Raw genomic sequence first — 48,379 nt, 5'->3', positions numbered from 1 at the left:
AGATAATCATTTGCTTCGTATCTTCTGATATCTGGCAATGCGGTTTAACTAATGATGTTTGTGCGCTAAAAGTATGCTTACAGGATTTACACCGATAACGTTGCTTACGCAATTTTAAAATAATTGGCCGTTCTTTGACTGGGGGCATTCTGACATTAATTAGATTAGTCCCAAAACGTACTACTTCTGGCTGGCCACAAAGTGGGCAGTTCTCTAAAGGATAGGTCAGTTTGGCGTGAACAACCTGTTTGCTTGGATCACTACTATCAATATCAGTACAAATAATATTTGGGTCTTTAATTTGAAGAGTATCTTCGATAAAATGGTTTTGGGACATCTTTTCTCACTTGCCTTTACTTTTACTTTGGTCGGTGCTAGTGGTGCATTGAGGAGATTTGTCCTTTTTATTTTACACAAAAACTGGGTGTTGATGGAAATCCATCAACACCCAATATTCTAGAGCCATTATTTTTGGGCCTAATTATGTAACGAAAGGTGAATTTCTAATCATTTTCCCCTACCAACGCAGGGATATAAAGAATATTATTTTAAAGTAATAAAATTATTCATTATAAAAGGAGACAACGGGGATGAAAAAGTTTTATAAGATATTTTTAGGGATGACATTGGTACTTGGAGGAGCGATTTACACTGAATTACAACCGATAACGGCTAATGCAAGTGTTCACTATAAGCGTACTAAGACAACGTCGGTTAAGAAGAAAACGTATGTACCTAAGAAAAAATCGGTTTATATCTATAAAGACAATAAGAGTCTGAAAAAATGGACGTTTGTAAAAAGATATAATTTGGGTGATTATCCTAAAGTAGAGTGGACTGCTTCAAAGAAAATGTCTGTTAAAATGCGAGGTGCCAAAAGGACTTATTATTGGGTAACCAATAAGAAGAAGCATGTTGCTGGCTGGGCATATGGTGCTAACTTGCAGGCTAGTTATCGTCGGACTAAAGACACCAAAATTAAGGCAAAAGAATATTTTACAACGAATTCTAAAGCTAAAACATATAAAAACAATAAAAACTATAAGCAATGGACTTTTATTGCGAACAATACGCATACGAGCAAGCTTCCGTATACTTGGACTGCCTCGAAAAAGACTTATATTACTGTAAAAGGGAAAAAGGCGCTTTATTATTGGGTGAAACCAAGTAAACCAGCAGTGAGTGGCTGGATGAAGGCGTCTGATTTAAAACCAGGTAAGCATAATCAGATGCTAGATATCAAAAAAATCCCTAGTCAGAATATGATTATGGCTAAAGCTGGGCAAGCATACGGGCTTCCAGAAATGAAAAATGTGATTTTTCCACTCAATGGTATCAAATTATCTGATCATGATAATTATACGACCATGAAACAGGCTACTATCTACACTAAAGGAAAGCCATATACGTATTATTTGGTCAATGGTGTGAAAAAAGCCGGCGCAAGTGGTGCATGGGTTCGAAGTGATTATTTGAAACCAGGATATAGTTATAAGAACATTGAAGATGCCATCAAGGATAGTAGTCGGGTCGATGATTATTCAGTTCAACAATTTTTGGCTGTTTTAATTAATCAGTATCGAGTAAGTCAGGGCGTTCCAGAACTACAGATTGTAGAAAACTATAATGCTGATTCTGATAAAATAGCTAATTCAATGCTTAATGATCCTAATAGTTCAGTTAAATGTGTTAGCGGCAATAGTAGTTTAGCGGATGCCCAGAATATTTTACGGCTAGATCAAGCCAGATTTAATAATAAATTATTATCTGTGGCAGGGAAAACATTATATGTGAAAAACAGTTCTGAGATAGGCGACAAAGGTCCAGTTGTTACATCAGCTTTTATTATTCAATAGTCTTGAAGGTGCTGGATTTTCATTAATCCGAATCGTTGGTATGACTATGCAAACACGCAAAATTTAAAGAACGTATTTCGCTGATGATTTGTGTCAGTGAAATACGTTCTTTTGATAGTCACAAGATTAAGTATTAATATTGTAACTCACGGTGAAAAGGTATTGGCGCGTAATTCTGACTTAGCGGTCACATCAAATAGCAAAACGGGGTCTGGTATTATTTTTGTGTCAAACTAAAAAAAGTTAAAAACCACAATCAGTAGTAGCTCCTTCGCTAAAAGTAGTTAAAAAAATACCTTCACTAGTGGCAACCGCATTAGACAGGTGCTCTAGAATCAAGTACAATTATCACATATATGTAAATTAGAGAATTTAGATGGGATTGGGAATGTTGACAGGTAAATTAGTGACTTTCGAAGGGCCAGATGGTGCCGGTAAAACGTCAGCTTTGAACGCAATCGTGGCCGAATTACAACCGCGACTGGGCGACCAGTTAGTCGTAACCCGCGAACCTGGTGGTAATCAAATTTCAGAAGCAATTCGGCAAATTATTTTAGACCGCCACAATACGATGATGGACGACCGAACTGAAGCGTTACTATACGCGGCAGCGCGGCGGCAACATATCATTCAAAAGATTTTACCCGCATTGCGCAATGACCAGTTAGTCTTGTGTGACCGGTTTATTGATAGTTCAATCGCGTATCAGGGTGCTGGTCGTGGCATTGGCGAACAAGCTGTTTATGACATGAATCAGTTTGCGACTGAGGGCTTGACCCCCGATTTAACACTCTATTTTGACGTTGATGCGGCCGTGGGATTGGAACGAATCCAGACCCACCGTCAAAACGAAATTAACCGTTTAGACGTTGAAGCTTTGAGCTTTCATCACCGGGTACAAGCAGCTTATTTGCAACTATTGGCTGACCATCCCAATCGGATTAAACGTGTCGATGCTAGTCAACCACTGGATACGGTGGTTCAACAAGCCTTAGACATTATGATCAAACAATTACCAACCTACTTAGGAGCGGAAGGGAAGTCGAAGCGATGAAATTAATTATTGCCATTGTCCAGGATAAGGACAGTAACCGGCTGAGTAGCCAATTTATCGAAGCAAACGTACGGGCCACTAAACTTTCAACAACCGGGGGCTTCTTGCGCTCTGGTAACACAACTTTCATGATTGGGATTGAAGACGACCGGGTTGACGAAGTGCTGGCAATGATCAAGGAAACTAGCCACGCACGGGAACAATTCATGACACCACCAGTGAACTTGGACGTTACGATGGACGGCGCTGCCGCTTATCCGGTCGAAGTTCAGGTCGGTGGCGCGACGGTCTTCGTCTTACCAATCGAACAGTTTCATCAATTTTAGAGATTAAGGGTGGTTCAAATGGCAACGACCGATCCGTTAGCAGTAACGATGGCTGCCAAACAACCACGGTTACTAGCGGCATTTCAACATATTATTAAACAAAATCATTTGGCACACGCCTACCTGTTCGCAGGGATGGAAGGTGCTGGTCAGCCCGAACTTGCGCACTGGATCGCACAGCGCTTATTTTGTCTTCACGTCGTTGACGACCAACCGGACGGGACTTGTGAAGAGTGTGTCCGGATCGCCAATGGTTCGCACCCGGATATCATTACGGTGGTTCCGGACGGGCAGAGCATCAAGGTCGATCAAGTTCGATACTTAAAAGCCGAATTCTCGAAGAGTGCGGTGGAAGGCAATCGCAAGATCTTTATTATTGAGGATGCCGAAAAAATGACGGCATCGGCTGCCAATAGCTTATTGAAGTTTATTGAGGAACCGATTGGCAACGTGACGGCGTTCTTATTAACGACCAATAAGCAGTTGATCTTACCCACAATTATTTCGCGGACGCAGGTGATTGAATTTCCACCGCTAAAAGCGCAGGCGTTACAGCAAACGTTTGAAGCGGCGGGGATTGCCCCCCAAGTTGCCCAAATGTTGCGGGGCCTGACGAACAGTGTGACTCAGGCAAAAGGATTGCTTGAAGAAGACTGGTTACCGCAAGCTGCCAAGGCGTTATGGCGTTGGTTTGACCAAGTTGTTAAGGGTGAACCACGGAGCTTTGTTGCGGTTCAAGTGAACTTAGCCGGCTTAGCCAAAGATGCCGCACACCAATCGGTGATGTTGGATTTGATTGCGGCGCTTTTTCAGGATCTATTACAGTTACATTTTGATGCTGACGAGCACGATACGTTAACGTTTGGTCAGTATGCACAGGACCTAACGGCGCTAACGGACCGTTTAAGCGCAAATCAGTTAGTTGAGGCTACTGAGTTGGCCTTGACGGCAAAACGGCAACTCGCTAGCAATATTAGCTTTCAAAACGTCTTAGAAGGTCTGACTCTGAAGTTATGGCCCATTTTTAAAACAAACGCTTAAATAAAGGAAAACGAGGGTGAAGCGCGTGGATAAGCGTGATTTATACGATAGTTTCGGCGATATGGAACAACAGATGCAACTAATGCTCGATAAGATGGCTAAGTTGCGCGCTGATATGACGACCGTGTTGGAGAAAAACGCGGAATTAGTCATTGAAAATGAACACTTAAGGGAACACATGGTAGAAATTGAAAACGAATTGCCAAAGAAGCCCGCAGGAACGGCCACGCTCTCCAAGTCGCGTCAGAACCTAGAAAAGTTATACGACGAAGGCTTCCACGTCTGCAACCAGTTTTATGGTAAACGGCGGGATGATGATGAATCATGCGTCTTTTGCCTAGAAGTGATTTATGGCGAACGGGAACGGACTTAACGAGTAGAGGAGGAAGCAACGGTTGGAAACGCAACAGAGTTTTGCTGATCACGCGGGAACGGGGACTTTATACCTAGTTCCGACGCCAATTGGCAACTTACAAGATATGACTTACCGTGCGGTGGAAACTTTGAAGACGGTCGATTTGATTGCCGCGGAAGATACCCGCAACACGCAAAAGTTGTTGAATCATTTTGAAATCACGACTAAGCAGATCAGTTTCCACGAACATAATACTCAGGAGCGAATCCCACAGTTACTCGCTAAATTGCAAGATGGCGTCAACTTGGCGCAGGTCAGCGATGCGGGGATGCCTTCCATCAGTGATCCAGGGAAAGAACTGGTAGCGGCGTGTGTCGCTCAGCAAATTCCCGTTGTGCCGTTACCGGGTGCAAACGCTGGCTTGACGGCGTTGATTGCCTCGGGATTAGTGCCACAACCATTTTACTTTTACGGCTTTTTGCCCCGGAAGAAGCACGACCAAAAAGAGGCGCTAGCGGCGTTAGCACAGCGTCACGAGACGGTCGTCCTGTATGAATCACCGTTTCGGGTCGCTAAGACACTTAGCGTACTAGCAACGGTCTGCGAAGGGAGCCGCCAAATTGTCGCTTGTCGGGAATTGACCAAACGGTACGAAGAATTTGCCCGGGGGACCTTAACGGAACTCGTTGAATGGTCACAGAATCACCAGTTGAAGGGTGAATTCGTCCTGCTGATCAGTGGTAACCCGGATACGAGTGAACCCGTTCAAACGGATGAGTTAGCTCAGCTGCCAATCAAGGCGCAGGTTGAGGCACTCATTGCGGCGGGGGATAAACCCAACGCAGCCATTAAAGCAATTGCCAAACGACGTGAATTACCACGTCAGGCAGTGTACAATGAATTTCACGACTTAAAGAATGGTGAGGAACGTTAGAATGGCAAGTTTAGGCACATCAGCCAGCATATATAGTGAAGACCACCGGATAACTTATTATGAATGTGATCGGACGGGGCGGGCCACGTTGGCGACGCTGATCGACATTGCCGTTTTGGCATCCGAAGATCAAAGTGACGCTTTAGGATTGACGACTGATTTTGTTCAGAGCCACGGGGTTGGCTGGGTCGTGACGCAGTACGCGATTGACATAACGCGGATGCCGCGTCTAGATGAGATCGTTACGATTGCGGTGCGTGGAACGGCGTATAACCCGTACTTTGCTTACCGGGAGTTTTGGATTAAAGACGCCCATGGCAACCAGTTAGCTTACATTACGAGTATCTGGGTGACGATGAGCCAGACGACGCGGCGGATCGTCAAGATCTTACCAGAATTAGTCGAACCGTATCAATCAGAGGTCGTCAAACGAATTCCCCGGTTGCCGCGGCCAAGTACCTTTGAGGACACGGAGACGACCATTAGTAAGCCGTATCACGTGCGCTTTTTCGATATTGACCCGAACCGCCACGTGAATAACGCGCATTACTTTGACTGGCTATTAGATACGCTACCCGCTGAGTTCTTATTGCAGCACGACCTATTACATGTCGATGTTCGCTACGAGAATGAAGTCCAGTACGGCCACACTGTTGATTCTAAGGTCAACATTTTACCTGGTGACCAAGCGGATCAAGTTAAGACGAGTCACTTGATTCAGGTCGGTGATGAGAAGTGCTGTGAAGTGACGATTTTATGGCAAACATTGGCTGAACCGATTAAATAGCGGATTGAAAAAAGTAGTTGCCATGCGTGACTACTTTTTTATTGGCCCAATTAATTGCTTTACAAACCCGCAATTTTTAAAGCGCATTAGCCGTTGAATATGCTATGATTAAGGCATCTATGTAGGGGAGGTACACTATGTCAATTCTTGTTTTAGGGGGAGCCGGTTATATCGGTTCTCACATGGTCGATCGCTTAGTCGCCAATGGTTCTTCGGTAGTTGTCGTTGATAATTTGGTTACTGGGCACCGGGCAGCCGTTAACGCCGCCGCTAAGTTTTACGAGGGCGATGTCCGTGATGCGACCTTTTTAAACCACGTTTTTGATGAAGAACCGATTGAAGCCGTGGTGCACTTTGCAGCATTCTCAGTCGTACCAGAGTCAATGGCAAAGCCACTGAAGTATTTTGATAACAATACTGGTGGCATGATTACGTTGCTTGAAACGATGAAGGCCCACGATGTTAAGCAAATCGTCTTTTCATCAACCGCTGCCACGTACGGGACACCGGAACGGATTCCAATTAAGGAAACTGATCCGCAAGAACCAATCAACCCTTACGGGGCAAGTAAGTTAATGATGGAACAGATCATGCACTGGTCTGACGTGGCTTACGGAATTAAGTTTGTTGCCCTACGTTACTTTAACGTCGCTGGTGCTAAGCCAGATGGCAGCATTGGTGAAGACCACGGTCCTGAAACCCATTTAGTTCCCATTATTTTACAAGTGGCACAGGGTAAGCGTGACGAATTGAAGCTCTTTGGTGATGATTACAACACGCCAGATGGGACCAACGTCCGTGATTACGTGCACGTCTTGGATTTAGCCGATGCGCACATCCTAGCATTGAAGTACTTAGCTGCCGGTAATGACAGTAACGCCTTCAACTTAGGTTCTTCCACCGGTTTCTCGAACAAGCAGATGCTTGCAGCCGCTCGTAAAGTGACTGGCAAGCCAATTCCAGCTAAAATCGCACCACGGCGCCCTGGTGATCCAGATTCACTAGTTGCCGCAAGTGATAAGGCTCGTAAGGTTTTAGGTTGGCAACCACATTACGATGACGTTAACGAAATCATTAAAACAGCCTGGGCATGGACCCAGAAACATCCGAACGGTTACGATGACCGTAACTAGTTTGGCTAACTAAAGTAAGTCAAAAAGGCACCCGGTAAGACGAATTTTCGTCTTACCGGGTGCCTTTTAATGCTGACTACCGGTTCAATTGTTGATAATCACTGACAATTGCGAGTAGTCGTTTGATATCAGCGGTATGAATGTCACCAATCGTACCAATTCTGAAACTTGGAATTGCGGAAACCTTGCCTGGGTAAATAACGAATCCCCGTTCCTTAATGAATTGATAGAAATCAGCAAAATCAAAATGCTGTGTTGGGTATTTGAAAGAAGTAATGATAGGGCCTTGAACGGCTGGATCAATCACTAAGTCAAATCCTAACGCTTGCATCCCGTTGCTAAGCAGTGCTTGGTTAGCAGCGTAGCGTTCATACCGTGGTGTAACACCGCCTTCAGCTTTAAGTTCAATCAAGGCCTGAGCGAAGGCGTGAACAACGTGGGTTGGTGACGTAAAGCGCCACTTCCCAGGTTGTTTAGTCATTGCTTGCCACTGTGCGTAAAGATCTAAGCACAGTGAGCGGGCGTTGTTCGCTGTCTTTTCCAAGGTGGCTTGCTTAGCAATGATGAAGGCAAAACCAGGAACACCTTGCACGCACTTGTTGGCGCTGCTGACTAAGTAGTCACAGTCCAACTCATCAACGCTGATTGGAACGCCACCTAAGCTTGACATAGCATCGATGATTGTGACGATTCCACGCGCTTGCATGAGTGGCATGAGCTGTTCGATGGGATTTAAGATCCCGGTCGTGGTCTCACTGTGCACCGTGGCAAAGTGGGTGACTTCCGGATGCGCATCGAGGGCAGCTTCAATCTGTGCCGGGTCAACGGCTTCATCTTCGTTAAAGACAACGTCGACGTGTTCGATCCCGTAATAATCTGCGATTTCACTGATCCGGTGACCATAAGCACCGTTGACGGCAACCATCAAGACGGCGCCTTCGCGTGGCAGGGCGGTACCGATCGTTGCTTCGACACCGTAACTACCGCTACCTTGCAGAAGGACCGTCGTGTAGGCGTCTGGATTTGCTTGCGCAAGTTCAAGAATTTGTTGGCGAATCGTTTCCGTCACGTGCCGGTAATCACTATCCCAGGTACAATAGTCAATTTGCATGGCTTCTTTAACCGTGGGAGTGGTACTAAGTGGACCGGGTGTTAACAACAAGTAAGGCTGTTTCATATTCTTTCCTCCGTAACTAATGACCAGAAACGGCTTAATTAATGCTGTCAATCAAGGCTGGAAGTTCAGCCATTGATTGCAGAATATAATCCGCACCGACTTTTTTGTATTCGTCAGCAACCTTGGTCCGCAAAGCGGCTTGTTCGGCAGCTGATAACGCGTCGAATTCAGCTTGTGATAAGCCCATCAAGTTGCTACCGTCAATAACCCCAACGCTAATGGCATCAGCGTTTTGACCTTCTAAGATATCGTTGATTGAATCGCCGACCTTCATGACATTCGCTGCGTTGGTAATTTCCAGTTTGTCACTGGCCAGTTCCAACATTGCGGGTGCCGGGCGGCCGATACCATTAGTTTGTTCTGAAGTGATGTTAACGGTTGGTTGGTACCCTTGTTTTGCTGCAATTGGTAAAACTAGGGCCAACATTTCAGAATCATAACCAGTCGTTGTGCCGTAAGCGATGTGATGTTCGTTTAAGTAGCTGATAACTTGATCCATCCCAGGCTTTAATTGCGCAAAGTCGGTCAGTGAAGCTAAGAGAATTGACTTAAAGTCGTGAAAAATACGATCACAGTCATCAGATGAAGGTAACACTTGGAAACGAGCTTGCCAGTCGTTTTGAACGGCAGGTAAGTTAATGATCTTGCAGATGTGGGTATACTTATCAAGCCCCATATCTTGCCGAATTTCAGCCTCGGTAATCGTGATACCGACGTTGTCGAATGCTTTTTGGAAAGCGACGATGGGGGCACGGCTACCGTAATCAATAGTTGTACCGGCCCAGTCGAAGATAACTGCTTGAATAGTCATGTGAAAACTCCTTTAGATGCGATAAATTAGTTGTGCTTTAAATAGTGGCCCCGTAGTTTCATTGAAATCAATTCGAGTACGATGGCAACGGCTAAGAGTAAGTAAACGATTAAACCGACTTCGTGGAAGTTAAAGTAGAAGCTACCCGCCATGAAGAGGTAGTAACCAATGTCATCCGCACCAGCAGCGGCCCCAACGGCAACTGCGTTAGCGAAGTTGATTTCGAAACGAATGAAGGTCCAACTCAGTAGTGCTGGGACGATTGATGGCAAGATTGCTTGGAAAACAATTGGCCAAAAACCGACACCACTAGCTTTTAAAGCCTCAATCGTATCTTGTGAAGTTTCTTCAATACTTTCCGAATAGGCTTTAACAAGGTAAGCCACACTATGGAACGTTAAACCGACAACGGCGGCACTGGCCCCCAGTCCCATGACAACTGAATAGATCAGAACCCAAAGGATGGTTGGAATGGCACGAACAAAGGCCATTACCGCTTTAATCGACGTTGCGAGCCAGTTAGGGGATAAGTTACGTGCCGCGCCGACCGCGATAAAGAATGCGATCAGGGCGCCTAAGAGGGTGGTTAACATGGCGAGTGAAACACTCGTTGCTAACGCCCGCAGTAGCAAGGCCCATGAATCTTGGCCGACGCTTGGGTGTAGAAACATGGCATTCAGGTTAACGCCTAAGCTTTTAAAGGCTTCTGAAAGCTGTAAATTACTGTTGTTAAGCGTTGCAAGTGAATAAATGGTAATGATTGTGAGTCCCGCAAGCACGCTACGTAAGATTTTCCGAGGTTTAGTCACCAAGGAAATTTTCTTAGCGTGGGGTGCCGATGGCTGAATTGTCTCCGGTTTTGGTTGACTGTTTTCAATCATGCGATGGCCCTCCGAATCATAGTGGATGTTAATTCTAAGACGATAACTAAGATGGCAATTAATAAGACGATTAGGCCGGCAGCGTCATAACGGAAACTCTTGAAGTAGAAGTCGAAGAGGAATCCAACGCCAGTCCCGGTCAACAGACCAACTAAAGTAGCGTCCCGTAAGTTATTTTCAATCATGTAAAGCACCCAACTGGTCAGGGTACTAGCAGCCTCTGGTAAGACGCCGCAGAATACACATTGAAAGTAGTTCGCACCCACTGCTTGCAAGGCTTGGAGCTTTTCAGCGTCCAAGTCTTCAATCGTTTCCGTGAAAGCCCGGGTGAGGTAGCCCAGCGTCATAAAGAAGAGGGCTAGGAAACCCGTGAAATCACTTTGTTTAAATGAAAACAGTAGGATCATGGCCCACGCAACTACCGGAATGTTCCGAAGTAGCGAAGCCCCAAAACGAATCACAATCCGCAAAACGGGATGCGGGGTCGTCGTCTGAGCGCCTAAGATCGCAAAGACGAGGGAAAAGAGACTCGCAATAATGGTGGAAGAAATTGAAACGAGCAAGGTCCGCCATAACTGATAAAGGATTGGTCCTAAGTAAGAAATCGAACGTTCCGTTGGAATAAAGTTGTGGAACAACCAGATGATACCAGCTGGAATTTTAACGATGGAAGTCCAGGTTTGGAAGTTCACAATCGTCATTGAAAGAACGTAAATCCCAATCAAAATGATTAAAACGACTGACAAACGTAACCGCCGTTGACGGAAAAAGCTTTGGGGTGATTGAAAACTAGTCTTCATTAGCACTCACCACCGCTTTAGCGTCATCAGCTTGTCGATAAATCTTTTGTAACACGTCGTCATCAACTGCCTTGGTTGCCCCTTCAAACACGATGGCACCGCTATTGATCCCGATAATGTGATCAGCGTATTCCATCGCGATATCAACTTGGTGAAGGTTGATGAGAATAATCAGTTGCTTTTCTTTTGCTAACTTACGTAAAATGTCCATGACAATTTTAGTTGACTTTGGATCAAGCGATGCAATTGGTTCGTCACATAAAATCATCTTAGGATGTTGCATGAGGGCACGCGCGATCCCGACCCGTTGTTGTTGGCCACCACTAAGTTGGTCACAACGTTGGTAGGCATATTCTTTCAGACCAACTTCGTCTAAAAGTGCGAGTGCTTCCGTTTTTTCTTCATTACTATAAAGTCCGAGCATCCCGGCTACCGTGGACTTAGCACCTAAACGTCCGTGTAAGACGTTTTCCAAGGCAGTGAGGGGGCTAATCAAGTTATAGTTTTGGAAGATCATCCCGATGTGATGACGAATTTTACGCAATTCAGCTTTATTTGCTTGGCGAATATCTTGGTCATCTAATAAAATCTGACCGCTATCGTCGCGAATTAACTGATTAACACTCCGTAGAATCGTTGTTTTCCCAGCGCCTGAAGGCCCAATAATTGCCGTCACTTCACCTGGTTGAGCGGTGAAGTTAACGTCTTTGAGCGAGCGCTTATTTGAACCGTAAGTTTTATCTAGTTGAATGACCTTGAGCATAGCAGTTCCTTTCCTGAATACCTAAATGGAAATCGGTTTAGTAACCAACTAACTTATGAGTTGGGGCGTACCATTTGTCTGTAACTTTAACTAATTGTGACTTTTCAGTCGTTTTAGGGAATAACATTGGTTTCTTAGCATTTGGTTTTGAGAAGATCTTCTCGTTGTCTGCGAATGATTTTGAAGTGAATTCTTTAGCAATCTTATCTTGATCATCCTTGCTTAAGGCCTTAGTGTTGTATACCCATGGACCTTGTTGAACAGGCATCATCGCAATGTTGACAACGGATTTACCCTGTAAGCCAGTGAATGGTGCTTCAGCGTCATCTTTAACAGTGAAAGTTGAGCCCAGTTTGTTCCATGAACCCTTAGTGACTTTCAAGTAAGGCATTAAGTCAGTGTCATCGAAGGCAGCAACGTCGGCGTCACCCTTAAGTAAGTTAACGGCTGAACCTTGGTGTGAACCACCGTAAAGCACTTTGCTGAAGAATTTACCGCTTTGAGTTAATTGGTCTTTGTCAGCGTCTTTGATCTTGAATTCACGCGTGATTTCAGCGTTTGGAACTAAGAAACCAGACGTTGAGCTGTTAGAAACGAAGGACATCTTTTGACCCTTGATCTTATCAATGCTGTACTTACCGTTTTCTTCATACTTTTTGGCGTCTTTTTGTTGTACCATTAAGTATGAGTTGTAAGTGGCTTTCTTCAAGGTCCCTTCACCGTCAGATTGTGCGGCGAATGGCAGAACGTCTTTGCTTAACTTGTGGGCTTGGATATAACCATTGGCACCCATGTAAGCTAATTGCGCTTTACCAGAAGCAATTGCTTGAATGGCAACGTTGTAGTCGGTCGTTGTTTGTAACTTAACCGTCTTACCAGTTACCTTTTCAATTGATTTCTTTAAAGCGTCACGTGAACCGGAGAAACTCTTAGCTGATTCGTTAGGATAGAAAACAACCGTGATTGTTTTATCCTTACTAGTGTTGTTACTCTTGGAACTAGTGCTCGTGCCGCTTGCACAACCGGCTAAACCTAAACCTAGTACCGATACAAATGAGAGACCTAAAAGAGACTTACTGAGCTTTGACATAATTTTCAATTACCTCCAAGTAATTTAGTTACTTGTGTAGCATAACAAGGTAATGTAAATGTGCTAAAAAGGAACCGTGAAGTATATGTATAAGTTGTGTAAATAGTATTTACGAATTGATTACATCGCATTAATTGGTAAGGGTGTCACGGAGCAATATAAAGTTGCTCTGGCTTACAACCAACTCGAATTGGTTGGTTCTGGCCGGAAAGCTTTCAAAGTAATCAAATTATGATAAGATATGTGAAGTAATTCAAAACGAGGAGTCTGTAAATTATGAAGTTGTTGGCTATTGATACTTCCAACCGTCCGTTGAGTGTGGCAGTTTTAGAGGACGCTAAGATTTTGGCCACGACGACCACCAACGTTGGTCGTAACCATAGTAGTACGCTATTACCCATTATTGAACAGTCGCTAGCTCAAGCCGGACTAAAACCTGATGATCTGGATCGCATTGTCGTTGCTGCTGGACCGGGATCGTACACCGGTTTACGGATTGGCGTTACGACCGCTAAAACTTTGGCCTTCACTTTACATAAGGAATTAGTTGGTTTATCAAGCTTAGAAGCTTTGGCTGGCAATGTTCTGACGGAAGGTCGACTAGTATCGCCATTATTTGATGCGCGGCGTGATAACGTCTTTACCGGATTATACCGGATTGAAAATCAGCGGCCCGTACCAGTGATTGCTGATCAACACATTAGCATTGCGGAATGGACCGATCAGTTGGCAGCATACGCCGAACCAGTCACGTTTATTGGGGCTGATGTTGCAACGTATGAAGCCCCATTAAAGGAACAGTTAGGTGATCGATTTGTTCGTGCCCAGCCCCAGTTAGATTTGCCGCAAGCAAGCGTGCTAGGCTTGCTCGGACAAACTGTTCAGCCCGTAGAACACTTGCATGCGTTCGTGCCCGACTACTTACGTTTGACACAGGCCGAACGGGATTGGCAAGCTAAGCACCCGAAAGAGGATCATGCGCCCTATGTTGAAAAGATTTAAGAAATACTTTCAGAAAATTACAACGAACCGTAATCAGCACCGCGAAAAAGTTTTGACGATTGATAATCACATCGTGGAAGTTGCGGGGACGAGGTATTACCTTTCCCAGGCGCTGATTACCGATGTTCCGGAAATGCTGGCCATTGAACGGGCCGTTTATGCCGGAAAAACGCCGTGGGACGAGAACGCCTTTAAGACCGAATTACGACGCCAAAGCGGGCGTTTCTACATTGTAATGCGTCATGAAGACCGGTTGTTGGCCTTTTGTGGATGCGCATTTGATGATCGGCGTCACGATGCCCACATCACAAACATTGCCGTGCATCCTGATGTGCAGGGTCGCGGACTTGGTCACTTCATGATGAAAACGATGATCGATCGGGCAGTGGAATTAGACTATCAGACCGTTACCTTAGAAGTTCGGTATAGTAACACCACTGCGCAACACATGTATACGAATTTAGGCTTTGAAAAAACGGGGATTAAAAAACGCTACTACTTCGGTGATCATGAAGACGCTATCGACATGACGTACCGATTGGCCCCAAAAGCAAATGAGTGAGTGGCAATTAGTAAGTGGTGATGCCTACGCGGCAAGCGACTTAGCAGCACTTTGTTATCAGTTATCGGCCGTCGCTTATCCAAACGGGGCGCCGTGGCGCCAAGCTACTTTTGTGGCGGACATCGAAGCGCCACAAAGTCGTTATCACGTGATTCTTGCTGACGAGCGTCCGGTTGGATTTGTGAGTTGTACGATTGTATTGGATGAAGTTGAAATTACGAACATTGCCGTGCACCCGGACTTTCAGCGTCGCGGGTTGGCACGGCAATTATTGCAAACGTGTTTGGCAGCTCTTACGACTGACGGCCAGATTTTCTTAGAAGTCCGCCCTAGTAACGTTGCGGCACAGAAGTTATACCGTCAATTTGGTTTTGAGCAGATTGCCACACGTCGTCGTTATTATCATGATCCAGTGGAAGATGCCTGGATCATGCGCAAAATTATTGATTAAAGGATGGTCACTGGTGGAGAAACAGAATTTGATTTTAGCGTTTGAATCTAGTTGTGATGAGACAAGTGTTGCCGTCATTCGTGACGGTCATGAGATCTTGTCAAACGTCATTGCAACCCAGATCAATAGCCATAAACGTTTTGGTGGGGTCGTTCCAGAAGTTGCTAGTCGCCACCACATTGAACAGATTACGATTTGCATTGAAGACGCAATGACCGAGGCCGCCGTGACCTATGATGATTTAGATGCGGTCGCTGTGACTTACGGTCCCGGATTAGTTGGTGCGCTCTTAGTTGGCGTGAATGCGGCTAAGACCGTGGCATACGCGCATAACTTACCCTTGATTCCGGTCAACCACATGGCGGGACATATTTATGCGGCGCGGTTTGTGAAACCGTTCGAATTTCCTTTGATGGCGTTACTCGTTTCGGGTGGACATACCGAACTCGTTTATATGCAAGCTGACGGTCAGTTTGAAATCATTGGGGAAACCCGTGACGATGCTGCCGGCGAGGCTTACGATAAAATCGGGCGGGTATTGGGTGTTCCATATCCAGCCGGTAAAGTGATCGATGAGATGGCTCATGAAGGAAACGACACGTTTAAATTTCCACGAGCAATGATCGATGAAGACAACTACGACTTTAGTTTTAGCGGTCTCAAGAGTGCGTTTATTAATACCGTGCACCACGCCGACCAAATTGGGGAGACCTTGGACAAGAACGATTTGGCAGCCAGCTTTCAGGCGAGTGTCGTCGACGTCTTGACGAGTAAGACGTTGCGGGTATTAAAGCAGTACCCGGTTAAACAGCTCGTTTTGGCGGGTGGCGTAGCCGCAAACCACGGCCTGCGCGAACGGCTTCAAGAAGTGTTACCAAAAGAATTTCCAAATACTGATTTAGTTTTGGCCCCACTCAAGTTGTGTGGCGATAACGGCGCCATGATTGGGGCTGCTGGTTACGTTCAGTACCAGCACCAACAATTTGGTGACGCAACGCTAAATGCAGATCCTAGTTTGGAATTTGATTGGATGCCTAACATGCCCCACTAAGGCTGACTTAGTACGGGTGGCAAACTTATAATGAAGATAAAAAAGCGGCTCAGATAAAATCTGAGCCGCTTTTTTTAGTTGGAATTAGTCCATATTTTCAAGGGCTTCGGCTTGTTCAGTCCAGTCCGTTTCGGCTTGTGCTTGCTCTGCGTTAACGGCGTCAAGCTGCTTTTGTAAGTCGCCTAATTTGCCAGAATCGGAAAAGTTTTCCGGTTGTGCCATTTCTTCTTGGATGACCGTTGCCTGTTGTTCCAAATCGTTCATTTTAGCTTCAAGTGATTCGACGCTACGCTCTAACTTACGCTTTTCACGTTGTTGTTGCTTGCTAGCTTGATAATTCTGCTGGCCCTTTGAACGCGGTACGGCAGCTGAAGCGGTCGTGGCATCTGGGTTAGCTAGTGCGGCCTGTTCGGCGGCTTCACTCGCGGCCGCCGCAGCGAGTTCTTCTTGTTCTTGTTTCTTATCGATATAGTAATCGTAGTCGCCTAAGAACAGTTCCGTTCCTTCGGGTGAGACTTCGACGACACTAGTGGCCACTTGATTAATGAAGTAACGGTCATGAGAAACGAAGAGGAGGGTCCCGTCAAAATCATTGAGGGCCACTTCCAACACTTCCCGACTATCGATATCCAAATGGTTGGTCGGTTCGTCAAGAATCAAAAAGTTATTATTTTGCATCGCAAGTTTAGTTAGCAATAAGCGAGCCCGCTCACCACCGGATAGAGCGTGAATTGGTTTGTCGACGTCTTCGCCGGTAAAGAGAAAGCTCCCGAGAATCGTCCGGATATCCTTTTCAGGCGTGGTTGGGTGTTCGTCCCATAATTCGCTTAAAACTGTTTTGCTATCATGAAGGTTCCGTTGTTCCTGGTCGTAGTAGCCAGTTACGACGTTAGTGCCGAAGACGGCTTGACCTTTGATGAACGGAATCTTTCCTAAAATACTTTTTAAGAGGGTCGATTTACCAATCCCGTTGGGGCCAACAATGGCGACGGCTTCGTGTTTTTTAACGTTAAGGTTATCCGGTTCTGATAACGTTTGACCAGCGTACCCAACGGCGGCATCCTTAACGGTCAAAACAATGTTCCCACTTTGCTTGGCAGCGTGGAAGCCAAAGTGCGCCGTTTTGTCATCGCCGTCTGGTCGGTCTAAACGGTCCATCTTAGCTAACTGTTTACGCCGAGCTTGCGCCCGCTTCGTCGTTGACGCCCGTACAATATTCTTGTTGACGAAATCTTCTAACTTACTGATCTCAGCTTGTTGTTTTTCGTAGTGTTTCCACTGGGCCTGAATGCGGGCGGCTTTTTCCTGAACAAATTGATCGTAGTTTCCGGTGTAGTGGATCATTTCATGATGGGATAGGTCGTAGACTTCGTTAACAACGCGGTCTAAGAAGTACCGGTCATGGGAAACGATTAGTAAGGCGCCGGTATACGATTGCAAATAACTTTCCAGCCAAGTTAACGTTTCAACGTCCAAATGGTTGGTCGGTTCGTCCAAAATCAAGAGATCCCGTTTTTCAAGCAATAGTTTGGCTAACGCCAACTGAGTCTTTTGACCACCAGAGAGTTCGGTGACCGATTTGTCGTAAACGTCGGCGTCGAATTGAAATCCGTGCAAAACGCCGCGGATTTCGGCCTGATAGCCGTAACCATTTTTTTGTTGAAAGGCGGTTTGAACCTGATCATAAGTTTTTAAAGTTTGTTGGTAAGTTTGGTCGTCCGCAATGACGGCGGGGTCGCTTAATTGAGCTTCTAAGCGGTGCATTTGGTCTTCTAAGGCGTGCACTTCGGCAAAGACACTGCTCATTTCTTCCCAAATCGTATTGTTGCTGTCGAGGCCTTGATCTTGGGCTAAGTAACCAATGGTCAGGTCTTTACGCATCGAAATCTGGCCCTCATCCGGGACCGTTTCACCGGCAATCATTTTTAGTAAGGTTGATTTACCCGCACCGTTGCGACCAACTAAGGCCACCCGGGCATGTTCTTGAATGTCCATTTGTACGTTATCGAACAAGACATCGGCGCCAAAACGCCGCATGACTTGCTGTACTTGTAGTAAAATCACGCTTTTTTAAGCTCCTTTCACATTTAATTCGTCACACAATTGTAGCATATTGCAACGGTCTGCCCTAGTAATACGGAATAATAAGTAATTATTATTTCACAAAGTGACGCACTATGCTAGAATAGTGTCAGCAAATTCACAAACTTTTGGTAAGGAGGGATCGTCCGAATGGCAGAAACAAAAATTCCTCGGGCAACGGCGAAACGGTTGCCGATTTATTATCGTTATCTCAATATTTTATTAGATGCCGATAAAAAACGGGTTTCATCAACGGAATTGTCCGAGGCGGTTAAGGTAGATTCAGCAACGATTCGACGCGATTTTTCATATTTTGGGGCCCTAGGTAAACGGGGGTACGGATATGATGTTGAAAAGTTACTTTCGTTCTTTAAGAAAATCTTGAATCAGGATACTTTAACGAACGTTGCCTTGATTGGGGTCGGAAACTTGGGACACGCGTTACTTAACTTTAATTTCCACAAGAACAGTAACGTGCGGATCTCCGCAGCTTTTGATGTTAACGAGGCCATTGCGAATACGGTACAAAGCGGTGTACCAGTATATCCAATGACGGAACTTAAAAAGCAATTGATCGAACAACAAATTGAAATTGCAATCTTGACAGTACCAACGACGGCTGTGCAAAACATCACTGATGAATTGGTAGATGCCAACGTCAAGGGAATCATGAACTTTACACCGTTACGCATTTCAGTACCGGATACGGTTCGGGTTCAAAATGTCGATTTAACCAATGAATTACAGACGCTGATTTACTTTATTGAACACTACGGTGAACAATTGGGTGATCACGGCAATTCTGACGATGAATAATAAAAACGCTTGGGATTTTTTCCCAAGCGTTTTTATTTGGCTAGCGGTTATTTACCAAGTAGTGTAGGTAAAATAACAACGCTATTCATTAAAATATGCGCTAACATCGAAGTCTGGATACGGCCAGTTTGGCGGTATAACCAACAAAAGAGTAAGCCAATGAAGGCGTACAGGATAAAGTGACCGTCGGCGTGCGCAAAACTGAAGAAGACACTGGAGATGAGCGCGGCCCCGATTTGCCCAGTCAGTGGGGCAAGGTTGCCAAAAATCACTTTACGAAAGACGAGTTCTTCCATAATAGGGGCGCCGACCATAATTGCTAGGAAAAAGAACGGGTACTGGCGGCCAACGGTTAAAAGCGTCGTCGTATTGGCCGACGCCGTAGAGTGCCCGAGTAGTTGGGTGAGCTGTAAAATCACCATTTGCCCGACAATGACCAGCACGGTACCTAACAACCCCCATAGCAGTGCTTTAACCCAACTAACGGGGTGCTTTTCTAGAGGATTAGGTTCGTGCATCCGACTGGCAACGATGACCAACAGCACAGCGCCGACTAGGTAGTCAACGGTCTGGATGACGAAGACCTGCGATCCCAAATTATGAAAACTAGCGACCAAAAGGCTAGGTAATGCGTAAATTATAAAGTAGAGGATTAAAATGATTAGCGATTGGCGGCGATTAGCCATCAGCTCACGTCCTTTGATTTAGTTAATTTTCGAGTCAATTTGACTTAAGTAATCCCATTATAGTCGATTTGACATTCTTTGACTAATAATTGACAAATCACTTGCATTCTTAAATCAAAATGATATAGTTATCTTTGTAATTAGCACTTGGGTATTAAGAGTGCTAAAAAGAATAAATGGAGGGATTCACGTGTTAAAACCATTAGGAGATCGCGTCATCTTGCAACAACAAGAAGAAGAAGAACAAACGATTGGTGGTATCGTTATTGCCAATAACGCTAAGGAAAAGCCACAAAGCGGTAAAGTTGTTGCCGTCAATGACGGTCGTGTTTTAGATAACGGGACGAAGGTTGCCCCAAGCGTGAAAGTCGGCGATCAAGTATTGTTCGACAAGTACGCCGGTACTGAAGTTAAGTATGAAGGAACTAAGTACCTTGTTTTACACGAAAAGGACATTGTCGCAGTCGAAGACTAATCCATTTAAAACAATATTTAATTAAAAAATTATTCATGAGGTGAAAATAGATAATGGCTAAAGAATTAAAGTTCTCTGAAGATGCACGAGCAGCTATGCTTAAGGGTGTCGATCAATTAGCTGACACCGTTAAATCAACGTTAGGGCCTAAGGGGCGCAACGTCGTATTGGAACAATCATACGGTTCACCAACCATTACTAACGATGGTGTGACAATCGCTAAAGCAATCGACTTGGAAGATCACTTCGAAAACATGGGTGCCAAATTAGTTTCCGAAGTTGCTTCTAAGACTAACGATATTGCTGGTGATGGGACAACCACTGCCACGGTCTTAACCCAATCGATCGTTAACGAAGGTATGAAGAACGTTACGGCCGGTGCTAACCCCGTTGGTATTCGTCGTGGGATTGAAGAAGCCACTAAGACAGCGGTTGATTCTTTACACGCCATGGCTCACCAAGTTAAGACGCAAGAAGATATTGCGCAAATTGCTTCCGTTTCATCTGCTAGCAAAGAAACTGGTAAGTTAATTGCCGAAGCCATGGAAAAAGTTGGCCATGATGGGGTTATCACCATTGAAGAATCCCGTGGGGTCGATACGAGCTTAGACGTTGTTGAAGGGATGCAATTCGATCGCGGTTACTTATCACAATACATGGTAACTGATAACGATAAGATGGAGGCTGACCTTGATAGCCCTTATATCTTAATCACCGACAAGAAGATTTCTAACATCCAAGATATCTTACCATTGTTACAATCAATCGTTGAACAAGGCAAGCCATTGTTGATCATTGCTGATGATATTTCTGGCGAAGCCTTACCAACCTTGGTTTTAAACAAGATGCGTGGGACGTTCAACGTCGTTGCAGTTAAGGCACCCGGTTTTGGTGATCGGCGTAAGGAACAACTTCAAGATATCGCCGTCTTAACTGGTGGTACTGTGATTACCGATGATTTGGGTCTTGAACTTAAAGACACAACTATCGATCAGTTAGGTCAAGCTAACAAAGTTACGGTTACGAAGGACAACACGACCATCGTTGAAGGCGCCGGTGCTAAGGACGCAATCAAGGAACGGGTTGACTTCATCCGTAACCAAATCAGTGAAACCACTTCTGATTTTGATAAAGAAAAGTTACAAGAACGTTTGGCTAAATTAGCCGGCGGGGTTGCCGTAGTTCGCGTTGGTGCCGCTACGGAAACTGAATTAAAAGAACGCAAATACCGTATCGAAGATGCTTTGAATGCGACCCGTGCGGCCGTTGAAGAAGGCTTCGTTCCTGGTGGTGGGACTGCCTTTATCAACGTCATTAAAGACATTGCCGCTTTGAAAGAAGAAGGCGACGTTCAAACTGGGATCAACATTGTTAAGCGGGCCTTAGAAGAACCAGTTCGTCAGATCGCTGAAAATGCTGGTCTTGAAGGTTCTGTCATCGTCGAAAAGATGAAGGACCAAAAGCCAGGTGTTGGGTTTAACGCAGCAACTGACGAATGGGTTGATATGATCGAAGCTGGGATCGTTGACCCAACCAAGGTTACCCGTTCTGCTTTACAAAACGCTGCTTCAGTTTCAGCCTTATTATTGACGACGGAAGCCGTTGTTGCTGAAAAGCCTGAACCACAAGCACCAGCTGCACCAGCCGCACCAAACCCAGGTATGGGCGGTATGATGTAAACCGTTAGTTAAAAACGGTAAGTACAACTATAGTGATTAAAAATAGCTGCCGTAAGGGATCAATGGATGCCTTGCGACAGCTATTTTGGGCTTTAAGAAAGTCAGCGCTAACCACGTCAAACTCAATTATTTGCAAAAAGGCTAAAGAGCCAAAATAGTCGCGTCATCGGGTAGCCTTGGATGCTAGTGAAATTAAAGTGTTGCTTTGCGTCGGGTGGCGCGTTAGAATCAGTCGTTGGCGAAAAATTGCGAAAATAATTTAATTGATTGCGATTTTAACGTGTAGTATTTACTAATTTAAAGTAGTAAAATCTACTTTGACTTAGCTTACTTGGGAATAATTATTTTTGAAATAAAGGAGTTATTATCATGTGGCGTTATTTAAAACGGTTGCTAATTGGGAAACCGTTAAAAACCATGGATGAGGGTGGGCAAGCGCTCACCAAGTTCAAGGCGTTGGCGCTGCTGTCTTCAGACGCGCTTTCGTCAGTTGCCTATGGTACTGAACAAATCACAACCGTCTTAATTACACTTTCAGCAGCTGCCTTGATGTATCAACTATATGCTGCGGCGCTCGTGTTAGTCCTGTTGTTTGCGATTACGATGTCGTATCGTCAAATTATTCGGGCCTATCCGTCCGGTGGTGGGGCTTACGTTGTTGCTAGTACGAACTGGGGGCGACCAGCCGGGTTAGTTGCCGGGGGGTCACTGCTCGTTGATTATATGCTAACCGTTGCGGTTTCAGTAACTTCTGGGACTGAAGCGATTACGTCAGCGATTCCAGCACTAACGAATTATCAAGTGTTGATTGCAATTGTGATCGTGATTGCGATTATGGGGTTAAACTTGCGGGGCATGCGGGAGTCAGCTTCGTTTCTAACGTTCCCCGTGTACTTTTTCATCATCATGATTATTGGCATGGTCTTGTGGGGTGTCATGAACATTGCGAGTGGTAACTTAACTTACCATGCGTCGGCAGCGATTGGCGCACCGGTCCAAGGGATGACCCTGGTGTTATTCTTCCGTGCGTTCTCATCTGGTTCATCCTCACTGACTGGGGTTGAAGCCATCAGTAACGCGGTGCCAAACTTTAAGCGTCCTAAACGTAAGAATGCCGCTAATACGCTTGCAATTATGTCATTGATATTAGCTGCTTTCTTTGCTGGGATTACTTACTTGAGTTATTACTTGGGAATTAAACCACAAGCTGATAACACGGTCTTGTCACAAATTGCGTCAGCCGTATTTGGTCACGGCTTGTTCTACTATTTATTACAACTTTCTACGGCCATGATTTTAGCCGTTGCAGCGAATACCGGTTTCTCAGCTTTCCCAATTTTGGCCTATAACTTGGCGAAAGATAAGTTTTTGCCACATGCTTATATGGACCGTGGAGATCGCTTGGGTTACTCGAACGGAATTATCTCGTTAGCCGTTGGGGCGATTGCGTTAATCATTATTTTTGATGGGAAAACGACGCTGTTGATTCCACTATATGCGGTTGGGGTTTTCGTGCCATTTGCACTTTCTCAATCTGGGATGATTATTCACTGGTTCCGCGAACGTGGCAATTGGTGGTGGATGAAAGCGTCCGTTAACTTACTCGGTGCGCTGATTTCACTCTTGCTAGTGTTCTCCTTGTTCTTGCTCCGTTTTGGCAACGTTTGGCCATACCTAGTTGTTATGCCACTGTTACTGTACATGTTCTATCGAATTCATGTGCACTATATTCGGGTGGCAGCCCAACTACGGGTGATGGCTAAAGAAAAAGCCGAACTACATGACTACGAAGGGGCAACGGTAATCGTCCTCGTTTCCAACGTGACGCGGGTCACGGCTCAGGCGGTTAATTACGCCCGTTCAATCGGTGACTACGTTATTGCCATGCACGTTTCCTTTGATGAAAATCCGGAGAAGGAACACAAGACGGCGGCGGAATTTAAGTCAACTTTCCCAGACGTTCGGTTTGTGGATATTCACTCGTCGTACCGTTCCATTGCAACACCAACGCTACGTTTCTGTGATGTCATCGCAAAACGTGCGGCGGAACGGAACTTCTCGACGACCGTCTTAGTCCCACAATTTGTACCGAAGAAGCCTTGGCAAAATATTTTGCATAACCAAACGAGTTTGCGGTTACGGGCAGTATTAAATTCACGGGAAAATATTATCGTCTCAACTTATAATTACCATTTAAAAGAATAGTTACCTTAATGTGTCACCAGTGATTGGTGGCACATTTTTTTAAAAAGCGTGACCGAAATGCGGTGCCTTTACTAAGTTTCTGTGAAGTGAGTTGTCAAGGTGCGCTGAGATTTGTATAATTATCCTAATAGATGAGAAGGGAGTTGCGCACAAATGATTAGATTTGAAATTCTAGTTAGCTTAATGGCAACCATGATGATCTCCGCAATCTTGACGCCATTTGTGCGAAAACTTGCATTTAGAATTGGTGCGATCGACAAACCTAATCGCCGCCGGGTCAACAAGGTACCCATGCCAACCATGGGTGGCTTAGCGATTTTTATTTCTTATACGATTGGGACGACGATTTTATATTTGATGCATCAATTCCCCAGTCGGCTGTTTTTCGCATTGCTGGGTGGCGAACTGATTATTTTGAGTACTGGGATCATTGATGATGTTTATGAGCTAAAGCCCCGACAAAAAATGTTGGGGATTACGCTCGCAGCGCTAGAAGTTTACTTTATCGGCGGCATTCGAATGACCACCTTTACAGTACCGTTTTTAGGCCTAATTCACTTTCAATGGTTGAGTTTACCAATCACTTTGTTGTGGATCTTAGCGATTACTAACGCAGTGAACTTAATTGATGGGTTGGACGGCTTGGCAACCGGGGTTTCCATCATCTCGCTGAGCACGATGGGAATTATCGGTCTGTTCTTTTTAAATGCCAATACGTTCGTTTCCTTATTAATCTTCACGTTGGTCGCAGCGATGCTTGGTTTCCTACCGTATAACTTTTTCCCAGCGCGCATTTACTTGGGAGACACGGGATCACTGTTTATTGGGTTTATGACGGCGGTCTTTTCACTATTTGGTCTGAAAAACGTCACGTTGATTTCAGTTGGGATTCCGGTCATGATTTTAGGGGTACCCATTACCGATACCGTGTACGCGATGATTCGGCGGATTTTAAACAAAAAACCAATTTCGCAAGCGGATAAGCATCATTTACATCATCGCTTGATGCAACTCGGACTGACACACCGTCAAACGGTCATGGTCATTTACGGCATTGCGTTGATCTTTTCGTTTATTTCCTTACTTTACCCAATTTCTTCCATCTGGGGCTCCATTTTATTAACGATTGGATTGCTGTTTGGACTTGAATTATTTGTGGAAGCGATTGGCCTTGCCGGTGATAATCGGCAGCCGTTATTGAACTGGATTAAACGCACCGTGGCCCGGTTTACATCGAAAACTAGTCACTAATATTAAAGAAATTGTTACAGGCTCACTGGCGGATAATCGCTAGTGAGCCTGTTTTAATTAGGGCGTTGTTCGGTTCAAACAAATAGCCTTTACTTAAAATATACAAGGGATTTACACAATCATCATTTTTAATTTACACACGGCCGGTAATATTGAAAATGTTCCAGAGACAATCAATGGATGGTATAGAACAGCCGGTGATCATGCTCGCATCACTATTCAGCACTTCCTACCCAGACTTGCTAAGGTGTTCTGCCAGCATTGATTGTTTAATTATGATAGTCAAATGGAGAAGGGGAGTTTCGATTATGAGAAAAGCAGTGACACTTGGGGCGCTGGCCGTAACAATTACCGTACTACTGGCTGGTTGTGGAAGTAATTCTGCAACAAGTACTAAGAATACTAGTAGCAGTAGCACCAGTTCAAAGACCACCAAAATCGTGGCGACTGGTTCGACTGCGTTACAACCGTTAGTAGAACAGGCTGGCCAAGCTTATCAAAATGAACATGCCAAAGTAACGATTAACGTTCAAGGTGGCGGTTCTGGAGCTGGTCTAAGTCAAGTAGCCAAGGGCTCTGTTAACATTGGTAACTCCGACTTGTTCGCACAAGAACAAAAGGGCCTGGATGCTAAGGGCTTAGTTGATCATAAGGTCGCCGTTGTTGGGATGGCACCAGTGGTTAACAAAGATGTTGGTGTAACTAACATTTCTAAGGATCAATTGGTTAAAATCTTCCAGGGTAAGATTACGAACTGGAAAGAAGTCGGCGGTAAGAGTGAAAAGATCACTGTTATTAACCGTGCTCAAGGTAGTGGGACCCGGGCCACTTTTGAAAAGTGGGGCCTTGGTAATGCTAAGGTAGCAACTAGCCAAGAACAAGATTCTAATGGGACCGTTCAAAAGATCGTTGGAACGACGCCAGGTGCAATTAGCTACTTAGCCTTCTCCTACATTAAAGATAATTTACAAGCACTTTCAATTGATAACGTTAAACCAACTGAAAGTAACGTTGCAAACAACAAGTGGAAGATCTGGGCATACGAACATATGTATACCAAGGGTCAACCAAAGGGCGAAGTTAAGGACTTCTTAACTTACATGACTTCTAAGAGTGTTCAAGGTAGTCTTGTTAAGAAATTAGGTTACATTCCATTGACTTCAATGAAGGTCGACCGGGGACAATCTGGTGAGATCACGACCCTTAAATAGTGACTGTTAAGTCGCACAAAAGCGTCCGGAAATTTTTCCGAACGCTTTTTTTGTGGGGTGATTTAGTTTGATTGAACGGGGACTTCGTTAAACTGTTCGCCCTGGTCTTCAAAACTGGCTTGCCCACTCAGCAGGTTGGTGATGGCTGTTTGAGTGGCAGCCAGCGTAGCGCTGTCGACCGCAATCGTCTGGGTGACTTGAACGCCGTAGTCGGTGTCTAAAGTCATCATATTTTGCTGGGTCAAGTAGTAGTTCAGCGCGTCAACGTTACGGTAATCAATCGTAACGGCGAGCTTTGTTTGTTGAACCCGTTGAACTTTTCCGATACTTTCAATGGCCAGTGCGGGTGCGCCGCTGTAAGCCCGAATCAAGCCGCCCGCGCCGAGCTTAATGCCCCCAAAGTAACGCGTCACAACGGCTAAAACGTCGTGAATTTCGTTCGTCTTTAACACTTCTAAGATGGGCGAACCAGCCGTACCGACGGGTTCACCGTCGTCACTCATACGCTGGATGTGATCATCTTCGCCTAAGACGTAAGCAAAGCAATTATGATTGGCTTTGGGGTTATCCGCCCGCACTTGCGCAATTTTTTTCTGGGCATCAGCTTCGTCACTGATGCGAAAAAGGTGGGCAATAAAGCGTGATTTCTTAATAGTTTGCTCACTAACCGTGTTTTTAGGAATTGTGTAGTATGGTTTTGTCAAAATTAAGGGTTCCTTTCAAGATGTTTGGCTCAGTTATTCGGATGTTATTGATAGGAGGTGCAGTTTAGTGGAAAAATCAGCACTCTATGGTCGCCAGCTCTGTTTAACGCCTGGTGAAGCTCAGGGATTACCCCCGGAAGTTCAAAAAATCGTGGGCATTCAAAGGGATGGTCAGACGTTGCGCTGCAATCGCTGTGGGAGCAATCTAACACCAGCGATGGCGCAGTTGCCTAATCAACAATATTACTGTTATCAGTGCCTGAATTTGGGCCGGGTCAGTACCTTAACTTCACTCTATCACATTCCAGAACCAAATGAATTTTTGAATTATCCCACTTGTAGCTGGCAGGGAAAATTGACGCCCCAACAAGCTGAGTGTGCCGAACGGGTCCGGACTAATTTTGAGCAGCGCAGCCGGCACTTACTGTGGGCGGTCACCGGTGCAGGAAAAACGGAGATGCTATTCCCGGGGTTAGCCTGGGCCCTTAGTCAGGGCTTGCGCTGTGCGTTGGCCTCCCCGCGGGTCGACGTTTGTTTGGAGTTAGCGCCAAGGTTACAGGCTGCGTTCCAAGACGCTGAGATCGCCCTTTTACACGGTCGGAGCGACGAGCCGTACCGGTACTGTCAGTTAACGATTTGCACAACGCATCAACTGTTGCGGTTTCGAGCAGCGTTTGACGTCTTAATTATTGACGAAGTAGATGCTTTTCCGTTTGCGGCGAATCCGCGGTTGCATTACGCGGTCAATCAAGCCGTTAAACCAAACGGCGCCTTACTTTATATGACGGCCACGCCTAGCCATGAGTTATTGCGACAGGTGCGGCGTGGACAGCTCAGTATCAGCTATTTACCGCTGCGTTTTCATCAGCACTTGTTGCCAACGATTAAAGTCAGTTTGCAACCGCACTGGTGGCGCACGATCACGCGCGGACAACTCCCGTCATGTTTGCGGCGCAAGTTAGACGCCTACGCAAAGTCGCATCAACGGTTCTTACTATTCGTCCCCCGTGTTGCTCAGTTAGCGCAAGTCAAAGCGGCGATTGAGCGGGCGGTGCCAGCATTAAACGGACTGACCGTCCATTCCACGGATCCGGAACGGCTGGAAAAGGTCCAACGCATGCGTGACCATCAGGTTCAATTTTTAGTGACAACCACGATTTTGGAACGGGGCGTAACGTTACCTGGTATTGATGTCATTGTTTTAGGGGCCGATGATCCTATCTTTTCGACCGCCGCGTTAGTTCAGATTGCAGGGCGGGTCGGGCGTAGTCGGGAACGCCCCGATGGCCTCGTTTGGTTTCTGTGTGCGAGTTACGCCCGGACCATCAAAAATGCACGGCGACAAATCAAACTGGTCAACCGGAAAGGACGGCGACTGCAGCGTGCAATGCCTACTGTGTCACCAGAACATTCATCATAAGACGAGTCTACAGTGGTTGTTAAGCTGGCAGCCACTGGCGCACCCCGTTGTGTGCGCCGCTTGTTGGCAAGGTTTTACCCGGATTGAGCGGTCAACCGCCTGTCCGGGGTGCGGTCGGGCGCAAGCTAGTCGGCGACTGTGTCCGGATTGCCAGCGTTGGCCCGTTAACCAGCCTTTTCATAACGTTGCGTTATTTACTTACAATGATGCCATGCACAATTATTTTCAGCAATATAAGTTTCAAGGAGATTACCGGGTGCGAGCAGTATTTGCAACGTTAATGCAGACTACGGTCAATCAATTAGCTGGTGACCTTGTGTTAACCATCCCAGTCACAGCGAGTACCATGATGACTCGGGGCTTTAATCAGGTCACCGGGTGGTTAACGGACGATTTAAATCAAGCGGACGGGCTAGCAACGTTGGCACAAGAAAAAGGGGTGGCGCAATCTCAAAAGGCCCGGCAAGAACGGTTGGAAACGCCCCAGCCGTTTAAGCTCGTGATAAGCGCTGAACAATTACGGCATCAACACGTGATTTTAGTTGATGATATCTATACGACTGGGAGCACGATGCGGCACGCGGCTGACCTAATTATCGAAAACGGTGCCAAGTCAGTAACGGGGCTAACTTTGGCTCGTTAATTATGATGAAAAACGCCGTTTGGATTGTTTATTGTAGCGCTTTCTATTATAATAAAAATAAGCAAAGCGATTGAAGAGTGGTCCTTTGGTTGCTTTGGGTACACAGTAATGTGTGTGAAGGGAGAGAAGATCTATGCTAAATTTTAATATTCGCGGTGAAAATATCGAAGTGACCCAAGCTATTCGAGACTATGTTCAAAAACGGGTGGGGAAGTTACAAAAGTATTTCGGCAATGACGTTGACTCCATTGCCCATGTTAACTTGAAGATTCACCCAGATAAGACTGCTAAGGTCGAAGTTACGATTCCACTTCCATATTTAGTTCTCCGGGCAGAAGAAACTTCTCCTGATATGTATGCTAGTGTTGATTTGGTTACCGACAAGTTGGAACGCCAAATCCGCAAGTATAAGACGAAAGTTAACCGTAAATCCCGTGAAAAGGGTTATAAAGCGATTGACTTTGCAGCAACTGATGAAACGGTTGCCGCTGCAGACAATGATCAGGACGATAAGTTAGACGTTGTACGTACGAAGCGGGTGGCTTTAAAGCCAATGGATAATGAAGAAGCAATCCTTCAAATGGATATGCTGGGCCATGATTTCTTTATCTATCAAGACGCAGAAACGGATGCGATCAACATCGTCTATCGGCGTAACGATGGCCGTTACGGTTTGATTGAAACCGACGACAATCAATAATTTAAGATTATTAACGAAAGAGCGGGCCATATCGATGGTCGGTTCTTTCTTTTTTTAATAAAGCGCGCGTTATCGGTTACATTGATAGCGCGCTGTTTTCATTACTCGTAAAAAATGGTAAAATGACAAATGGTATTTTATTTTGAAAATAGACTAATTGAAACGATACTTAATTATTATTATTTGGAGAGGATACGTAAATGGCCAACATTTTAAAACGCTGGGTCGAGAGTGATAAGCGGATTATTCGGCGTCTCGACAAGACTGCCAATAAAGTTGAAGCTTATGCTGACGAATATGCCAAATTAAGCGATGCTGACTTACAAGCAAAGACCCCAGAATTTCAGGAACGGTACAAGGAGGGCGAATCGCTTGACGATTTGTTGCCAGAAGCATTTGCGACGGCGCGTGAAGGTGCTAAGCGGGTACTAGGACTTTACCCGTTCCACGTTCAGATCCTTGGGGGGATCGTGTTACACGAAGGCGATATTGCCGAAATGAAAACTGGTGAAGGTAAGACGTTAACGGCAACGATGCCGGTCTACCTAAACGCCATTTCCGGCAAAGGTGTGCACGTTGTAACGGTCAACGAATACCTATCAGCGCGTGATGCGACTGAAATGGGTGAATTGTATCACTGGTTAGGGATGACTGTCGGTATCAACGGTGCTGAAAAGTCACCCGAAGAAAAGCGGGCAGCGTACAACGCTGATATTACTTATTCAACTAACGGTGAAATTGGGTTTGATTACTTACGTGATAACATGGTGGTTTACCGTGAAGACATGGTTCAACGGCCACTAAACTTCGCCATTATTGATGAAGTTGACTCCATCTTGATTGATGAAGCGCGGACGCCGTTGATTATTTCTGGTCAATCCGAAGGGACGACTGGAATGTACAAACGGGCGGACCGCTTTGCGAAGACGCTGACTAAGGACGAAGATTACAAGGTTGACCTTGAATCTAAGACGGTCGCACTGTTAGACGAAGGGATTCGTAAGGCTGAAAAGTACTTTGGCTTAGAGAACCTCTATGATACGGATAACACGGCGTTAAACCATTACTTGGACGAAGCGTTACGTGCGAACTACATTATGTTAAAAGATAAGGACTACGTGATTCAAGACGGTCAAGCATTGATCGTTGATTCCTTTACGGGACGAATCATGGATGGCCGGCGTTTCTCTGACGGGTTGCATCAAGCGATTGAAGCAAAGGAACACGTCGAGATTCAAGAAGAAACCAAGACCATGGCCAATATCACTTATCAAAACTTATTCCGGATGTATAAGAAACTTTCCGGGATGACTGGGACGGCGAAGACTGAACAGGAAGAATTCCGTGAAATTTACAACATGGAAGTTATTACCATTCCAACCAACCGTCCGATGATTCGTGATGACCGTTCAGATTTACTCTACCCAACGTTGCGGAGTAAGTTTAACGCGGTTGTTAAAGAAATTCAGACGTTATACAAAAAGGGCCAACCAATGTTAATTGGGACGGTCGCCGTTGAAACTTCTGAATACTTGTCACACCGTCTCGATGAAGCCGGCGTACCGCACGTGGTCTTGAACGCCAAGAACCATGCCAAGGAAGCCGATATCGTGGCAAACGCGGGTCAACGTGGCGCCGTTACGATTGCCACTAACATGGCTGGTCGTGGGACTGATATCAAATTGGGACCGGGTGTTAAAGAACTTGGCGGTTTAGCCGTTATTGGGACTGAACGTCATGAATCGCGCCGGATTGATAACCAGTTACGGGGCCGTTCAGGTCGTCAAGGTGATCCTGGTATGTCACAATTCTACTTATCCTTGGAAGATGACTTGATGTTACGATTCGGTTCCGAACGGATCAAGAGTTTCTTGCAACGGATGAACGTGGAAGATGACGATGCGGTTATCCAATCACGAATGATTACACGCCAAGTTGAATCAGCGCAAAAACGGGTTGAAGGGAATAACTACGACTCCCGGAAGAACGTTTTACAGTACGATGATGTGATGCGGGCACAACGTGAAGTGATTTACGGTGAACGCCAACAAGTTATCATGGAAGACAAGTCATTGAAGCCAGTCATCATGCCAATGATTAAGCGGACCGTTGAACGAACCGTTCAATTACACATGCAGGATCCAAAGAATCCAGATTACGCTGCAATCGTTGACTTTGCACAGTCTGCCATGGTTAAAGAAGATTCCATCAGTGAAGCGGACCTTAAGGGTAAGTCAGCTGAAGAAGTTGAAAAGTACTTGATGGACTTAGTCGACAAGATTTACGCTGATAAAGCTAAACAATTATACGACGAAGGCCAGATGTTGGAATTCGAAAAAGTTGTTATTTTACGTGTGGTTGACTCACACTGGACGGATCACATTGACGCCATGGACCAATTACGTCAATCAATCGGTTTACGTGGTTATGGTCAGTTGAACCCACTGGTTGAATATCAACGGGATGGTTATCAGATGTTTGAAGAAACGGTTGCCGATATCGATTACGATACGACCCGTCTCTTCATGAAGTCTGAAATTCGTCAAAATATCCAACGTTAATTAACGAATAAAGCATTTTAACGAGTCTGAGACTGCGGTCCCGGGCTCGTTTTGCCAATAAATTCTATTATGAAATAAGTTGAAAGAAGGGTTCTTTGTGGAATTAAGTGAATACAAACATCTAATTGAAGAAATGCAAAGTGCCATCGCTGACTTTAGGGGGTCACTTTGACTTAGATGCCCTCAATGAAGGCATCCAGGAAAACGAGGCCCGAATGGCTGAACCTGGGTTTTGGGATGACCAAGCCGCGGCTCAAAAAGTGATCGATGACAATAACGAGCTCAAGGGAAAATACGACGCCTACAAGCAACTTGCGGACGAAGTTGGGGACTTAACCGTCGCCTATGAACTTTTGAATGAGGAACCGGATGCGGACATGCAAGCCGAGTTTGAACGTGATTTTGACAAGGCCCAACATGACTTACAGCAATACCGGTTAAACTTACTGCTTGACGGGCCCTATGACCGGAACAACGCCATCATTGAAATCCATCCTGGCGCTGGGGGAACAGAATCGCAGGACTGGGGCGCAATGCTATTACGAATGTATACGCGTTGGGCGGCGAGTCACGAGTTCGGTGTCGAAACGGTTGATTATCAAGCGGGCGACGAAGCTGGAATTAAGAGTGTCACGTTGCTGATCAGTGGGCACAATGCCTACGGTTATTTGCGGTCAGAAAAGGGTGTGCATCGCCTAGTTCGGATTTCACCATTCGATGCTGCTGGTCGGCGGCACACCTCGTTTGCGAGTGTTGACGTGATGCCCGAATTAGACGACACGGTCGACGTGGAAATCCGACCAGATGATTTGAAGGTCGATGTTTACCGGGCTAGTGGTGCTGGTGGACAACACGTTAACAAGACTTCATCGGCGGTACGAATCACACATATTCCAACCGGAATCGTCGTCGCCAGTCAGGCGCAACGATCACAGCTGCAAAACCGGCAGACGGCGTTGAACATGTTACGTGCTAAACTTTACGAACGTGAAGAGGAAAAGAAGGCTCAGGAACGGGCTGCAATTCAAGGTAAACAGATGGATATTGGTTGGGGCTCACAAATTCGCTCCTACGTTTTCCATCCGTATACGATGGTCAAAGATCACCGCACAAATTACGAAACGCATGATGGCCAAGCCGTGATGGACGGGGATTTAGACCCGTTTATCGATGCTTACTTACAGTGGAAATTAGCGCAACGTAATCCGCATTAGTTTTATTGAATACTGGACGTCATGATAATTAGTGAAGGCGTTCAGTATTTTTTGCTGATTATTATTAATAATATCTTGGTATTAATACATTGATACCAAGACTTTCCCACTGTAAACAATATTGGTCTGGCCCGTTAAAAATGCTATACTAACTTCAGAGTTTAACGTTAGGAGTCACGTGCATGCAGGTATTGAAAGTCTTAGAATTATTTTTTTTACAGCCATTAGTATGGCTGGGGCTGCTTCGCAGTTATATGACCGCACGTCGGCGGGTCAACTACGAACGGCATCATTATCGGAGTGCGATAAATGCGCAGTTCGTTGAAGTCCGCCATTTTTTGGTGGACGGTGTGTTGTTAGGACTTGCGACGAGTATCATCAGTCTTTTACTCGGAATTGTCGTGGCTCCTGTCTGGGTCGTTATTTATGAGCTAATTGCAGTTATTAGTTTGATTGTTGTCCCGTTTGCATTGCTACCGGTGACGGTTTTCGGATTAAGCTGGCTCATTTATTGGTTGTATAGTCCCCAGTTAACGATGGTGGGCGGTGCATTACAACGGTACGGGGTCACGACCACCAGTATGAGCGGTGGTTTGCTGATCAACGGCCTGGTCTTACTGGCCGTGATTTTGGCCGTAACGGCGATCCTATTACGTTGGCACCGGGAACAGGGTGATTCACCCGAGTTGCAACCGGACCAACGGGGAAAGCGCATCGTGCGTTATCGTTGGCAACAGTTGCTCGTATTGCCGGTAGCCGTGTTAGTTCCAGGAGACTGGTTACACGCGACGTTTAGTTGGTGGCCCGTTTTTATGGTCGGTCAGCGCTCTTTCAGCCTGATCTTATTGCCACTGCTATTGGGGACGAGTGTCCGGGTGTACAAGCAATTACCAAAGGTTGCGTGGGTACGCTTGGCAAAACAGTATGGCGTTGTTGCAGCCATCGCGTTGGTGCTTGCCATTGGCGCGCGGATTGCAGCGTTAAGTCCGCAGTGGTTACTGGTTCTCATGGGTGTAGTCGTTGTGTTAACTTGGGGAATCTTGATGCAACACCACTACCATGATCAGCACCAAGCGTTTCGGTTTTCAGATACGGACCAAGGTGTGCGGGTCATTGGGCTTCGTAAACACACCCCGGCGGACAAATTAAATATAGAACTAGGTGACGTTATTTTAGAATGTAACCGTAAACCGGTGCATAATGAGCGTCAGTTTTACGCGGCGTTGCTAGAAAACCCAACCTATGTTCACTTAAAAGTACGTAATTTACAACAAGAATTGATTATTACTGAAACGGCGATTTATAATGGCGCCCCACACGAGTTAGGGATTGTATTATTCACTGATCAGGAGGATTAACGACCATGGATAAGATTTTAGTTGTAGACGATGAACCAGCAATTGTCACGTTGTTATCATATAACCTCAAACAAGCTGGTTATGAAGTTGTGACGGCGACGGATGGTGCGGCCGCGTTGTCATTGGGGTTAGAACAATCGTTTACGTGTATCTTATTGGATTTGATGTTGCCTAAGCTAGATGGCATGGAAGTCACGAAACGGTTGCGGCAAGAAAAAGTGCGAACACCAATTATTATTGTTACTGCTAAAAGTGATGAATTTGATAAAGTTTTCGGCTTGGAACTAGGGGCCGACGACTATATCACCAAACCATTTTCACCACGGGAAGTGTTGGCGCGAATCAAAGCGGTTATTCGACGTGCGGTTCCAACTGAACCAGTGCCAGTGACCGTTGCGGCGCCTGCAAACCGGTCGATTATGGCTGTAGGTAATCTACAAATTGATCAAAATAAGTACCGGGTCACGCGCAACGGTGAAAATATCAGTTTGACGCCGAAAGAGTTTGAACTGTTAGTTTACTTTGTGGAACGGGAAGGTCGGGTCCTCAGTCGTGATGCGATTTTAAATCACGTTTGGGGTTACGACTACGCGAGTGAAACGCGGATCGTTGATATTCATATTTCACATTTACGTGAAAAAATTGAACTTGATCCTAAAAATCCGCGGTTGATCAGAACGGTTCGTGGCTTTGGGTACGAATTCGTGGGTGATGAACATGCATAATCGTTGGCATCAGTCCATCCGATTGTTGACGTTAGAAAATGTCTTATTAGTTTTAATGGTGCTGGTGGTTGTGCAGCACTTTTCTCCAATTAATTGGTCGACCGGCGTTGTCGGTGGGCTTCTTTTAGTTTTAGTGCTAGTTGCGGTAGTGGAAACGAGTATCGTTTGGTTCCAGCAACGCGAACGTCAAAAGACGATTGACCGGATGGAAGCGAAGCTACGGCAGATGAGTAGCCAGCAGTTCCCACCGCATATCTTGTTACCACAAACGGACCCGTTGTACAGCTTGTCGCAAGCGGTCAACCAGTTGGAAAGCTATCAACGTAGTCAAACTCGGCGTGCGGAATTACAAGAAAAAGAACTGATGATGATCATGCGCTACTTACCGGTAGGCGTCATGGTGATTGATCACCATAGGCAAGTTCAGCTTTCTAATCCAGCGATGAGTGAATTGCTACAGGAATCGATCAATACCATTGCGCACACTTATACGAAAGATATTCAGTTGTACGCGTTGACCAAGCTGATTGAAGATACGATTACGACTCACAAAAATCAGCGAGCTTCGATTACACTCACGCCGGCGCCGAATACCCAGGTGGTTGAAGCAACGACCGTGTATATTCAAAATAGTCGGGCCCACTTTCAAATTGTTTTAATGCTCTACGATATTACGGAAGTTTACATGATTGAACAAATGCAGGATGACTTTGTTAGTAACGCGAGCCACGAATTGAAGACCCCCATTACCGCCATTGCTGGATTTACGGAGACGTTATTGAGTGGTGCTAAGGATGACCCCGAGACCTTGGATCAATTTTTGAAAATCATTGCGGATGAAAGTCAGCGATTGATTGATCTCATCCAAGACGTGTTGTCTTTATCACGAATTCGGGCCCAGAGTACGACTAAGTTAGTTTTTAAGAAAATTGCCATTCGGCCGTTGATTGAGACGGAATTAGCCGTATCCCAACAGGCCATTGCGCGGCAGCACTTAACGGTCGATAATCAGGTCGATGGTGACTTTCAGGCGACGGTCGACCAACGCAAGTTAAGTCAGATCATCAAAAATCTGCTGACCAACGCGATTAAGTACAATCGTGAAGGTGGACACGTTACGGTAAAAACGACGGCGACTGAGAACCACTGGTCACTAACCGTAGTGGATACGGGAATCGGCATTAGCGCGGAAGACCAACAGCGAATCTTCGAACGCTTTTATCGGGCGAGTCCTTCCCGCTCACAGCAGGTGGTCAGTGGTACCGGTCTCGGGTTGGCCATTGTTAAAGAATTGGTGACGGCCATGCACGGTGACATTAGTGTTGCCAGTCAGCGTGGTGTCGGCACGACGATGACGGTCACGTTGCCCTTAGACGAAGTCATTTCAAAATAGCCATTACGACGGAAATTTCCAGTCGTAATGGCTATTTTTGTGTCTTCAGTGGGAACTAAATCAAAATATTTTGACATTTACACAATCTTTACAAAACGCATATCAAGCATTTACACAAACTTTGTATTATAGATTTTGAGCAATGGGTAGGAGGTATTTTGTTATGAAAAAAAGTCGGGTCATCCAATTACTAGGACTGATCTTGATTGGCGTCTTAATCGGCTTCGGTTACACCCACCGAGTACGAACGGACGCTGGCGAGTCAATCACCGCAGTTGGTTCCACCGCTTTACAACCATTAGTAGAAGCTGCGGGTGAGCAATACAGTTCCACGCGGACGGGTATTTTTATTAACGTGCAAGGCGGCGGGTCTGGTACCGGCCTTAGTCAAATTCAATCGGATGCCGTCGCAATCGGTAACTCGGATATTTTTGCTGAAGAGCAACCGGGAATCGATGCGCGCAAGCTCAAGGACCATCAAGTTGCGGTCGTTGGGATTGCACCGATTGTCAACAAATCAGTTGGCGTGACTAATTTGACACAACAACAACTCATTCAGATCTTCACGGGAAAAGTCAAAAATTGGCGTGAAGTTGGGGGCAAGAACCTCCCCATTACGTTAATTAACCGTGCACAAGGTTCGGGAACGCGTAAGACGTTTGAAACTTACGCGTTAAAGGGCCAAAAGAGTGCGGATTCACAGGAACAAGATTCATCTGGGCTGGCCCGTTCAATCGTTGCTAGTACGCCTGGTGCCATTAGTTACGTCGCATTTTCGTACTTCGACAAGAGTGTCCAAGTCGTTAACGTTGACGGTGTGCGGCCAACGGAAGCCAACGTGCGAACGAACCGGTGGCAGATTTGGTCCTACGAACATTTATATACGAGCAACCATCCAAATCAGTTAACAAAAAAATTTATCAATTACATTTTATCAACCGCTGTTCAAAAGAAATTAGTCAAACAGTTAGGTTATATTTCGGTCCATGATATGCAAGTACAGCGGAGTGCGGCCGGTAAAATTTCGTCAGTGAAATGAGGGGGAGCGCATGGATAAAATTCGAGAAAGTTTATTAAAAAAGTCAATCGCGACTAAGATTGAGCGGCGGGGCAAAATTATCAGTTTGTTTTGCTTGGCGTTGATTGTTGGGATTGTCTTTTTAATCTTTTACTTTGTAGCATCACGAGGGTTGGCAACCTTCTTCCAAAACCACATCAACCTATGGCAATTCTTAAGTGGGACTCAGTGGAATCCTGGGACTAACGGTACGAATGGTCAGCCAGCAGTCGGGGCACTGCCAATGATTTTAGGATCGTTTCTAATTACGATTCTGTCAGCCTTGATTGCAACGCCGTTCGCAATTGGGACGGCGGTCTTCATGACCGAGATTTCACCTCGGCGTGGGGCCAAGATTTTACGGCCAGTAACGGAATTGTTAGTTGGAATTCCATCCGTTGTTTACGGGTTCATTGGCCTGCAAGTTGTTGTACCGTTCGTACGCCATACGTTTGGCGGTAGTGGTTACGGGATTTTATCTGGGACGTTCGTCTTGTTCGTTATGATTTTACCGACCGTTACCTCCATGAGTGCCGATGCGTTAAACGCGGTACCCCGTTATTATCGGGAAGCCTCATTAGCATTGGGTGCGACCCGCTGGCAAACGATTTATAAAGTGGTTTTACGAGCAGCCATTCCGGGAATGTTAACCGCCATTGTCTTTGGGATGGCCCGGGCTTTTGGGGAAGCCTTGGCCGTTCAAATGGTTATCGGGAACGCAACGCTTTTACCACAAAACTTAGTTTCTCCGGCGTCCACGTTGACTAGTATCTTAACTATGGGAATCGGGAACACGGTCATGGGGTCACTACAAAACAACGCCCTGTGGTCACTGGCAATGATCCTATTGTTAATGTCATTAGTCTTCAACTTAGTGATCCGCTATATCGGACGAAAGGGGAAATTAAACCATGAACGCTAAACGAGTTGATAAAATTGCGACGGGCATCTTATACGGTGTCGCTGCTCTGGTCGTTATTATCCTAGTAGCGCTATTAGGTTTCATTTTGGTCGAAGGGGTTCCACACATTTCGTGGCATTTCCTAACGTCGCCAGCTTTAGCTTTTGAAGCGGGCGGTGGGATTGGCATTCAATTGTTTAACTCCTTTTACCTGTTATTCTTAGCCCTGTTGATTTCCTTACCGATTTCGCTAGGTGCCGGGATTTACTTAAATGAATATGCACCCCAAAATACGTTTACGGGCTTAATTCGGACAACGATTGAAATTTTGAGTTCGTTGCCTTCCGTTGTTGTTGGGTTGTTTGGGTACTTGTTCTTCGTTGTGCAATTCAAACTGGGCTTTTCCATTCTGTCCGGCGCATTCGCACTGACCGTCTTTAACCTCCCAATTTTGACCCGGAGCATTGAAGAAGCGCTGGCCAACATTTCGGATGATCAACGTGAAGCGGGCTACGCATTAGGCCTATCACGGTGGGAAACCGTGACTAAGATCGTTGTGCCAGCCGCACTACCTAGTATTATTACCGGGGTCGTGTTAAGTGCCGGGAGAATCTTTGGTGAAGCCGCAGCGTTAATCTACACCGCGGGTCAAAGTGCCCCTGCGCTAGACTTTAGTGACTGGAATCCCTTCGATATCAGTAGTCCATTGAGTCCACTTCGCCCAGCTGAAACGTTGGCGGTGCACATTTGGAAGATTAACTCTGAAGGAATTATGCCAGATGCCAAGGCCGTTTCAGCTGGTGCATCCGCCGTGCTAATCATTGCGGTACTGCTATTTAACTTCCTAGCACGCTGGCTCGGCAAACGACTCTACAAACATTTAACCGCTGAATAAAGGAGGCCTTTTTGATGGCAGATAACTCAATGACTACGGATCAACGGAATATCATGAAATTCGATCCTAAAGACCATGAAATTGCGCTTTCGACGGAAGACTTACGGGTGTTTTACGGGAAGTCTGAAGCAATTTCTGAAGGCGATTTACAGTTTGAACGCTACAAAATCAGCGCCTTGATTGGCCCGTCTGGTTCCGGGAAATCGACCTACTTACGGTCACTTAACCGGATGAATGACCGGATTGCCACGGTTAAGGGCAAGATTATGTATCGTGGGTTGGATATTAATAGTAATGAGATTGATGTTTACGAAATGCGCCGCCACATCGGTATGGTGTTTCAGCGGCCCAATCCGTTTGCTAAATCGATTTATGAAAATATTGCGTTTGCGCTGCGCCAACGTGGGATGAACAAGAAGCAGGATCTCGATGAAATCGTCGAACGATCCTTGCGCCAGGCCGCCATGTGGGACCAAGTCAAAGATGATTTGAACAAGAGTGCTTTGGCCTTGTCAGGTGGTCAACAACAACGGCTGTGCATCGCGCGGGCGATTGCAATCAAACCGGACATCTTGTTACTGGATGAACCGGCCAGTGCGCTAGACCCAATTTCAACGAGCCAAGTTGAAGATACCTTATTAGAATTAAAACAAAACTACACGATTATCATCGTGACGCATAACATGCAACAAGCGTCACGGATCAGTGACTATACCGCGTTTTTCAACCTTGGTAAGGTACTCGAATACGCCGAGACTGGTGACATCTTTACCAATCCGCAGGTTGATCTAACCAACGACTATATTTCCGGGAACTTTGGATAGGAGGGCCGCCATGAGTACGATTTTGAAAACAGAAAACTTACACTTGTTCTATGGTAAAAAAGAGGCCCTCAACGGCATTGATATTGATTTCCAAGAAAAGGGCATTACGGCCTTAATCGGGCCTTCAGGTTGTGGAAAATCAACGTTTCTGCGCTGCTTAAACCGGATGAATGATTTAATTCCGGGTGTTACGGTAACGGGGAACGTTGAATTTAACAACACCAATATTTATGCGCCTACGACCGACACCGTTCAATTGCGGAAGGAAATTGGGATGGTGTTTCAACAACCCAACCCGTTCCCATTCTCAATTTACGAAAATGTCGTGTACGGCCTCCGGTTAGCGGGGGTTCGTGACAAGGAACGCTTGGATGCCGCGGTTGAAAAGAGTTTAAAGCAAGCGGCCATTTGGGATGAAGTTAAGGATCGGTTACACCTCAACGCCTTAGCGCTCTCTGGTGGTCAGCAGCAACGGGTGTGCATCGCCCGGGTGTTAGCCGTGGAACCGGATATTATCTTGTTGGATGAAGCGACTAGCGCGCTTGACCCGGTATCAAGTCACATGATTGAAATGACGCTATTGAATTTGCGTCACGATTACACTATCATAACTGTTACGCATAATATGCAGCAGGCTTCACGAATTTCTGATCGGACGGCGTTCTTCTTGAATGGTGAACTGATTGAAGTTAACGATACGAAACAGATTTTCATGAATCCGGTTAAACAAGAAACCAATGACTATATTTCAGGACGATTGGGTTAGGAGGATAAATCATGCGACGACTATTTGATGACGAGTTAAATGATATTGACGCTAATTTTACCGAAATGGGTATGATGGTTAGCGAAACGATTGAAAAGGCGGTTAAAGCTTTTATCGATCATGATCGAGATTTGGCCCAAGAAATTATCGACAATGATGCCAAAATCAACCAACGTGAAGTTGAGTTGGAACAAAAATCATTTGAAATGATTGCCCTGTATCAACCCGTGACTTCTGATTTACGGGAAATTGTCACGATTTTGAAGGCCGTATCAGAATTGGAACGGATGGCAGACTATGCCCGTAACATTGCGCACGCAACGATTCGGGTCAAAGGACACGTTCGGGTACCTGAGATCGAAGCCGCACTCTCTGAAATGGGAAACCGGGTTCGTTCAATGGTTGAAGAGATGCTGTCTGCCTACGTTAAGAGTGATGACATCGCCGCGCGGAAAGTCGCCGCACGTGACGCTAAGGTTGGCGAGATGTTTGATAAGATCAACGCCAAAGGGATTTCAAAGATGGAACGTCATCCGGAAACGGTGATTGGGTCCACCGACTATTTGAACGTGGCCAGCTACTTGATGCGCATCGGGGCACTGGTCACAAACATTGGTGAATGGATCGTCTATCTAAATACTGGTGAAATTATTGAATTAAATCCAGAAAGCTCCAATCTAGTTTAGTTAATCGTAAATAATCTTTAAAGCCGGTTCGTCTAGTTTGCAACCGGCTTTTACAATTAGTAAGATATAATTAGACTAAACTTATTGAGGTGTCTAATTATGAAAACTAATACTAAAAGAAAATTAACTAAATCGAATAACCGCGTTATCGCCGGAGTACTTGGTGGGATTGCGGAGTATTTAAACTGGAACGCTAACGTTTTACGAGTGCTTTTTGTCCTATTGACCATTGCCTCACACGGTTTTGGGATATTACTCTATCTTGTTTTGATGACCATTATGCCAAGTAAGCCTGAAAATGCCGGATTCTTTGAACAAATGCGGCGCGCAACTCAGGACGGTGGGACGACGAAACAGTCGCAGCCTCAGGGGCGTAAAGAGATTCATAACGTACACGAAGAAGACGAACCGCGTCACCGCGATTAATGGAGTGATAGACCAGTGGGCTTTTGGAAACGAATTTTAATAAATACAATCTTATTCATTGCCATCGCGGGGTTCTTTCAATCGAGCTTCCACGTGGCGAACGTCTGGATCGCACTGTTAGCAAGCTTTGTGTTGGCGATTTTGAACGCAGCGATTAAACCTTTTTTGGTATTATTGTCGCTACCAATCACGCTAATTACGTTAGGTTTGTTTAGCATTGTGATCAACGGATTCATGCTTCAGATGACGTCATACGTTGTCGGGAAGGCTAACTTTGGGTTTTCTAGTTTTGGGATGGCCGTGTTAGTCTCAATCTTAATGTCACTGGCAAATGTGATTGTATCTAATTTTTTTGCGAAGAGTGGAGTCAATGGTGATTAAAGCGCTTTAAAGTGCTAAGATTAGAAGATAGGAATAATCCGTTTTCAGTCAAAAGTGTGGAGGCTTGAAAAAGTAATGCAATAGCATTACCGGACCATGCCGACCACACTTTTTTAATGGCTGAACGACTTAGGAGGGATTTACTTGGCAGAAAGTGTAACCGTTGCCGATTTGGTGAAAAATACACGCTTAGACGTCTACCATGGTGCTGATTTGTTGGCTGATAAAGCTGTTACGACTAGTGATATTTCACGACCGGGACTGGCTTTGACCGGCTATTTCAACTACTATCCGCGTGAACGGGTTCAGTTATTAGGTAAGACTGAAACCGCCTATTCAAAAAATATGAGTCATGATGAACGTTTAATGATTTTTCGTAAAATGTGTCAGTTAACGACCCCGGCATTTGTTATCTCAACGGGGCTACCAGTTCCTGATGAACTGGTTCAAGCAGGTCAGGAAAATGGGGTTCCCATTTTAGGGACCAAGATGACCTCTTCACGAATCTTGAGTAACATGACGAACTACTTAGAAGGCAAACTTGCGGAACGCCAGTCCGTTCACGGCGTACTCGTTGATATTTATGGCTTAGGGGTTCTGATTACCGGTGATTCTGGTGTTGGTAAGAGTGAAACGGCGCTAGAACTGGTTAAACGTGGTCACCGGTTGATTGCTGATGACCGGGTTGACGTTTACCAACAAGATGAACAAACGTTGGTCGGTGAAGCACCTAAGATCTTGAATCACTTGCTCGAAATTCGTGGTATTGGGATCATTGACGTGATGAATTTGTTCGGTGCTGGCGCTGTTCGTCAGGATACGGATATTGATCTAATTGTTCACTTAGAGAGTTGGACGCCTGATAAGCAATTTGATAGACTAGGGAATGGAGAACAGTCCCGGAAATTCTTTGACGTTGAAGTTCCGGAAATTTCAATTCCGGTTAAGACTGGGCGTAACTTAGCCATCATTATTGAAGCGGCCGCGATGAACTTCCGGTCCGAAAGTATGGGTTATGATGCCACCAAGGTCTTTGATGATAACTTAAACTCGTTGATTAAAGAAAATTCTGCGCACGATTCTCACAAGTAATAAGGAGATGGCAATAGCGTGAAAACCGTTTTAGGGGCACTCAATCCAATCGCATTAAGATTGGGACCAATTGAAGTTCACTGGTATGGGGTAATTATTGCGAGTGCCGTAGTGATTGCGGTTGCGTTAGCAGTACATGAAGGTCAGAAACGTGGGATTCGTCCCGATGACATTTATGACATGATTTTGTGGGCTTTACCATTTACCTTGATTGCTGCACGGCTCTATTACGTCGTGTTCCAGTGGTCGTATTACAGTCAAAATCCGGGTGAAATTATTCGGATTTGGGATGGCGGGATTGCGATTTATGGTGGCCTGATTGGGGCGGGCATCGTGGTCGTACTATTCTGCCGATCCCGTTTTGTGCCAGTTTGGTTAATGCTCGATGTTGCGGCGCCGACCGTGATTATGGGGCAAGGAATTGGCCGGTGGGGTAACTTCATGAACCAGGAAGCCTTTGGCCGGATTACCAGCCTGAGCTTCTTGCAGAGTTTACATTTACCGAACTGGTTGATTGAACAGATGCATATCAACGGTGCTTACCGGCAGCCAACCTTTTTATATGAATCGGTTTGGGATCTTTTAGGCTTTGTCGTCTTAATGACGACCCGCCACCGGACTGGGTTATATAAACAAGGCGACGTTTTCTTAACGTATGTCGCTTGGTACTCGTTTGGCCGCTTCTTTACGGAAGGCATGCGAACCGATTCGTTAATGTTATTTAACGTTATCCGGATCTCGCAGGCGTTATCGGTTGTCCTGTTTATAGGTAGTGTTGGCTTGATTATTTGGCGGCGACGTCATTTAGCCAACGCACGCTGGTACCTCGACGGCTCTGGTCAAAAAGTTGTTACAGAAAAATAGTAGATTAGAGGGTTATTCGAATGACAGAAAAAATTGCGGTTTTAGGTGCGGGCTCTTGGGGCAGCATCCTAGCAAACTTATTGGACGAAAACGGGAATGACGTACGGTTATGGTCAAATTCTGAAGCACAAGCTGCAGAATTAAATGACCACCATACGAATCAACATTACGTTCCAGATTTTCACTATTCAGAATCACTCACAGCATATACTGATTTAGCTGCTGCTTTAGACGGGGTTGCTGCCGTTTTATTTGTAGTTCCAACTAAGGCAATCCGTAGCGTGGCCCAACAGGTTGCGGCTGTTTTACGCCAAACGAATCAAAAACCAATCATTATTCACGCTAGCAAGGGGCTAGAATTAGAGACACATAAGCGTTTGTCACAAGTGTTAGCTGAAGAAATTCCAGCTGACTTACGACAAGCCATCGTTGTCTTATCCGGCCCAAGCCATGCTGAAGAAGTGGCTAAACGTGATATTACGCTGATTACGGCTGCTAGTGAAGATACAAAGGCTGCCACGTTTGTGCAACAGCTATTCATGAACGATTACTTCCGAATTTACACCAATAATGATGTCATTGGGGTTGAATTGGGCGCTGCTTTGAAGAACATCATTGCTTTAGGCGCAGGTGCGTTACACGGCCTCGGCTACGGTGATGATGCCAAGGCTGCTTTAATGACCCGGGGACTTGCCGAAATTAGTCGTTTAGGGGTCGCGCTAGGGGCGCAACCACTGACCTTTATCGGTTTGTCAGGTGTCGGTGACTTGATCGTGACGGCCACCAGTGTGCATTCACGTAACTGGCGTGCCGGTAACGAACTTGGTTCCGGCAAAGACTTGAAGACGGTCATTGATACGATGGGAATGGTTATTGAAGGTATCCCATCAACGAAGGCCGCTTACGAATTAGCTCAGCAACAAAGTATTGAAATGCCAATTACTGAAGCAATTTATGATGTATTATATAATAATGCTGACATCAAGCAGGTCATTCCGCAATTGATGCGGCGTGAGGGGAAACCTGAGCTTCAATAAGTTTGGTCGTCAATAGTTAATATTTCACTATTTTAGGAGGATTATCACATGTCAAAAGTTAGAAAAGCCGTTATTCCAGCAGCTGGGTTAGGAACTCGTTTCTTGCCAGCTACGAAAGCAATGCCGAAGGAAATGTTACCAATCGTCGACAAACCAACGATTCAGTTCATTGTCGACGAAGCGCGCAAATCCGGAATTGAGGATATTGTGATCGTTACTGGAAAAAGTAAGCGAAGTATTGAGGACTACTATGACTCCAATCCTGAGCTTGAAGATAACTTACGTGCTAAGCACAAGGAAGAGATGTTGAAGCTAGTTCAAGAAACTACGGATATCAACTTATACTTTATCCGTCAATCACACCCACATGGCCTCGGGGATGCCGTGTTAACGGCGAAGGCCTTTGTTGGCGACGAACCATTCGTTGTCATGTTAGGTGATGACTTGATGGAAGATAAAGTTCCGTTGACGAAGCAGTTGATGAACAGTTACGATAAGACCCATGCTTCAACGTTAGCCGTTATGAAGGTTCCTCACGAGGAAGTTTCGAAGTATGGTGTCATCAATCCTGAAAGTGAAAAGGAACCCGGCTTATACAACGTCAACAACTTTGTTGAAAAGCCAAGTCCCGAAGACGCACCTAGTGATTTAGCAATCATTGGTCGTTACTTATTGACACCAGAGATTTTTGACGTTTTGGAACATCAAAAACCTGGTAAGGGTGATGAAATCCAATTAACGGATGCCATCGATACCTTAAACAAGACGCAGCGCGTGTTTGCCCATGAATTTAAGGGAACCCGTCATGATGTTGGTTACAAGTTCGGTTACTTGAAGACCACTATTGAATACGGGTTGACTCATCCAGACGTTAAGGATGATTTACGGGCCTACATTAAAGACTTAGGTTCAAAGCTGACTAAAGAAGACAGCGCAACGACTAAGCCAGTTAAAAAGAATACGAAATAGTTAAACTGAGGGATCCGCGAGTAACTTTGCGGACCCCTCGTCTTTATCAACGAACCTACCAAAACAAACTTTTCCGGTGTGTACAAACAACATAGTCGACAAATGTAAATTTTGGGGGTATATTAAGCCACATAGTAATTTAAGTGGAAGGGGTCTTTTAAAATGGCAAAGCGTTACGACGTGATTATTATTGGTGCGGGGCCGGCCGGGATGACCGCCGCCCTCTATGCTTCACGGGCCAATTTATCCGTACTGCTATTAGATCGTGGGATCTATGGCGGCCAAATGAATAATACCGCCGCAATTGAAAATTATCCGGGGTTCAAATCAGTTTTGGGACCGGATCTCGCCAAGGATATGTATGAATCGGCAACCCAGTTTGGGGCCGAATACGCATATGGGAGTGTCGAATCAGTTGAAGATCAAGGCGACATCAAGATCGTTAAAACTGATAGTGATACTTTTGAAACCAGGGCAATTGTCATTGGGACGGGCTCTGAATACCGTAAGTTAGGCGTGCCAGGTGAAGATACCTATGGTGGCCGGGGTGTTTCGTACTGCGCGGTCTGCGATGGGGCGTTCTTCAGAAATAAGCACGTCGTTGTTATCGGCGGCGGTGACTCAGCAATTGAAGAAGGTAGCTACCTGACACAATTAGCTGACAAAGTAACGGTTATTCACCGTCGGGACCAATTACGGGCCCAACAAATTTTACAAGACCGGGCGTTTGCGAACCCGAAGATGGAATTTGTTTGGAATAGCAACGTTACGGAAATTGTCGGTGACGACAAGAAGGTAACGGGCGTTAAGGTCAACAACAATAAAACTGGTGAAGACAGTGAAATTGCCGTTGACGGGGTCTTCATTTACGTGGGGATTAACCCAATCACAAAACCATTCGGTAATCTTGGAATTACGGATGAAAATGGCTGGATCGAAACGAATGACCACATGGAAACGAAAGTTCCTGGAATTTTCGCAGTGGGCGATGTTCGTAAGAAGGATCTGCGCCAAGTTGCAACCGCCGTTGGTGAAGGTGGGACTGCCGGTCAAGGCGTCTACACTTACATTAGCGCGTTAGGCGACAAAGTGAACAGCTAAAAAATAGTTATCAAAAAAAGTTAGGAATAAGGCGCAAAAAGCCAATCAGAAAAAAAGGCTCTTTGTCAACGGCTGTTGATGAGGAACTTTATGAGGAAACCAATTCATTTTCGAATTGGTTTCCTTTTTTTGTTCTGAATTGTAAATTCAATCCGAATTCGTGTGTAAAAACGCGACCAATTT

At 45.5% G+C, this 48,379-nt stretch carries 49 protein-coding genes; 39 read left to right on the top strand and 10 right to left on the bottom strand.

What is annotated here, in order from left to right:
- A partial coding sequence (locus AAA939_RS11890) for a transposase family protein (RefSeq protein ID WP_338230860.1) occupies nucleotides 1–337 on the bottom strand: 337 nt, incomplete at its 3' end.
- A gap of 253 nt (nucleotides 338–590) precedes the next feature.
- Between AAA939_RS11890 and AAA939_RS11885 the strand changes: the two genes are divergently transcribed.
- The 8 genes from AAA939_RS11885 to galE all read left to right on the top strand — a co-directional run bounded on the left by AAA939_RS11885 (nucleotide 591) and on the right by galE (nucleotide 7,486).
- Nucleotides 591–1,856: a hypothetical protein gene (locus AAA939_RS11885; protein ID WP_338210430.1), complete on the top strand. Its 1,266-nt coding sequence runs from the start codon at nucleotides 591–593 to the stop codon at nucleotides 1,854–1,856.
- Between the two features lie 388 nt (nucleotides 1,857–2,244).
- Nucleotides 2,245–2,910 (top strand): dTMP kinase, encoded by a 666-nt coding sequence (gene tmk, locus AAA939_RS11880; protein ID WP_338210428.1) that lies wholly within the window; start codon nucleotides 2,245–2,247, stop codon nucleotides 2,908–2,910.
- Nucleotides 2,907–3,236: a cyclic-di-AMP receptor gene (locus AAA939_RS11875; protein ID WP_057706880.1), complete on the top strand. Its 330-nt coding sequence runs from the start codon at nucleotides 2,907–2,909 to the stop codon at nucleotides 3,234–3,236. The genes tmk and AAA939_RS11875 overlap by 4 nt, the downstream gene beginning before the upstream one ends.
- Nucleotides 3,237–3,254: 18 nt before the next feature.
- Nucleotides 3,255–4,277: a DNA polymerase III subunit delta' gene (gene holB / locus AAA939_RS11870; protein ID WP_338210425.1), complete on the top strand. Its 1,023-nt coding sequence runs from the start codon at nucleotides 3,255–3,257 to the stop codon at nucleotides 4,275–4,277.
- Nucleotides 4,278–4,302: 25 nt separating this feature from the next.
- A complete protein-coding gene (locus AAA939_RS11865; protein WP_338210423.1) occupies nucleotides 4,303–4,650 on the top strand; it encodes a DNA replication initiation control protein YabA in 348 nt (115 codons plus the stop codon).
- Between the two features lie 22 nt (nucleotides 4,651–4,672).
- Entirely contained in the window at nucleotides 4,673–5,566 is an 894-nt protein-coding gene (gene rsmI, locus AAA939_RS11860; RefSeq protein WP_338210421.1) for a 16S rRNA (cytidine(1402)-2'-O)-methyltransferase, read from the top strand.
- Between the two features lies 1 nt (nucleotide 5,567).
- Nucleotides 5,568–6,353 (top strand): acyl-[acyl-carrier-protein] thioesterase, encoded by a 786-nt coding sequence (locus tag AAA939_RS11855; protein WP_338210419.1) that lies wholly within the window; start codon nucleotides 5,568–5,570, stop codon nucleotides 6,351–6,353.
- Nucleotides 6,354–6,490: 137 nt separating this feature from the next.
- Nucleotides 6,491–7,486, top strand: a complete 996-nt coding sequence (gene galE / locus AAA939_RS11850; protein WP_338210417.1) for a UDP-glucose 4-epimerase GalE — start codon at nucleotides 6,491–6,493, stop codon at nucleotides 7,484–7,486.
- Between the two features lie 76 nt (nucleotides 7,487–7,562).
- Here galE and phnW read toward each other — a convergent pair whose 3' ends face one another.
- Genes phnW through AAA939_RS11820 form a run of 6 tightly spaced genes read right to left on the bottom strand, consistent with a single transcriptional unit; the run spans nucleotide 7,563 to nucleotide 13,008 of the window.
- A complete protein-coding gene (gene phnW / locus AAA939_RS11845; RefSeq protein ID WP_338230893.1) occupies nucleotides 7,563–8,663 on the bottom strand; it encodes a 2-aminoethylphosphonate--pyruvate transaminase in 1,101 nt (366 codons plus the stop codon).
- 34 nt (nucleotides 8,664–8,697) lie between these two features.
- On the bottom strand, nucleotides 8,698–9,474 hold the full coding sequence (phnX, locus tag AAA939_RS11840) for a phosphonoacetaldehyde hydrolase (protein WP_338210414.1): 777 nt from the start codon (nucleotides 9,472–9,474) through the stop codon (nucleotides 8,698–8,700).
- Nucleotides 9,475–9,500: 26 nt separating this feature from the next.
- Nucleotides 9,501–10,355, bottom strand: coding sequence for a PhnE/PtxC family ABC transporter permease (locus AAA939_RS11835; protein ID WP_338210413.1), 855 nt, complete (start codon nucleotides 10,353–10,355; stop codon nucleotides 9,501–9,503).
- Nucleotides 10,352–11,155 (bottom strand): phosphonate ABC transporter, permease protein PhnE, encoded by an 804-nt coding sequence (phnE, locus tag AAA939_RS11830; RefSeq protein ID WP_338210412.1) that lies wholly within the window; start codon nucleotides 11,153–11,155, stop codon nucleotides 10,352–10,354. The genes AAA939_RS11835 and phnE overlap by 4 nt, the downstream gene beginning before the upstream one ends.
- On the bottom strand, nucleotides 11,145–11,918 hold the full coding sequence (phnC, locus tag AAA939_RS11825; RefSeq protein WP_057706870.1) for a phosphonate ABC transporter ATP-binding protein: 774 nt from the start codon (nucleotides 11,916–11,918) through the stop codon (nucleotides 11,145–11,147). The genes phnE and phnC overlap by 11 nt, the downstream gene beginning before the upstream one ends.
- Before the next feature lie 37 nt (nucleotides 11,919–11,955).
- The gene (locus AAA939_RS11820) at nucleotides 11,956–13,008 is read right to left on the bottom strand and encodes a phosphate/phosphite/phosphonate ABC transporter substrate-binding protein (RefSeq protein WP_338210410.1); all 1,053 of its coding nucleotides are present in this window, start codon (nucleotides 13,006–13,008) and stop codon (nucleotides 11,956–11,958) included.
- Between the two features lie 276 nt (nucleotides 13,009–13,284).
- On the opposite strand from AAA939_RS11820, the gene tsaB reads away from it, so the two are divergent.
- From tsaB to tsaD, 4 genes are read left to right on the top strand one after another with little or no spacing between them, the layout of a single operon-like run.
- Nucleotides 13,285–14,010, top strand: coding sequence for a tRNA (adenosine(37)-N6)-threonylcarbamoyltransferase complex dimerization subunit type 1 TsaB (gene tsaB / locus AAA939_RS11815; protein ID WP_338210408.1), 726 nt, complete (start codon nucleotides 13,285–13,287; stop codon nucleotides 14,008–14,010).
- Nucleotides 13,994–14,572, top strand: a complete 579-nt coding sequence (gene rimI, locus AAA939_RS11810; protein WP_338210406.1) for a ribosomal protein S18-alanine N-acetyltransferase — start codon at nucleotides 13,994–13,996, stop codon at nucleotides 14,570–14,572. Before tsaB ends, rimI (AAA939_RS11810) begins: the two co-directional genes overlap by 17 nt.
- On the top strand, nucleotides 14,565–15,023 hold the full coding sequence (gene rimI / locus AAA939_RS11805) for a ribosomal protein S18-alanine N-acetyltransferase (protein ID WP_338210404.1): 459 nt from the start codon (nucleotides 14,565–14,567) through the stop codon (nucleotides 15,021–15,023). The genes rimI (AAA939_RS11810) and rimI (AAA939_RS11805) overlap by 8 nt, the downstream gene beginning before the upstream one ends.
- Nucleotides 14,992–16,074 carry a tRNA (adenosine(37)-N6)-threonylcarbamoyltransferase complex transferase subunit TsaD gene (gene tsaD / locus AAA939_RS11800; protein ID WP_338210402.1) on the top strand — a complete coding sequence of 361 codons (1,083 nt, stop codon included), beginning with the start codon at nucleotides 14,992–14,994 and terminating at the stop codon, nucleotides 16,072–16,074. Before rimI (AAA939_RS11805) ends, tsaD begins: the two co-directional genes overlap by 32 nt.
- An 84-nt stretch (nucleotides 16,075–16,158) precedes the next feature.
- On the opposite strand, the gene AAA939_RS11795 is transcribed toward tsaD, so the two are convergent.
- Nucleotides 16,159–18,138, bottom strand: coding sequence for an ABC-F family ATP-binding cassette domain-containing protein (locus tag AAA939_RS11795; protein ID WP_338210400.1), 1,980 nt, complete (start codon nucleotides 18,136–18,138; stop codon nucleotides 16,159–16,161).
- 168 nt (nucleotides 18,139–18,306) lie between these two features.
- Here AAA939_RS11795 and AAA939_RS11790 point away from each other — a divergent pair, with 168 nt between their 5' ends.
- Complete coding sequence (locus tag AAA939_RS11790; RefSeq protein WP_057706864.1) at nucleotides 18,307–18,972, top strand: redox-sensing transcriptional repressor Rex; 666 nt, start codon at nucleotides 18,307–18,309, stop codon at nucleotides 18,970–18,972.
- Nucleotides 18,973–19,019: 47 nt separating this feature from the next.
- On the opposite strand, the gene AAA939_RS11785 is transcribed toward AAA939_RS11790, so the two are convergent.
- On the bottom strand, nucleotides 19,020–19,658 hold the full coding sequence (locus AAA939_RS11785) for a CPBP family intramembrane glutamic endopeptidase (RefSeq protein ID WP_338210398.1): 639 nt from the start codon (nucleotides 19,656–19,658) through the stop codon (nucleotides 19,020–19,022).
- Between the two features lie 190 nt (nucleotides 19,659–19,848).
- Between AAA939_RS11785 and groES the strand changes: the two genes are divergently transcribed.
- From groES to AAA939_RS11760, 5 genes are all read left to right on the top strand, one after another.
- Complete coding sequence (gene groES / locus AAA939_RS11780) at nucleotides 19,849–20,133, top strand: co-chaperone GroES (protein ID WP_057706862.1); 285 nt, start codon at nucleotides 19,849–19,851, stop codon at nucleotides 20,131–20,133.
- A 53-nt stretch (nucleotides 20,134–20,186) separates the two neighbouring features.
- The gene (gene groL, locus AAA939_RS11775; protein WP_338210397.1) at nucleotides 20,187–21,812 is read left to right on the top strand and encodes a chaperonin GroEL; all 1,626 of its coding nucleotides are present in this window, start codon (nucleotides 20,187–20,189) and stop codon (nucleotides 21,810–21,812) included.
- A 369-nt stretch (nucleotides 21,813–22,181) separates the two neighbouring features.
- Complete coding sequence (locus AAA939_RS11770) at nucleotides 22,182–24,017, top strand: APC family permease (RefSeq protein WP_057706860.1); 1,836 nt, start codon at nucleotides 22,182–22,184, stop codon at nucleotides 24,015–24,017.
- 153 nt (nucleotides 24,018–24,170) lie between these two features.
- Nucleotides 24,171–25,268 (top strand): glycosyltransferase family 4 protein, encoded by a 1,098-nt coding sequence (locus tag AAA939_RS11765; RefSeq protein ID WP_338210392.1) that lies wholly within the window; start codon nucleotides 24,171–24,173, stop codon nucleotides 25,266–25,268.
- Between the two features lie 308 nt (nucleotides 25,269–25,576).
- Nucleotides 25,577–26,479 (top strand): phosphate ABC transporter substrate-binding protein, encoded by a 903-nt coding sequence (locus tag AAA939_RS11760; RefSeq protein WP_338210390.1) that lies wholly within the window; start codon nucleotides 25,577–25,579, stop codon nucleotides 26,477–26,479.
- A gap of 62 nt (nucleotides 26,480–26,541) precedes the next feature.
- Here AAA939_RS11760 and AAA939_RS11755 read toward each other — a convergent pair whose 3' ends face one another.
- Nucleotides 26,542–27,183, bottom strand: a complete 642-nt coding sequence (locus tag AAA939_RS11755) for a YigZ family protein (protein WP_338210388.1) — start codon at nucleotides 27,181–27,183, stop codon at nucleotides 26,542–26,544.
- 67 nt (nucleotides 27,184–27,250) lie between these two features.
- On the opposite strand from AAA939_RS11755, the gene AAA939_RS11750 reads away from it, so the two are divergent.
- The 21 genes from AAA939_RS11750 (at nucleotide 27,251) to trxB (ending at nucleotide 48,196) form a co-directional block, all read left to right on the top strand.
- On the top strand, nucleotides 27,251–28,603 hold the full coding sequence (locus AAA939_RS11750; RefSeq protein WP_338210386.1) for an ATP-dependent helicase ComFA: 1,353 nt from the start codon (nucleotides 27,251–27,253) through the stop codon (nucleotides 28,601–28,603).
- A 16-nt stretch (nucleotides 28,604–28,619) separates the two neighbouring features.
- Nucleotides 28,620–29,246 (top strand): ComF family protein, encoded by a 627-nt coding sequence (locus AAA939_RS11745; RefSeq protein WP_338210384.1) that lies wholly within the window; start codon nucleotides 28,620–28,622, stop codon nucleotides 29,244–29,246.
- Between the two features lie 133 nt (nucleotides 29,247–29,379).
- Nucleotides 29,380–29,946, top strand: a complete 567-nt coding sequence (gene hpf, locus AAA939_RS11740; RefSeq protein ID WP_057706855.1) for a ribosome hibernation-promoting factor, HPF/YfiA family — start codon at nucleotides 29,380–29,382, stop codon at nucleotides 29,944–29,946.
- Between the two features lie 200 nt (nucleotides 29,947–30,146).
- Nucleotides 30,147–32,507, top strand: coding sequence for a preprotein translocase subunit SecA (gene secA / locus AAA939_RS11735; RefSeq protein WP_338210380.1), 2,361 nt, complete (start codon nucleotides 30,147–30,149; stop codon nucleotides 32,505–32,507).
- Between the two features lie 97 nt (nucleotides 32,508–32,604).
- Nucleotides 32,605–33,721 (top strand): peptide chain release factor 2 gene (gene prfB / locus AAA939_RS11730; RefSeq protein ID WP_157061110.1). Its coding sequence is split into 2 segments (ribosomal slippage): nucleotides 32,605–32,676 and nucleotides 32,678–33,721, totalling 1,116 coding nucleotides; the frame shifts between segments, so codons are not numbered across the junction.
- A gap of 182 nt (nucleotides 33,722–33,903) precedes the next feature.
- Nucleotides 33,904–35,079: a PDZ domain-containing protein gene (locus AAA939_RS11725; protein WP_338210377.1), complete on the top strand. Its 1,176-nt coding sequence runs from the start codon at nucleotides 33,904–33,906 to the stop codon at nucleotides 35,077–35,079.
- A 5-nt stretch (nucleotides 35,080–35,084) separates the two neighbouring features.
- Nucleotides 35,085–35,804 carry a response regulator transcription factor gene (locus AAA939_RS11720; RefSeq protein ID WP_338210376.1) on the top strand — a complete coding sequence of 240 codons (720 nt, stop codon included), beginning with the start codon at nucleotides 35,085–35,087 and terminating at the stop codon, nucleotides 35,802–35,804.
- Nucleotides 35,797–37,197 carry a two-component system histidine kinase PnpS gene (gene pnpS, locus AAA939_RS11715; protein ID WP_338210375.1) on the top strand — a complete coding sequence of 467 codons (1,401 nt, stop codon included), beginning with the start codon at nucleotides 35,797–35,799 and terminating at the stop codon, nucleotides 37,195–37,197. The genes AAA939_RS11720 and pnpS overlap by 8 nt, the downstream gene beginning before the upstream one ends.
- Nucleotides 37,198–37,360: 163 nt before the next feature.
- The gene (locus tag AAA939_RS11710) at nucleotides 37,361–38,236 is read left to right on the top strand and encodes a phosphate ABC transporter substrate-binding protein PstS family protein (RefSeq protein ID WP_338210373.1); all 876 of its coding nucleotides are present in this window, start codon (nucleotides 37,361–37,363) and stop codon (nucleotides 38,234–38,236) included.
- 10 nt (nucleotides 38,237–38,246) lie between these two features.
- Nucleotides 38,247–39,176 (top strand): phosphate ABC transporter permease subunit PstC, encoded by a 930-nt coding sequence (pstC, locus tag AAA939_RS11705; RefSeq protein WP_057706849.1) that lies wholly within the window; start codon nucleotides 38,247–38,249, stop codon nucleotides 39,174–39,176.
- The gene (pstA, locus tag AAA939_RS11700) at nucleotides 39,166–40,050 is read left to right on the top strand and encodes a phosphate ABC transporter permease PstA (protein WP_338210370.1); all 885 of its coding nucleotides are present in this window, start codon (nucleotides 39,166–39,168) and stop codon (nucleotides 40,048–40,050) included. The genes pstC and pstA overlap by 11 nt, the downstream gene beginning before the upstream one ends.
- 14 nt (nucleotides 40,051–40,064) lie before the next feature.
- Nucleotides 40,065–40,874: a phosphate ABC transporter ATP-binding protein PstB gene (gene pstB / locus AAA939_RS11695; RefSeq protein WP_338210368.1), complete on the top strand. Its 810-nt coding sequence runs from the start codon at nucleotides 40,065–40,067 to the stop codon at nucleotides 40,872–40,874.
- Nucleotides 40,875–40,884: 10 nt separating this feature from the next.
- Nucleotides 40,885–41,640 (top strand): phosphate ABC transporter ATP-binding protein PstB, encoded by a 756-nt coding sequence (gene pstB / locus AAA939_RS11690; protein ID WP_338230892.1) that lies wholly within the window; start codon nucleotides 40,885–40,887, stop codon nucleotides 41,638–41,640.
- Between the two features lie 11 nt (nucleotides 41,641–41,651).
- On the top strand, nucleotides 41,652–42,326 hold the full coding sequence (gene phoU / locus AAA939_RS11685) for a phosphate signaling complex protein PhoU (protein ID WP_338210365.1): 675 nt from the start codon (nucleotides 41,652–41,654) through the stop codon (nucleotides 42,324–42,326).
- Nucleotides 42,327–42,425: 99 nt separating this feature from the next.
- Complete coding sequence (locus AAA939_RS11680) at nucleotides 42,426–42,752, top strand: PspC domain-containing protein (protein ID WP_338210363.1); 327 nt, start codon at nucleotides 42,426–42,428, stop codon at nucleotides 42,750–42,752.
- A 15-nt stretch (nucleotides 42,753–42,767) separates the two neighbouring features.
- Nucleotides 42,768–43,133: a phage holin family protein gene (locus AAA939_RS11675; RefSeq protein ID WP_057706843.1), complete on the top strand. Its 366-nt coding sequence runs from the start codon at nucleotides 42,768–42,770 to the stop codon at nucleotides 43,131–43,133.
- A gap of 144 nt (nucleotides 43,134–43,277) precedes the next feature.
- The gene (gene hprK, locus AAA939_RS11670) at nucleotides 43,278–44,225 is read left to right on the top strand and encodes an HPr(Ser) kinase/phosphatase (protein ID WP_057706842.1); all 948 of its coding nucleotides are present in this window, start codon (nucleotides 43,278–43,280) and stop codon (nucleotides 44,223–44,225) included.
- A gap of 18 nt (nucleotides 44,226–44,243) precedes the next feature.
- Entirely contained in the window at nucleotides 44,244–45,089 is an 846-nt protein-coding gene (lgt, locus tag AAA939_RS11665) for a prolipoprotein diacylglyceryl transferase (RefSeq protein WP_338210361.1), read from the top strand.
- Between the two features lie 20 nt (nucleotides 45,090–45,109).
- On the top strand, nucleotides 45,110–46,126 hold the full coding sequence (locus tag AAA939_RS11660; protein WP_338210359.1) for an NAD(P)H-dependent glycerol-3-phosphate dehydrogenase: 1,017 nt from the start codon (nucleotides 45,110–45,112) through the stop codon (nucleotides 46,124–46,126).
- Nucleotides 46,127–46,174: 48 nt separating this feature from the next.
- A complete protein-coding gene (galU, locus tag AAA939_RS11655) occupies nucleotides 46,175–47,095 on the top strand; it encodes a UTP--glucose-1-phosphate uridylyltransferase GalU (RefSeq protein ID WP_338230891.1) in 921 nt (306 codons plus the stop codon).
- Nucleotides 47,096–47,257: 162 nt separating this feature from the next.
- Complete coding sequence (gene trxB / locus AAA939_RS11650) at nucleotides 47,258–48,196, top strand: thioredoxin-disulfide reductase (RefSeq protein WP_338210355.1); 939 nt, start codon at nucleotides 47,258–47,260, stop codon at nucleotides 48,194–48,196.
- Nucleotides 48,197–48,379: the final 183 nt, after the last annotated feature.

Source organism: Lactiplantibacillus paraxiangfangensis (assembly GCF_036246185.1).
Classification (GTDB): domain Bacteria; phylum Bacillota; class Bacilli; order Lactobacillales; family Lactobacillaceae; genus Lactiplantibacillus; species Lactiplantibacillus paraxiangfangensis.
Note: the sequence above shows the minus strand (reverse complement) of the source record. Positions and strands in the feature narration are given on the sequence as shown.

Excerpts from the sequence above, each read along its gene's own strand:
- AAA939_RS11885 (WP_338210430.1), top strand. The coding sequence starts at position 591 with ATGAAAAAGTTTTATAAGATATTTTTAGGGATGACATTGGTACTTGGA.
- tmk (WP_338210428.1), top strand. The coding sequence starts at position 2,245 with ATGTTGACAGGTAAATTAGTGACTTTCGAAGGGCCAGATGGTGCCGGT.
- AAA939_RS11875 (WP_057706880.1), top strand. The coding sequence starts at position 2,907 with ATGAAATTAATTATTGCCATTGTCCAGGATAAGGACAGTAACCGGCTG.
- holB (WP_338210425.1), top strand. The coding sequence starts at position 3,255 with ATGGCAACGACCGATCCGTTAGCAGTAACGATGGCTGCCAAACAACCA.
- AAA939_RS11855 (WP_338210419.1), top strand. The coding sequence starts at position 5,568 with ATGGCAAGTTTAGGCACATCAGCCAGCATATATAGTGAAGACCACCGG.
- galE (WP_338210417.1), top strand. The coding sequence starts at position 6,491 with ATGTCAATTCTTGTTTTAGGGGGAGCCGGTTATATCGGTTCTCACATG.
- phnW (WP_338230893.1), bottom strand. The coding sequence starts at position 8,663 with ATGAAACAGCCTTACTTGTTGTTAACACCCGGTCCACTTAGTACCACT.
- phnX (WP_338210414.1), bottom strand. The coding sequence starts at position 9,474 with ATGACTATTCAAGCAGTTATCTTCGACTGGGCCGGTACAACTATTGAT.
- AAA939_RS11835 (WP_338210413.1), bottom strand. The coding sequence starts at position 10,355 with ATGATTGAAAACAGTCAACCAAAACCGGAGACAATTCAGCCATCGGCA.
- phnE (WP_338210412.1), bottom strand. The coding sequence starts at position 11,155 with ATGAAGACTAGTTTTCAATCACCCCAAAGCTTTTTCCGTCAACGGCGG.
- phnC (WP_057706870.1), bottom strand. The coding sequence starts at position 11,918 with ATGCTCAAGGTCATTCAACTAGATAAAACTTACGGTTCAAATAAGCGC.
- AAA939_RS11820 (WP_338210410.1), bottom strand. The coding sequence starts at position 13,008 with ATGTCAAAGCTCAGTAAGTCTCTTTTAGGTCTCTCATTTGTATCGGTA.
- tsaB (WP_338210408.1), top strand. The coding sequence starts at position 13,285 with ATGAAGTTGTTGGCTATTGATACTTCCAACCGTCCGTTGAGTGTGGCA.
- rimI (WP_338210406.1), top strand. The coding sequence starts at position 13,994 with ATGTTGAAAAGATTTAAGAAATACTTTCAGAAAATTACAACGAACCGT.
- rimI (WP_338210404.1), top strand. The coding sequence starts at position 14,565 with ATGAGTGAGTGGCAATTAGTAAGTGGTGATGCCTACGCGGCAAGCGAC.
- tsaD (WP_338210402.1), top strand. The coding sequence starts at position 14,992 with ATGCCTGGATCATGCGCAAAATTATTGATTAAAGGATGGTCACTGGTG.
- AAA939_RS11790 (WP_057706864.1), top strand. The coding sequence starts at position 18,307 with ATGGCAGAAACAAAAATTCCTCGGGCAACGGCGAAACGGTTGCCGATT.
- AAA939_RS11785 (WP_338210398.1), bottom strand. The coding sequence starts at position 19,658 with ATGGCTAATCGCCGCCAATCGCTAATCATTTTAATCCTCTACTTTATA.
- groL (WP_338210397.1), top strand. The coding sequence starts at position 20,187 with ATGGCTAAAGAATTAAAGTTCTCTGAAGATGCACGAGCAGCTATGCTT.
- AAA939_RS11770 (WP_057706860.1), top strand. The coding sequence starts at position 22,182 with ATGTGGCGTTATTTAAAACGGTTGCTAATTGGGAAACCGTTAAAAACC.
- AAA939_RS11765 (WP_338210392.1), top strand. The coding sequence starts at position 24,171 with ATGATTAGATTTGAAATTCTAGTTAGCTTAATGGCAACCATGATGATC.
- AAA939_RS11760 (WP_338210390.1), top strand. The coding sequence starts at position 25,577 with ATGAGAAAAGCAGTGACACTTGGGGCGCTGGCCGTAACAATTACCGTA.
- hpf (WP_057706855.1), top strand. The coding sequence starts at position 29,380 with ATGCTAAATTTTAATATTCGCGGTGAAAATATCGAAGTGACCCAAGCT.
- secA (WP_338210380.1), top strand. The coding sequence starts at position 30,147 with ATGGCCAACATTTTAAAACGCTGGGTCGAGAGTGATAAGCGGATTATT.
- AAA939_RS11725 (WP_338210377.1), top strand. The coding sequence starts at position 33,904 with ATGCAGGTATTGAAAGTCTTAGAATTATTTTTTTTACAGCCATTAGTA.
- AAA939_RS11720 (WP_338210376.1), top strand. The coding sequence starts at position 35,085 with ATGGATAAGATTTTAGTTGTAGACGATGAACCAGCAATTGTCACGTTG.
- pnpS (WP_338210375.1), top strand. The coding sequence starts at position 35,797 with ATGCATAATCGTTGGCATCAGTCCATCCGATTGTTGACGTTAGAAAAT.
- AAA939_RS11710 (WP_338210373.1), top strand. The coding sequence starts at position 37,361 with ATGAAAAAAAGTCGGGTCATCCAATTACTAGGACTGATCTTGATTGGC.
- pstC (WP_057706849.1), top strand. The coding sequence starts at position 38,247 with ATGGATAAAATTCGAGAAAGTTTATTAAAAAAGTCAATCGCGACTAAG.
- pstA (WP_338210370.1), top strand. The coding sequence starts at position 39,166 with ATGAACGCTAAACGAGTTGATAAAATTGCGACGGGCATCTTATACGGT.
- pstB (WP_338210368.1), top strand. The coding sequence starts at position 40,065 with ATGGCAGATAACTCAATGACTACGGATCAACGGAATATCATGAAATTC.
- pstB (WP_338230892.1), top strand. The coding sequence starts at position 40,885 with ATGAGTACGATTTTGAAAACAGAAAACTTACACTTGTTCTATGGTAAA.
- phoU (WP_338210365.1), top strand. The coding sequence starts at position 41,652 with ATGCGACGACTATTTGATGACGAGTTAAATGATATTGACGCTAATTTT.
- AAA939_RS11680 (WP_338210363.1), top strand. The coding sequence starts at position 42,426 with ATGAAAACTAATACTAAAAGAAAATTAACTAAATCGAATAACCGCGTT.
- AAA939_RS11660 (WP_338210359.1), top strand. The coding sequence starts at position 45,110 with ATGACAGAAAAAATTGCGGTTTTAGGTGCGGGCTCTTGGGGCAGCATC.
- galU (WP_338230891.1), top strand. The coding sequence starts at position 46,175 with ATGTCAAAAGTTAGAAAAGCCGTTATTCCAGCAGCTGGGTTAGGAACT.
- trxB (WP_338210355.1), top strand. The coding sequence starts at position 47,258 with ATGGCAAAGCGTTACGACGTGATTATTATTGGTGCGGGGCCGGCCGGG.